This window comes from Ferdinandcohnia salidurans (genome assembly GCF_042680725.1).
Classification (GTDB): Bacteria; Bacillota; Bacilli; order Bacillales; family Bacillaceae_L; genus Ferdinandcohnia; species Ferdinandcohnia salidurans.
Genome location: NZ_JBHUEK010000014.1, coordinates 1 through 52,954, shown reverse-complemented (window position 1 = coordinate 52,954; position 52,954 = coordinate 1). Strand labels below are relative to the sequence as shown.

The 52,954-nt window shown below is 38.5% G+C and carries 55 protein-coding genes and 2 tRNA genes; 3 read left to right on the top strand and 54 right to left on the bottom strand.

Annotation, left to right across the window (positions count from 1 at the left end):
* Window positions 1-339: 339 nt before the first annotated feature.
* The 17 genes from lysS to spoIIE all read right to left on the bottom strand — a co-directional run bounded on the left by lysS (window position 340) and on the right by spoIIE (window position 18,143).
* Window positions 340-1,824, bottom strand: a complete 1,485-nt coding sequence (gene lysS, locus ACFSFW_RS10005; protein WP_304220239.1) for a lysine--tRNA ligase — start codon at window positions 1,822-1,824, stop codon at window positions 340-342.
* Between the two features lie 150 nt (window positions 1,825-1,974).
* Window positions 1,975-2,976, bottom strand: a complete 1,002-nt coding sequence (gene dusB, locus ACFSFW_RS10000; RefSeq protein ID WP_304220238.1) for a tRNA dihydrouridine synthase DusB — start codon at window positions 2,974-2,976, stop codon at window positions 1,975-1,977.
* 34 nt (window positions 2,977-3,010) lie between these two features.
* A complete protein-coding gene (locus tag ACFSFW_RS09995) occupies window positions 3,011-3,223 on the bottom strand; it encodes a helix-turn-helix domain-containing protein (RefSeq protein ID WP_099353492.1) in 213 nt (70 codons plus the stop codon).
* Window positions 3,175-3,699, bottom strand: a complete 525-nt coding sequence (gene folK / locus ACFSFW_RS09990; protein ID WP_388037626.1) for a 2-amino-4-hydroxy-6-hydroxymethyldihydropteridine diphosphokinase — start codon at window positions 3,697-3,699, stop codon at window positions 3,175-3,177. Before folK ends, ACFSFW_RS09995 begins: the two co-directional genes overlap by 49 nt.
* Window positions 3,699-4,061, bottom strand: coding sequence for a dihydroneopterin aldolase (gene folB, locus ACFSFW_RS09985; RefSeq protein WP_304220236.1), 363 nt, complete (start codon window positions 4,059-4,061; stop codon window positions 3,699-3,701). The genes folK and folB overlap by 1 nt, the downstream gene beginning before the upstream one ends.
* Window positions 4,062-4,066: 5 nt before the next feature.
* On the bottom strand, window positions 4,067-4,909 hold the full coding sequence (folP, locus tag ACFSFW_RS09980) for a dihydropteroate synthase (protein WP_388037623.1): 843 nt from the start codon (window positions 4,907-4,909) through the stop codon (window positions 4,067-4,069).
* Between the two features lie 87 nt (window positions 4,910-4,996).
* Window positions 4,997-5,593, bottom strand: a complete 597-nt coding sequence (pabA, locus tag ACFSFW_RS09975; RefSeq protein WP_304220234.1) for an aminodeoxychorismate/anthranilate synthase component II — start codon at window positions 5,591-5,593, stop codon at window positions 4,997-4,999.
* A gap of 181 nt (window positions 5,594-5,774) precedes the next feature.
* On the bottom strand, window positions 5,775-6,704 hold the full coding sequence (cysK, locus tag ACFSFW_RS09970) for a cysteine synthase A (RefSeq protein ID WP_304220233.1): 930 nt from the start codon (window positions 6,702-6,704) through the stop codon (window positions 5,775-5,777).
* 294 nt (window positions 6,705-6,998) lie between these two features.
* A complete protein-coding gene (locus tag ACFSFW_RS09965) occupies window positions 6,999-7,910 on the bottom strand; it encodes a peptidyl-prolyl cis-trans isomerase (RefSeq protein WP_304220232.1) in 912 nt (303 codons plus the stop codon).
* Between the two features lie 19 nt (window positions 7,911-7,929).
* Window positions 7,930-8,808, bottom strand: a complete 879-nt coding sequence (gene hslO / locus ACFSFW_RS09960; protein WP_388037620.1) for an Hsp33 family molecular chaperone HslO — start codon at window positions 8,806-8,808, stop codon at window positions 7,930-7,932.
* A gap of 36 nt (window positions 8,809-8,844) precedes the next feature.
* Complete coding sequence (locus tag ACFSFW_RS09955) at window positions 8,845-9,621, bottom strand: type III pantothenate kinase (protein ID WP_304220230.1); 777 nt, start codon at window positions 9,619-9,621, stop codon at window positions 8,845-8,847.
* 142 nt (window positions 9,622-9,763) lie between these two features.
* Window positions 9,764-11,704: an ATP-dependent zinc metalloprotease FtsH gene (gene ftsH / locus ACFSFW_RS09950; protein ID WP_304220229.1), complete on the bottom strand. Its 1,941-nt coding sequence runs from the start codon at window positions 11,702-11,704 to the stop codon at window positions 9,764-9,766.
* Window positions 11,705-11,830: 126 nt separating this feature from the next.
* Window positions 11,831-12,370: a hypoxanthine phosphoribosyltransferase gene (gene hpt / locus ACFSFW_RS09945; protein ID WP_099353502.1), complete on the bottom strand. Its 540-nt coding sequence runs from the start codon at window positions 12,368-12,370 to the stop codon at window positions 11,831-11,833.
* 19 nt (window positions 12,371-12,389) lie between these two features.
* The gene (gene tilS / locus ACFSFW_RS09940; RefSeq protein WP_388037617.1) at window positions 12,390-13,781 is read right to left on the bottom strand and encodes a tRNA lysidine(34) synthetase TilS; all 1,392 of its coding nucleotides are present in this window, start codon (window positions 13,779-13,781) and stop codon (window positions 12,390-12,392) included.
* 63 nt (window positions 13,782-13,844) lie between these two features.
* The gene (prkT, locus tag ACFSFW_RS09935) at window positions 13,845-14,873 is read right to left on the bottom strand and encodes a serine/threonine protein kinase PrkT (RefSeq protein ID WP_388037615.1); all 1,029 of its coding nucleotides are present in this window, start codon (window positions 14,871-14,873) and stop codon (window positions 13,845-13,847) included.
* Window positions 14,839-15,579: a vWA domain-containing protein gene (locus ACFSFW_RS09930; RefSeq protein ID WP_099353505.1), complete on the bottom strand. Its 741-nt coding sequence runs from the start codon at window positions 15,577-15,579 to the stop codon at window positions 14,839-14,841. The genes prkT and ACFSFW_RS09930 overlap by 35 nt, the downstream gene beginning before the upstream one ends.
* A 77-nt stretch (window positions 15,580-15,656) precedes the next feature.
* Window positions 15,657-18,143, bottom strand: a complete 2,487-nt coding sequence (spoIIE, locus tag ACFSFW_RS09925; protein ID WP_304220227.1) for a stage II sporulation protein E — start codon at window positions 18,141-18,143, stop codon at window positions 15,657-15,659.
* Window positions 18,144-18,464: 321 nt separating this feature from the next.
* On the opposite strand from spoIIE, the gene ACFSFW_RS09920 reads away from it, so the two are divergent.
* A tRNA-Met gene (locus tag ACFSFW_RS09920) sits at window positions 18,465-18,541 on the top strand.
* A gap of 9 nt (window positions 18,542-18,550) precedes the next feature.
* Window positions 18,551-18,622: transfer RNA gene (locus tag ACFSFW_RS09915), tRNA-Glu, on the top strand.
* A 159-nt stretch (window positions 18,623-18,781) separates the two neighbouring features.
* Here the strand turns inward: ACFSFW_RS09915 and ACFSFW_RS09910 are convergent.
* The 26 genes from ACFSFW_RS09910 to metG all read right to left on the bottom strand — a co-directional run bounded on the left by ACFSFW_RS09910 (window position 18,782) and on the right by metG (window position 43,924).
* A complete protein-coding gene (locus tag ACFSFW_RS09910) occupies window positions 18,782-19,210 on the bottom strand; it encodes a S1 domain-containing RNA-binding protein (protein WP_099353507.1) in 429 nt (142 codons plus the stop codon).
* An 80-nt stretch (window positions 19,211-19,290) separates the two neighbouring features.
* Window positions 19,291-19,665: an FtsB family cell division protein gene (locus ACFSFW_RS09905; RefSeq protein ID WP_099364133.1), complete on the bottom strand. Its 375-nt coding sequence runs from the start codon at window positions 19,663-19,665 to the stop codon at window positions 19,291-19,293.
* A 15-nt stretch (window positions 19,666-19,680) separates the two neighbouring features.
* A complete protein-coding gene (yabQ, locus tag ACFSFW_RS09900) occupies window positions 19,681-20,316 on the bottom strand; it encodes a spore cortex biosynthesis protein YabQ (RefSeq protein ID WP_304220226.1) in 636 nt (211 codons plus the stop codon).
* Complete coding sequence (gene yabP, locus ACFSFW_RS09895) at window positions 20,313-20,618, bottom strand: sporulation protein YabP (RefSeq protein ID WP_099353510.1); 306 nt, start codon at window positions 20,616-20,618, stop codon at window positions 20,313-20,315. Before yabP ends, yabQ begins: the two co-directional genes overlap by 4 nt.
* A 112-nt stretch (window positions 20,619-20,730) precedes the next feature.
* Window positions 20,731-20,991: an RNA-binding S4 domain-containing protein gene (locus tag ACFSFW_RS09890; RefSeq protein ID WP_304220225.1), complete on the bottom strand. Its 261-nt coding sequence runs from the start codon at window positions 20,989-20,991 to the stop codon at window positions 20,731-20,733.
* A gap of 14 nt (window positions 20,992-21,005) precedes the next feature.
* The gene (yabN, locus tag ACFSFW_RS09885; protein WP_388037607.1) at window positions 21,006-22,454 is read right to left on the bottom strand and encodes a bifunctional methyltransferase/pyrophosphohydrolase YabN; all 1,449 of its coding nucleotides are present in this window, start codon (window positions 22,452-22,454) and stop codon (window positions 21,006-21,008) included.
* Window positions 22,451-24,076 (bottom strand): putative polysaccharide biosynthesis protein, encoded by a 1,626-nt coding sequence (locus tag ACFSFW_RS09880; RefSeq protein WP_388037604.1) that lies wholly within the window; start codon window positions 24,074-24,076, stop codon window positions 22,451-22,453. The genes yabN and ACFSFW_RS09880 overlap by 4 nt, the downstream gene beginning before the upstream one ends.
* A gap of 307 nt (window positions 24,077-24,383) precedes the next feature.
* Window positions 24,384-24,920, bottom strand: a complete 537-nt coding sequence (gene spoVT / locus ACFSFW_RS09875) for a stage V sporulation protein T (protein ID WP_388037601.1) — start codon at window positions 24,918-24,920, stop codon at window positions 24,384-24,386.
* Between the two features lie 232 nt (window positions 24,921-25,152).
* The gene (gene mfd / locus ACFSFW_RS09870; protein WP_388037598.1) at window positions 25,153-28,689 is read right to left on the bottom strand and encodes a transcription-repair coupling factor; all 3,537 of its coding nucleotides are present in this window, start codon (window positions 28,687-28,689) and stop codon (window positions 25,153-25,155) included.
* 154 nt (window positions 28,690-28,843) lie between these two features.
* On the bottom strand, window positions 28,844-29,074 hold the full coding sequence (gene fin / locus ACFSFW_RS09865; RefSeq protein ID WP_099353516.1) for an anti-sigma-F factor Fin: 231 nt from the start codon (window positions 29,072-29,074) through the stop codon (window positions 28,844-28,846).
* Window positions 29,075-29,361: 287 nt separating this feature from the next.
* A complete protein-coding gene (gene pth / locus ACFSFW_RS09860; RefSeq protein ID WP_304220219.1) occupies window positions 29,362-29,925 on the bottom strand; it encodes an aminoacyl-tRNA hydrolase in 564 nt (187 codons plus the stop codon).
* Between the two features lie 63 nt (window positions 29,926-29,988).
* Window positions 29,989-30,636 carry a 50S ribosomal protein L25/general stress protein Ctc gene (locus tag ACFSFW_RS09855; protein WP_388037594.1) on the bottom strand — a complete coding sequence of 216 codons (648 nt, stop codon included), beginning with the start codon at window positions 30,634-30,636 and terminating at the stop codon, window positions 29,989-29,991.
* A 94-nt stretch (window positions 30,637-30,730) separates the two neighbouring features.
* The gene (locus ACFSFW_RS09850; RefSeq protein ID WP_099364142.1) at window positions 30,731-31,684 is read right to left on the bottom strand and encodes a ribose-phosphate diphosphokinase; all 954 of its coding nucleotides are present in this window, start codon (window positions 31,682-31,684) and stop codon (window positions 30,731-30,733) included.
* A 17-nt stretch (window positions 31,685-31,701) separates the two neighbouring features.
* On the bottom strand, window positions 31,702-33,081 hold the full coding sequence (glmU, locus tag ACFSFW_RS09845) for a bifunctional UDP-N-acetylglucosamine diphosphorylase/glucosamine-1-phosphate N-acetyltransferase GlmU (protein WP_388037590.1): 1,380 nt from the start codon (window positions 33,079-33,081) through the stop codon (window positions 31,702-31,704).
* Between the two features lie 305 nt (window positions 33,082-33,386).
* A complete protein-coding gene (spoVG, locus tag ACFSFW_RS09840) occupies window positions 33,387-33,677 on the bottom strand; it encodes a septation regulator SpoVG (protein ID WP_010285377.1) in 291 nt (96 codons plus the stop codon).
* A gap of 143 nt (window positions 33,678-33,820) precedes the next feature.
* Window positions 33,821-34,195: a RidA family protein gene (locus ACFSFW_RS09835; RefSeq protein WP_099353521.1), complete on the bottom strand. Its 375-nt coding sequence runs from the start codon at window positions 34,193-34,195 to the stop codon at window positions 33,821-33,823.
* Window positions 34,192-35,052, bottom strand: a complete 861-nt coding sequence (gene purR / locus ACFSFW_RS09830; RefSeq protein WP_099353522.1) for a pur operon repressor — start codon at window positions 35,050-35,052, stop codon at window positions 34,192-34,194. The genes ACFSFW_RS09835 and purR overlap by 4 nt, the downstream gene beginning before the upstream one ends.
* Before the next feature lie 54 nt (window positions 35,053-35,106).
* On the bottom strand, window positions 35,107-35,976 hold the full coding sequence (gene ispE / locus ACFSFW_RS09825) for a 4-(cytidine 5'-diphospho)-2-C-methyl-D-erythritol kinase (protein ID WP_304220240.1): 870 nt from the start codon (window positions 35,974-35,976) through the stop codon (window positions 35,107-35,109).
* A 180-nt stretch (window positions 35,977-36,156) separates the two neighbouring features.
* Entirely contained in the window at window positions 36,157-36,342 is a 186-nt protein-coding gene (locus ACFSFW_RS09820; protein WP_099353524.1) for a small, acid-soluble spore protein, alpha/beta type, read from the bottom strand.
* A 163-nt stretch (window positions 36,343-36,505) separates the two neighbouring features.
* Window positions 36,506-36,775, bottom strand: a complete 270-nt coding sequence (veg, locus tag ACFSFW_RS09815; RefSeq protein WP_077620147.1) for a biofilm formation stimulator Veg — start codon at window positions 36,773-36,775, stop codon at window positions 36,506-36,508.
* A 245-nt stretch (window positions 36,776-37,020) separates the two neighbouring features.
* Window positions 37,021-37,905, bottom strand: coding sequence for a sporulation peptidase YabG (yabG, locus tag ACFSFW_RS09810; protein WP_304220215.1), 885 nt, complete (start codon window positions 37,903-37,905; stop codon window positions 37,021-37,023).
* Between the two features lie 125 nt (window positions 37,906-38,030).
* Window positions 38,031-38,963 carry a 16S rRNA (adenine(1518)-N(6)/adenine(1519)-N(6))-dimethyltransferase RsmA gene (gene rsmA, locus ACFSFW_RS09805; protein ID WP_388037579.1) on the bottom strand — a complete coding sequence of 311 codons (933 nt, stop codon included), beginning with the start codon at window positions 38,961-38,963 and terminating at the stop codon, window positions 38,031-38,033.
* The gene (gene rnmV / locus ACFSFW_RS09800) at window positions 38,917-39,480 is read right to left on the bottom strand and encodes a ribonuclease M5 (RefSeq protein WP_388037576.1); all 564 of its coding nucleotides are present in this window, start codon (window positions 39,478-39,480) and stop codon (window positions 38,917-38,919) included. Before rnmV ends, rsmA begins: the two co-directional genes overlap by 47 nt.
* A gap of 249 nt (window positions 39,481-39,729) precedes the next feature.
* A complete protein-coding gene (locus ACFSFW_RS09795) occupies window positions 39,730-40,926 on the bottom strand; it encodes a resuscitation-promoting factor (RefSeq protein ID WP_304220212.1) in 1,197 nt (398 codons plus the stop codon).
* A 224-nt stretch (window positions 40,927-41,150) separates the two neighbouring features.
* Window positions 41,151-41,918 carry a TatD family hydrolase gene (locus tag ACFSFW_RS09790; RefSeq protein WP_388037572.1) on the bottom strand — a complete coding sequence of 256 codons (768 nt, stop codon included), beginning with the start codon at window positions 41,916-41,918 and terminating at the stop codon, window positions 41,151-41,153.
* Window positions 41,919-41,974: 56 nt separating this feature from the next.
* Window positions 41,975-43,924: a methionine--tRNA ligase gene (metG, locus tag ACFSFW_RS09785; RefSeq protein ID WP_304220211.1), complete on the bottom strand. Its 1,950-nt coding sequence runs from the start codon at window positions 43,922-43,924 to the stop codon at window positions 41,975-41,977.
* A gap of 476 nt (window positions 43,925-44,400) precedes the next feature.
* On the opposite strand from metG, the gene abrB reads away from it, so the two are divergent.
* Window positions 44,401-44,685, top strand: coding sequence for a transition state genes transcriptional regulator AbrB (gene abrB / locus ACFSFW_RS09780; RefSeq protein WP_121449317.1), 285 nt, complete (start codon window positions 44,401-44,403; stop codon window positions 44,683-44,685).
* A gap of 46 nt (window positions 44,686-44,731) precedes the next feature.
* On the opposite strand, the gene rsmI is transcribed toward abrB, so the two are convergent.
* The 11 genes from rsmI to ACFSFW_RS09725 all read right to left on the bottom strand — a co-directional run bounded on the left by rsmI (window position 44,732) and on the right by ACFSFW_RS09725 (window position 52,537).
* On the bottom strand, window positions 44,732-45,607 hold the full coding sequence (rsmI, locus tag ACFSFW_RS09775; protein WP_388037567.1) for a 16S rRNA (cytidine(1402)-2'-O)-methyltransferase: 876 nt from the start codon (window positions 45,605-45,607) through the stop codon (window positions 44,732-44,734).
* Window positions 45,573-45,872, bottom strand: a complete 300-nt coding sequence (locus ACFSFW_RS09770) for a GIY-YIG nuclease family protein (protein WP_304220209.1) — start codon at window positions 45,870-45,872, stop codon at window positions 45,573-45,575. The genes rsmI and ACFSFW_RS09770 overlap by 35 nt, the downstream gene beginning before the upstream one ends.
* Window positions 45,859-46,602 (bottom strand): tRNA1(Val) (adenine(37)-N6)-methyltransferase, encoded by a 744-nt coding sequence (locus tag ACFSFW_RS09765; RefSeq protein ID WP_388037562.1) that lies wholly within the window; start codon window positions 46,600-46,602, stop codon window positions 45,859-45,861. Before ACFSFW_RS09765 ends, ACFSFW_RS09770 begins: the two co-directional genes overlap by 14 nt.
* Window positions 46,603-46,693: 91 nt before the next feature.
* Complete coding sequence (gene yabA, locus ACFSFW_RS09760; RefSeq protein WP_099353535.1) at window positions 46,694-47,047, bottom strand: DNA replication initiation control protein YabA; 354 nt, start codon at window positions 47,045-47,047, stop codon at window positions 46,694-46,696.
* 13 nt (window positions 47,048-47,060) lie between these two features.
* On the bottom strand, window positions 47,061-47,888 hold the full coding sequence (ricT, locus tag ACFSFW_RS09755; protein ID WP_304220207.1) for a competence/sporulation regulator complex protein RicT: 828 nt from the start codon (window positions 47,886-47,888) through the stop codon (window positions 47,061-47,063).
* The gene (gene holB, locus ACFSFW_RS09750) at window positions 47,881-48,885 is read right to left on the bottom strand and encodes a DNA polymerase III subunit delta' (RefSeq protein ID WP_304220206.1); all 1,005 of its coding nucleotides are present in this window, start codon (window positions 48,883-48,885) and stop codon (window positions 47,881-47,883) included. Before holB ends, ricT begins: the two co-directional genes overlap by 8 nt.
* Window positions 48,886-48,903: 18 nt before the next feature.
* The gene (locus tag ACFSFW_RS09745) at window positions 48,904-49,344 is read right to left on the bottom strand and encodes a YaaR family protein (RefSeq protein ID WP_304220205.1); all 441 of its coding nucleotides are present in this window, start codon (window positions 49,342-49,344) and stop codon (window positions 48,904-48,906) included.
* Window positions 49,345-49,556: 212 nt separating this feature from the next.
* Window positions 49,557-49,886, bottom strand: coding sequence for a cyclic di-AMP receptor DarA (gene darA / locus ACFSFW_RS09740; RefSeq protein WP_099353538.1), 330 nt, complete (start codon window positions 49,884-49,886; stop codon window positions 49,557-49,559).
* A 165-nt stretch (window positions 49,887-50,051) separates the two neighbouring features.
* Entirely contained in the window at window positions 50,052-50,684 is a 633-nt protein-coding gene (tmk, locus tag ACFSFW_RS09735) for a dTMP kinase (RefSeq protein WP_388037556.1), read from the bottom strand.
* A gap of 15 nt (window positions 50,685-50,699) precedes the next feature.
* Window positions 50,700-52,133: an aminotransferase class I/II-fold pyridoxal phosphate-dependent enzyme gene (locus ACFSFW_RS09730; RefSeq protein ID WP_388037553.1), complete on the bottom strand. Its 1,434-nt coding sequence runs from the start codon at window positions 52,131-52,133 to the stop codon at window positions 50,700-50,702.
* Window positions 52,134-52,318: 185 nt separating this feature from the next.
* Complete coding sequence (locus ACFSFW_RS09725; RefSeq protein WP_388037551.1) at window positions 52,319-52,537, bottom strand: sigma factor G inhibitor Gin; 219 nt, start codon at window positions 52,535-52,537, stop codon at window positions 52,319-52,321.
* Window positions 52,538-52,954 lie beyond the last annotated feature (417 nt).

The window sequence follows — 52,954 nt, the reverse complement described above, 5'->3', positions numbered from 1 at the left end:
GGATCAAACTCTCCAATAAGAGTATTGATTGCTCAATAGTTTGTTACTTTAGAATTAAACGTTGACACTTGTATTGTGTTCAGTTTTCAAAGAACTTTTTTAAAGTTTCGCTATCGTTGCTCTCTTGAAGCAACTTTATTATAATATCATTTATAATTTCGATAGTCAACAACTTTTTTTATTTCTTTTTTATTTCAACACCGCATCTCAGCGGCAGATTTATAATATACCACCTCTGAACTTTTAAGGCAAGCCTTTTTAAATAAAAAAATTATACTAGAAAAGTTTTTCGATTGAATCCATAAAAAAATAGAGTGGAAATCCACTCTATTACTCAAATTATTTATGGCGCATTTGTGGGAATAGTAATACATCCCTTATTGAAGGAGAATTAGTTAATAGCATAACGAGTCTATCTATACCAATTCCTAATCCACCTGTTGGAGGTAAACCATATTCTAATGCTTCTACGAAATCTTCATCCATCATATGCGCTTCGTCATTTCCTTGCTCTCTTTCTTTCAGTTGAGCTTCAAATCTTTGACGTTGATCAATCGGGTCATTTAATTCTGTGAAGGCATTAGCATGTTCTCTAGCAACAATGAATAGCTCGAAACGATCTGTGAATCTAGGATCTTCAGGATTCTTCTTCGCTAATGGCGAAATCTCTACTGGATGTCCATAGATGAATGTTGGTTGGATGAGTTTCTCTTCAATTTTTTGTTCAAAGAACTCGTTAACAATATGACCATACTGCATATTGTCATTGATTTCAACATTATGTTCCTTCGCAAGCTGTCTTGCTTCTTCTAGACTCATTTCCTTCCAGAAATCTACGCCTACATATTCTTTAATGGCATCTACCATGTGGAGTCGTTTCCACTCCGGCTTTAAGTCAATCTCATATTCACCATAGGTTACAGTTGTAGTTCCTAGTACCTCTTGGGCAATATGAGCTACTAAGTTTTCTGTTAAGCTCATGATGTCTTTATAGTCTGCATAAGCTTCATAAAGTTCAATCATTGTGAATTCGGGGTTATGGCGTGTTGATACACCTTCATTACGGAATACCCGGCCGATTTCATATACTTTTTCTAAGCCACCAACAATAAGGCGCTTTAGGTGTAACTCAATCGCAATACGCATATATAATGGGATATCTAACGCATTATGATGAGTAATGAACGGTTTTGCCGATGCTCCACCAGGGATTGAATGCATCATTGGTGTTTCAACTTCCAGGTAACCATGGTCGTCAAGATAGCGTCTCATCGCTCGGATGATTTTACTTCGTGTAATAAACGTTTCTTTGCTTTCCGGGCTCATGATTAAGTCTAAATAACGTTGGCGATAGCGCTGCTCTACGTCCTTTAGACCATGGAACTTATCTGGTAGTGGACGTAATGCTTTTGATAAAAGTTCAAATGAAGAAACTTTAATAGAAAGCTCCCCTACTTTTGTTTTGAAGACTGTACCAGTTACTCCGACAATATCACCTAGGTCAGCAATATTAAATATCTCATATTGTTCTTCCCCAACTGCATCTAGACGTACATATAGTTGAATTTGACTAGTTAGATCTTGAATATGGGTAAATCCAGCCTTCCCTTTACCACGCTTTGTCATAATACGACCAGCAATGGTAACCGTGATTTCTTTTTCATCTAATTGCTCTTTTGTAAATCCATCGTATAAATCGATTAACTCACGTGTGCTATGGGTTCTTTCAAATCTCTTACCGAAAGGGTCTACGCCCATTTCACGCAATGTATGTAGCTTTTCTCTTCTGACAATCAATTGGTCATTTAATTCCTCATGATTCATTTCCATCAACTCCTATTTTGTCACTCATCTATGAAAAACCGTAAATATATAACTTGTCCTATTCCAATATAAACGTAAAGCAGAAAAACTGCCAGTAATTAACTGGCAGTGGGTTGCTTACGGGTATTATAGTGTAGGGAACTATTGATGTCAAACAACCTTAGCATTGTTTTCTTGCTTTTTTTCTACTTCTTCAACGAAGCTTTGTAAAGCTGACACTAATTCATCTCGTGTATTGCAGTTGTTGACATCGTTACGCACTATTGCATTTCCACGGATTCCTTTTAGATACCACGCAGCATGCTTTCGAAATTCCCTTACCGCAATGTTTTCATTCTTTAAGTTAATTAGACGATCTAAATGAAGAATTGAAACATCAATTTTTTCCCTTACGCTTGGTTCTTCAATTAGTTCACCAGTTTCTAAATATTTAACTGTTTGATAAATCATCCATGGGTTTCCTAGTGCTGCACGGCCAATCATTACACCGTCACAACCGGTTTCATCAAGCATACGTCTTGCATCTTGTGGTGTTTTAACGTCGCCATTTCCGATAACAGGGATGTTTACCGATTCTTTTACTTGTTTAATAATATCCCAGTTCGCAAACCCTTCGTACATTTGAACACGAGTTCTCCCATGCATGGCTACTGCTTGACCACCAGCACGTTCTACCGCTTGGGCATTTTGAATGGCAAAAATATGGTCTTCGTCCCAGCCCATCCGCATTTTTACAGTAACTGGTTTGTCAACTGCATCAACTACCGCTGAAACCATCTCATAAATCTTATTAGGATCTAATAGCCACTTTGCCCCTGCATCACATTTCGTAATTTTTGGTACAGGGCATCCCATGTTAATATCAATAATATCCGCAGTTGTATTTTTATCAACAAACTTAGCCGCTTCCACTAACGTTTCTTTTTCTCCTCCAAAAATTTGAAGGCTAAGTGGCTTTTCACGTTCATCTATATAAAGCATTCCCATTGTTCTAGCATTTTTATAGAGAATTGCTTTATCACTTACCATTTCCGCACAAACTAATCCTGCACCAAATTCCTTAACCGTTAGACGGAATGCAGAGTTACACACCCCAGCCATCGGTGCAAGAACAACTTGGTTCTTCATTTCGATATTGCCTATTTTTAACACGGTAACCCTCCTTTCCTTCTATTTCTGACACTATTTAATCAACCTCTTTAGGACGTAAGTCATCAAGTGGTACTTTTAATATATCTGCAACCTCTTGTAAAAATATCTTGCTAGGCATCCGTGTTCCCCGCTCTACTTCTCCAACAAGAGACACCGATACCCCGAGGTCTTTTGCCAAACTCTCTTGGGTATACCCTTTTAATTTTCGAAAAGCACGAATACGTCTTCCCCATTTCTCCGCTTCCATATACGCACACCTTCTCTGTCTTGTAATTCCTCTAGTAGTAAGGATAATGGTTTTGTTACTGCCGGAATTTCTATATCCTGGTCTATTTCAGCTAATGGTACCATAACAAATGCTCGTTCTGTCATTCGGGGGTGGGGAACAATAAGACGCTCTGTTTCAATATTTTCTTGATTAAACAGTAAAATGTCAAGGTCGAGTGTTCGAGGACCCCACCTTATTTTCCTTTCCCTACCAGATTCAAGCTCTATACTCTGCAAAACGTCTAGTAAATGCAATGGTTGTAAATCGGTATTTACTTTAATTACCATATTTAAGAATCGGTCTTGATCCTCATAACCAACTGGATCCGTTTCATAAATTGAAGAAAAACCAATAATCGCTATCTTTTTTTCTTCAATAGCTTTTAATGATGAATATAAATAGGACTCCCGGTTACCTATATTTGTACCCAAGGCGATATAAGCTGTATTATTCACTACCCTCGACTCCTCGTGATCTCTACCGCTACGGATTGAAGCTGCCCTGGTATTGGTGGGTCAGGCTTGATTACTTTTATTGTGCAACTAGAGACCAATGGAAAATGAGCTAAAATAGCGGTAGCCATTTTTTCTGCTACTGCCTCAAGCAACTTGTACGGTTTTCCCTCTACAATTTCCTTACATAGGTTGTAAAGCTCCCCATAGTGAACCGAGTAACTTAAATTATCCGTTTCACCCGCTTGTTTAACATCCACTTCTACCATGAGGTCCACGAAGAAGCGTTGTCCTAGCTTTGTTTCTTCCGGGAAAACACCATGATAGCCATAAAATTGCATTTGGTTCACATAAATTTTATCCATTATCGTTATTCCCCTTTACCAATAAGGACATCCATCATTTTAGCAAGTCTAGCATTCACCCTCACATTGTGTACACGGACGATATCACAGCCCTTTTGGATACCGAGGCAAGTCGTTGCACCAGTTGCTTCATCACGTTCCTTTGGTGGCAAATCGAAAATTTTTCCAATAAAGGACTTCCTTGATGTTCCTAGTAGGATTGGGTAACCTAGGTCAGAAAACCGGTCTAGTTGACGAATCGTTTCAATATTTCCTTCAAAAGTTTTTGCAAAGCCTACTCCCGGGTCTATGATGATATTCTCATCCTTCACACCCGCAGCTTTTACAATTTCAATGCTTTCTTTTAAATCAACGATCATATCATCAATAAGATTCTTATAGTCTTTATTGTCTCGGTTATGCATGAGAATAATCGGCACTTGATAGGTTGCCGCCACTTCTGCCATTTTAGGGTCTGCTTTTGCCCCCCAAATATCATTAATAATATGTGCTCCAGCTTCAATGGCCTGCTTTGCTACTTCAGACTTGTAGGTATCAATCGAAATAGGTACGTGAACTTCCTTTACCAACGCCTTAATGATTGGAACCACTCTAGCAATCTCTTCTTCATCAGAAATTATTTCATGTCCAGGCCTTGTCGATTCACCACCAACATCAATAATATCTGCACCATTCTCGACCATTTCTTTGGCGTGCCGAATAGCGGCATCTAGGTCAATATAGGAACCACCATCTGAAAATGAATCAGGTGTGATATTTAGAATTCCCATGATCATCGTTTTTTTCGAAAAATCTAATTGATAAGGACCACATGTTAGTGTTGGTCTGCTCGCTCTGCTTTGGTCCATTTCTCAAACTCCTTTGTTATTCATTTATATAATATAAGCCTGTCTTGAAAATGGAATATATGTACTTAAAACAGGCACTCTGATTTTTTAGTTTGATCCTACTTCACTTTTATTACTGATGAATTGTTTAATTACATTTTCAATCAGTTGCTTCCCAGCAATAGTCATTATGGACTCTGGATGAAATTGGACACCCTCGATCGGATACTCCTTGTGACGGATGGCCATGATCTCACCCTCTGCTGTTTCAGCTGATATTTCAAAACACGCAGGAATTGTTTCCTTTTTAACGATTAGGGAATGATATCGAGTAGCTGTAAAAGGCTGTTCAAGTCCTGAAAAGATAGTTTTACCATCATGAATAATTTCGGATGTTTTGCCATGCATAAGCCTTTGGGCTTTTATTACATCTCCACCAAACGATTGGGCAATCGATTGATGACCAAGGCAAACACCAAAAATTGGTATACGCCCTGCAAAATGAGAGATTGTCTCAAGACTAATTCCTGCCTCATTCGGCGTACAAGGCCCAGGGGAAATCATGATTAAATCGGGGGATAAATCCTCTATTTCCTGGACTGTAATTTCATCGTTTCTTTTGACGATGATCTCTTCTCCTAATTCTCCCACATACTGCACTAAATTAAATGTAAACGAGTCATAATTATCAATCATTACGATCATCTTAGCTCACCTCATACTCTTATTTTTTTAAAACTCTACTTCACTCAGCTCTGTGTTAACATCTATAGATCGTCTATTTTTATATTTTACATGATATACGATTACTGGTACACCATTGAATTGAAAAAAGAGTCTAATCCTATAAGGATAGACTCTTTTGTATGTTGACAAACATCTTTACTTATTGCTCATCAAATTGATAAAGGACAGTACTTAAGTAACGCTCACCATTGTCAGGGACAATTGCAAGTACTTTCTTGCCTTTACCTAATTTTTTCGCAACTTGGAGTGCAGCAAAGATAGCCGCACCAGAAGAAATACCTACTAGGAATCCTTCCTCTTGACCTGTACGGCGTGCATATTCGATTGCTTCTTCATTTTTAACTGTAAACACTTCATCATAAATTTCAGTGTTTAAAACGCTCGGTACAAAGTTTGCACCTATTCCTTGGATTTTATGAGGACCCGGTTTCCCACCAGAAAGAATGGCAGAGTCAGCTGGTTCTACTGCAACAATATGGATGTTTGGATATTTCTCCTTTAAAACCGTACCTGCTCCAGTTATTGTTCCACCTGTACCAATACCAGATACAAATGCATCTAATTGGTCACCCATCTGCTCAACAATTTCTTTACCAGTCGTTAAACGGTGAATTTCAGGATTTGCTTCATTATCAAATTGTTGTGCCATGAAATAGCCATGTTCTTTAACAAGCTCTTCCGCCTTGTTAACAGCACCTTTCATTCCTTCAGAACCAGGTGTTAACACAAGCTCCGCTCCATATGCACGTAAAAGGTTACGACGCTCGATACTCATAGTATCAGGCATTACTAGGATTGCCTTTAATCCTTTAGCAGCTGCAACCATTGCTAAACCGATACCAGTGTTTCCACTAGTTGGCTCAATAATTGTGTCACCTGGTTTTAGTTCCCCTTTTTTCTCCGCTGCTTCAATCATAGCTAATGCAATTCTATCTTTTACACTGCTACCTGGGTTAAAGAACTCAAGCTTCACATAAACATCAGCACTATTTTCGTCAACTAAGTGGTTAAGCTTTACAACTGGTGTTTGACCGATTAACTCATAGATTGAATTTGCTACTCTTGTCATGATTCCACCCTCAATCCCTACTATTTTTATTGGTTTTATCTACAATTTAACAACTCCAACCGTAAAAGTCAATGAATTTGCCACTTGCAGTTTGTGAATTTTCCCTACTAAATCAAATACGCCTTTGCGTATTTGCGCCCAGATTTTAGGCCCACAGGAAGTGGGTCATAAAGACGTTGCCACACGATGTGGCGTTCTTAGTCTTTGATCTTACCGATCGAAAAACTTCCATTGAAAATCTGTGGCATCCGCCGGAGGCTGTAACTTAATTAGTTGGGGTTTTAACTAATTAAGTTACTGTTGTTTTTCAAAGAACCACTTCACATTAAGTTCTTTCCAAAATGGCTCTACAGAGATTGTTCCATTCATCTGGTCAATTGCGATTTGGCGCTTGATTTGATCCTTAACATCTTCATAGGAATAGGTTACTGCATCAATTACCTCATGAAGGATAACCACCGCATAACCATCCTCTACTTGGATCGGTTCGCTCCACTCATTTAGATTCAGATTTTCAGCAACTTCTAAATAGGTGTCTGGTGCATACCCATTATCCGCATTTACATATCCAAGTTCACCGCCACGATTTGCTGAAAACTCATCAATCGATTTCTCCATTGCAAGTGCAGAAAAGCTCGAACCATTTTTTAATTCATCCCGTACCTGTTCCGCCGTTTCCTTTGTTTTCACAACAATATGGGAAAGGTGATATGATTTTGGAATTTCATATAAATGCTTATTTTCTTTATAAAAATGTTTCATTTCCTCTTCGGAAATAACAGCATCTTTTGTTAAAAGTTCTTCTAATAAAATGCTTAACTCAATTTGTTCCTTCCAGTGCTCGTCATTTATTTTTTCATTGTCAATCGTGTTATACATCGTCTTTATTAACGTTAATTCACGATCAATCGCATCTTCAGATAAGGTAATATGATGTTTTTCGGCCATTTGACGAACAACTTCTTCATCAATCATTTCTTCTAAAATTTGTTTCCCGTATCGACCTTCAAGTTCATTTAACCATTGTTGTCTTGTGATGGTTATATCCCCAATTGTCGCAACTACTTCTTCTTCACCGCTCGCGACAACAGCTTTTGATGCCTTAACCGTTTGTTCCTCTGGTTTAGCTACTGTAAAGTAAACAATCGACAAACAGTTTGTGATAACGAGAGCAGCAATAATTGACCACACTTTCTTTTGATTCATCTTCCCATCTCCCATTACCTTACTTTGCTTGGTTTTTTAATTCTATTAACTCATCTTTTGAAAAATGATACTTTTCATTACAAAAATGACATTGTGCCTCAGCTTTACCGTCTTCTTCAATCATTGCCTCGATTTCATCTGTGCCAAGGCTGATAATCGCACGTTCAATCCGTTCTTTTGAGCAAGGGCAGACAAAGGATACTGGCATCTTTTCAAGAATTTTAAGGTGGTCTTTGCCAATAATCTCTGCTAAGATATCCTCCGGTGTAAGTCCCTTCTCAATCATCTTTGAGATTGGTTCTATTTCTTGTAGTCTTTTTTCAATTCGAGAAATGGTAACCTCATCAGTTCCTGGCATAAGCTGAATGAGGAAGCCTCCAGCAGCTAAAATTGAATTATCTGGGTTAACTAAAACCCCTACTCCAACTGATGAAGGAGTCTGCTCAGAAGTAACGAGATAATAGGTGAAATCCTCTCCTAATTCTCCAGAAACAATTGGAACTTGACCTGAAAATTGTTCCCTCATGCCAATATCCTTCACAACTGTTAACGTACCATCTGTTCCAACAGCTCTTCTTACATCCAGTTTCCCGTGCTCATTTAAGTCAAAATGCGTTTGTGGATTCGTTACATATCCTCTTACTTCACCTTTCGCATTTGTATCGACAAGGATAATTCCAATTGGTCCTCCACCCTCAACTTTGATTGTCAGCTTGACTTCGCCCTTTAGGGTGGCCCCTAACATAACTCCTGCTGTCATCGTTCTTCCAAGTGCAGCAGACGCAGTCGGCCATGTATAATGGCGTCTTTGAGCCTCAGCAACTGTTTCTGTTGAATCTATTGCATATGCGCGAACCTGTCCATCATAGGCTAATGCCTTAATTAAATAATCACTCATTGTTTTTTCTCCTTTTCATGTTGTTCGTTGATGTAATCAGCCTTTTGTTTCCGTATTGCGTTGATAGATAAGCTGCAAGCCTTTTAATGTTAAAAATGGGTCAACCTCATCAATCGCATTTGATTCAGCAGCGATTAATGCAGCTAGTCCACCTGTCGCAATTACTTTTGGTTTTTCAATTGCCTGTGCTTTGATGCGGGCTACTATACCTTCAACCTGACCAACGTAACCAAATAATATACCTGCTTGCATTGCACTTACCGTGTTTCTTCCAATCACACCTTCTGGACGGGCAATTTCAATTCTTGGCAACTTAGCAGCCCTTGAATATAAAGCCTCTGTTGAAATGGCTATTCCGGGTGCAATCGCTCCACCCATGTATTGCTTCTTCTCATTTATGTAGCAGTATGTTGTGGCTGTACCGAAATCAACAATGATGAGTGGACTTCCATGTAAATGAATTCCCGCAACAGCATTGACGATCCTGTCAGCACCCACTTCCTTCGGGTTATCATATTTTATGTTTAGGCCTGTCTTAATACCTGGTCCGACCACCATTGGCTTTATACCAAAATACTTTAGGCACATTCGTTCCAAAGCAAACATAATCGGTGGAACGACAGAGGACATTATAATGCCTTTAATATCTTTGAAGGTTAATCCTTCATGTTCTAATAATGACTTGATAACAAGTCCATATTCATCTTCTGTTTTGTTTCGACTTGTTTCAATTCTCCAATGATGTTTTAATACATTATTTTCAAATACCCCTAAAACCATATTCGTGTTTCCTACATCAAAAACAAAAATCATGAAGTACCCCCAACATATAACGTATGACTTTGCAAACATCATACCACACCTGCTTTTTAGTATTCCACAATTAACTTTACTCAGTCGGGCTATACACGAAAACAAAAAGGTGTCTACAAATTCGTTGTAGACACCTCTTACTTTACTCTTCTTTATTCTTGTTTTCGCCTTCAGTTACTTCATTCTCTTTTTTAGAGTTAATTGTAACTTTTACATCTTCTTTCGGTTTGTCTGCTTCTTCAAGCGTTACTGGTCGGTCAGGTAATTTACCTTCTTCGAATAAGCTCTTAATTTGGGCAGCATCTAAAGTTTCAACCTCAAGTAATGTCTCTGCGATAAGCTTAAGTTTATCTTGATTTTCTGTAAGGATTTGACGAGCTTTCTCGTAGCTTTCCTTAATAAAGCGTTGAATTTCAAGGTCAATTTCGTGTGCAATAGCATCACTATAGTTTTGCTCATTGTGGATATCGCGTCCTAAGAACACTTGACCACCCTGCGCTTGACCAAATTGAAGAGGACCTAATTTTTCACTCATTCCATATTCGGTAACCATTTTGCGAGCAATGCCTGTAGCACGTTGGAAGTCATTGTGAGCACCTGTACTCACTTCTCCAAATGTAATTTCTTCTGCTACACGACCACCTAATAGACCTGTGATTTTATCCAACAATTCAGGTTTTGTCATGAAGTAACGGTCTTCCTTAGGAAGCATTACTGCATAACCGCCGGCTTGACCACGAGGCACGATCGTTACCTTGTGAACCATATCCGCTTCATCAAGTACCATTCCAATAACGGTATGCCCCGCTTCGTGGAACGCTACGATATTGCGTTCTTTTTTCGAAATGACACGGTTCTTTTTCGCTGGACCCGCAATTACGCGGTCTGAAGCTTCATCAAGATCCGTCATATCGATTTTCTTCTTGTTTTGTCGAGCAGCAACGAGTGCTGCTTCGTTAAGTAAGTTTTCTAGGTCTGCACCTGAGAATCCTGGAGTTCTTGCAGCGATAGCTTTTAGATCAACCGATTCATCAAAAGGCTTATTACGAGCATGAACTCGTAAAACCGCTTCTCTTCCTTTAACATCCGGACGGTCAACTGTAATTTGACGGTCAAAACGTCCTGGACGTAGAAGGGCAGGATCTAGAATGTCTGGGCGGTTTGTTGCTGCAACGATGATGATACCTTCGTTTGCACCGAATCCGTCCATCTCAACTAGCAATTGGTTTAAGGTTTGCTCACGCTCATCATGACCGCCACCAAGACCAGCACCACGCTGACGTCCAACTGCATCAATTTCATCTATAAAAATGATACATGGCGCATTTTTCTTAGCATTTTCAAATAAGTCACGAACACGTGAAGCACCGACCCCTACGAACATTTCAACGAAATCCGAACCACTGATAGAGAAGAATGGAACTCCCGCTTCACCAGCAGCCGCACGAGCAAGCAATGTTTTACCTGTTCCAGGAGGTCCAACAAGGAGGATCCCTTTTGGAATTCTTGCACCTAGATCAGCAAATTTACGTGGGTCCTTCAAAAACTCAACTACTTCAATAAGCTCTTGCTTCTCTTCGTCCGCACCTGCCACATCTTTAAATCTAACCTTTTTCTTTTCTTCGCTATATAACTTCGCTTTACTCTTACCGAAGTTCATAACCCTACTGCCGCCGCCTTGGGCTTGGTTAAGTAGGAAGAAGAATAAAATAAAGATGATAACAAATGGGATAATCGACGTAAAGAAGGTTACCCAACCACTTGTTTCCTTCGCTTTAAGTATATCTACGTCTGCGTTCTTCGCAGCTTCATAAATCCGATCTACTTCTTTTTGGCTTCCGATAATATTTGTTACAAAATATTGATCCTCTTTGTAGCCATTTAATTGGCCTCTTACTTCAAAGACGCCTCTTTCGGGTTGTACCGTGATATTTTTTACATCTCCAGTTTCGAGATGTTCAACAAACTTTCCATATTTCATCACTTCAGGCTGGCCATTGGCTCCTTGGAAGAAGCTAACCACTCCGATTATGACTAAAAATATGAGTAAATAGAATATGACGTTTCTAAAAATCCGATTCATCCCTTACCTCCTCCCGCAGTGAACAAACTATAGTAAATAGTATCATAGATAATAATTGCTATTCAAATGATTTACGTTCAACCTGCCAATAGGTTTCAAAAAAGTATAAGTTTTTCCGCAAAAAACTTATTTTGAATAGACCTCAGGTTTTAAAACACCGATATACGGCAAGTTGCGGTATTTCTCAGCATAGTCGAGACCGTAACCAACAACAAACTCATCGGGAACAATAAACCCAACATAGTCTGCATTAATATCAGCCTTTCTTCCAGTAGGCTTATCCAAAAGTGTCACAATTTTAATGGATTTTGCCTTGCGATAACGGAATAATTCAACGATATAGCTTAGTGTTAGACCACTATCGATAATATCTTCAATTACTAGGATATCTCTTCCCTCTACAGAAGTATCCAAGTCCTTGATGATTTTTACCTCACCAGAAGATACGGTTGAGTTTCCGTAACTTGACACATCCATAAAATCCATTTCTAAGTATGTATCTACCCTTTTTAACAGATCGCCCATAAAAGGCATAGCTCCTTTTAGTATTCCAATGGCTAAAGGAAATTTATCCTTATAGTCCTCTGTTAAAGTATTACCTAATTCTTTAATTTTTTGCTGTAATTCTTCCTCAGAAAATAAAACCTTCTCAATATCCTGCTTCATTCTTTAAAGCCCCCTAAAATCATTGCGTGTATTGTAGTACGATATAGTGTGATTTTGTTTTACATGTTGCTTCATGTGATGACTTTTTCAATCCTGGAAGCCACAAAATCTCTCCTTGTTCATCCTCGACGATCGGCCAGAGGTTACGCCGGTGAAGGGGTATTTTTTCATCGATGAAGATATCCTTCACTTTTTTAGAACCATTCATTCCTTTTAGCGTCATTTTATCTCCGTTTTTTCTCGTACGGACATAAATGGGCAATTGGATATTGTCTGGATCGATGACGAAACAGTCATTTCCGACCAAGCTTCTAGGATAGTTCCTCCACACTTGACTCTTTATCTCACTACCATCTTCAAGTTTATAAAGCCCAGGTGAATCAATCTGGAATCGATAGGGGCTTACGTTATCCTTATAATCCGTATAAGTATATGTACAACTATCATAAGATTTTACAATTCGTAACCCCGAAGGAAAATGCAATTCTCCGGATGGATGGTTACTCTCCAAGAAGGTTAACAAATTGTCGATATGTATGGCAGAAAGAGAAGGAGGAAGTTCTTTGTAGAGATAGTTTAATATTAGTTGAATCCCTCTTCTTTGTAAAGATTTTGGCATTGCTAAAAAGGTAGATATTTCAATCTCTATTTTGTTACCTTCATTCCTTTTCATTACTTTATTCATTTTCTCACTTGTTAATTCATCTAAAACCTGATTATCCTCTGTGATGTATTGACTAAATCGCAAAAAATGTTCATGCACCGCAGGATTTTCCTGTTTTAAAAATGGAAGAACATGATGTCTAAATCGGTTTCGTACATAGTCGTCTTTTTCATTTGAGGGATCGCGTCTTGGCATAAGATTCATTTTGAGGCAATACTCTTCAATTTCGTCTCTTGTTACTGCTAAAAATGGACGAATAATCGATCCGCATGAAAACGGTCGGTTTATTTGTATACCTGCGTATCCGATTCCTTTACTGCCTCTTACCAACCTCATTAAAATCGTTTCAACTTGATCATCCCCATGATGTCCAAGTGCTAAATGATCTGCTTGATATTTTCTCATCAATTCATTAAAAAAATGATACCGTATTTCTCTAGCTGCTACCTGAGAGCTTAAATTATGTTTCTTTTTATAGGATGTGACATCGAATTGGATCGATTTAAAAGGAATTTGATACTTTTCACAAAATCCCTTTACGTATAATAAATCCTCCTCTGATTCTTTCCCTCTAAACATATGGTCAACATGGGCAGCAATAAGTGTTGAATATGAACCCTTTTGATGATGATACAAATAATGCAGTAAAGCAAGGGAATCCGGGCCACCAGATACCCCTACTATTATTGTTGAGTCCTTCTTTATTAATTCATGTTTCTCAATAAACTGGTTTACTTTTTCAATCATTGTTGGACCAATCCTTTTTATGGACTAAAGAATACGTTTATCGTATCACTTTCCAAAACATTTTTACAGAACTTGTCCATACAGATAAAGTAGATACCCGAGTGATACAAAGAGAAGCAACAATACCGTTTCAAGAACGCCGCCCTTTTGTTTTTTGGGCGTCGGTTGTTTATTTACCCTCGATAGATTTGGACTGGATTGTTTACTTCTTGTTGGTTTAGTCTTCGTTTGTGGCTTTCTTGCCGCCCGTGTTTTTTGGACAGAAGGTTGATCCTTACTAGCTTGGCTTAACTTCATGACTAAATCTTTTCTCATGTCTTGCGCGCGCAGATATTTTCCATCTATCGCTTGATAAAGGACATTATCTATTTTCCGTAGAGACTCCGTATTAGCAATGATTGATTTCAGTTGTTTTACGGGTTGATCTGTTCTTGTAAACCGGTTCGGATAGGCTGTATTAATCATAATCATCGCCACTGCAAATAAATCATAAGAAGGTTCTGCTTTTCTCGAGCCTGCTCCCCAATATCCACGGTCAAAAAACTCGGTAAACTCCTTTATAGCTCTACCTTGCACAGTTGTTCCACCAACATCAATACATCGTATTTTAGGAGGGTTTCCAGTAACAAGTAGATTGTCAGGTTTTAAGTCGCCGAATACCCATCCTTCCTGATGGAGTCTGTCTAAATCAGCTAATAACTGCAAACAAAGAATTCCAGTCCATTCTTTTCCTCTTTTTTCAATGAAAGACAAAAAGCTTTCTCCACGAATATATTCCATTACATAAAAGGAGATTGGGCTAGTGACACCCGGTCTAATCCAATCATCTACATCTATAAAAGAAGGTCCAAGGGCAGAGCCTTGGACCTTTGAAAAGTGTTTAAGTACATTCACCTCTGACGTAATGGTCACGCCATTTTCACTTATTTTTAATGCCACAGGGCCATTCATACTTTCCGCTAAATAGACAATACCATTGGCACCTTGTCCTAAAGGTCTCACAATACGATATGATTTTTTATGCCATTTTCCAGTGATAACAGTACCAGGGGAAACCTTACATACCTGACTCTTCGTAGTATTGTTCATCATCACGAGACAACAAGCTCCTTAATGATCTTTTTTTCTTGAAGTGGGTAAGTGCTTCACGAATCGCTGGACCAGTTGGCGTGATTCCACCGGTTGTTAGCTTTGGAAAAATACTAGATAAGGATTCTAGTCTCGGCGTCCAATCTAATACCCTTTCGACTTCGACTTTTTTCCCAGGAAATACAAACACTGAAAATTGATTGTCTCCCATTCTCGAATTTAGACTAATAGAGAGATCTAGTAAGGCTTCTTTAACAGTTGGCAACTTGTGCTTCATACTTGCACTCGTATCCACTAAAACTAATACCTCCAAATCAACCGTTTCACCAAGCTCATCAACTACCTCCATTACTTCTCCACGTTTCTCTGGCGGAAGGTCCTCCATCGATGTCTTCGATCCAAGGATTTGCTGAAGCTCCTTGTTAACCACCCCTTGTAGGGTTTGGGTCATCGCTTGTTTTGTCACCATTTGAACAGTTTGTGATAACTGTGTGGAATAGACGATTTGGCTTACGCCTCCACCAGCAGTTGCCATTCCCTCTATTTCCTGCATTCCTTGTTCATCAATCGTGTCCTGCTCTACTACTCCAATAACATTAATCGTAATTCCTTGCTCTCTAGCAAGAGCAGCCATTGCAATCGGATCTTCCCCTTGGTTCGAACAACCATCCGTAATTAATAGAATTTGCTTCAATGTGCCTTTTTGCACGTTCCATCCCCTCCAACTGATTAAAGTTAGTAACAGGATGGACAAAATAATAGTCTTTTAAACCCCTTTCGATAGAATCAAATCGCCTTACTCTTTGTTTTCTGGTACGCATACGCAGGGATTGCTGCCCATTTTGGTGTATTATGTTTAATCTTTGTCACAACAATTGTCATATCATCTTCAATTTGCCCTGATCTTGTGCGGATTACCTCCTCCATAATCAAATCTGCAATCTCTTGCGGATCATTCGTTTGGATTTCTTTTATCTTGCGTTTCATCCACATATCATGATTTTCAACATGCTTTGGACCTTCAAAAATGCCATCGCTCATCATGATTAATAGGTCACCAGCCTTTAATTGTTCATCAACTACCTCCACTTCAAAGTCCTCAATGATTCCCATTGGTAGATTACTTGCCTGTATTTTACTAATTTTGTCTCCTCTCTTTATATAACTTGGCGTCGAACCAATTTTTAAGAACTTCGCACTTGCGTCTTGTAGATCAATAACCGCTAAATCTAGTGTCGAGAATATCTCATCTGTTGTTCGTAAATTGAGTATTGAGTTGACTGATTTTATCGCAACTTTTTCTTCAATACCAGATTGAAGGATCTTCTTTAATAGCTCCAAGGTTTCATTGCTTTCGTAATGAGCACGTTCTCCATTACCCATTCCATCACTGATGGCAACCGCATGCTTTCCAACCCCTAACTCAATTGTTGAATAGCTGTCGCCCGATACAAGTCCTCCACCCTTGGCAGCGTGGGCAACACCTGTATCAATGACATAAGCCTTTGCTGAGCCTAGGGTTACATGACAATATCCGTTTGGATAAACTGAGCATTCCTCCCTTTTTACGAGAATGGTTTCTTCAAGAATATCGGATAACATTGGTGCAATTAATTTTTCACACTCCCCACTTCCATTGCAATATGGAATACTTAATTCGATATCTACATTTCCTTGTTCCACACTATATATCTCTACATGCCCTATTTGAATACCAAATGACTGTAATGCATCGAGTATTTGTTCCTCTAACAAATGATGGTTTTCACCTTCGCGCTGAATCTCCTTGGCAAAATCACTCATTACCTGAGAGACACCTAATAATTGATCGGCTACTAGTTTTCTACTTTCCTTTACTTGTTTCTTAAGCTTTTGATTTGCTTGATAATACGTAAATTCCTGCTCGACTGCTTCAATTACCTTTTTCGATCGTACACAATGCTTTTCCCAGTCTCTCGTAAGCTTGTGATTATATATGAGAGAATTTGTTTCACAACCATGCATAATATCCTTCATGTAGTCATATGTTTTATTAAAGTTCTTGGACCAGCACGCCTCCTTTTTGAAACACGATTGGCACGTTTTTTCCGTTACATTGCTTAGAAATAGATCAACTTCGCGGTCCTTATCCTCATCGTCAACGGGATATCCATATTCTGAAAAACTATTAGATAAAGCTTCAAACACAGTTGAAAATTGCGAAACGCGATGTGCTGTTACATCACGAATTTTACGAAGGTATTGCTGTTGTTCTGCACTATGTTCAGGTGTACCTGGAATATTCTTTGCCACTTTGCTTATTAAACCTTTAGGCGTTAGTAAAAATAGAAGAATTGCAACACCAGATTCATATAAAGTAGGAATAATATGACTCGCGCCTTCTCCGTAAAGGCCAATTAAGAGCGTTCCTACAATCAACCCAAGTGCCACTCCGGCTTTTTTTCCTTCTTTTAAGAGACCACCTAGCAAACCTGAAAAAGCGAGAAGACTCATTTGGTACAAGCTAGTCACATTAGCTAGGCTTAAAATAAGACCAGTTACAACCCCTACAGTTGAACCAATAGTCGCTCCTGCTACAAATGCAAACAAGAGGACGACATACCTTGAAAGAATATTTGAAATGGACATCTCATATACGAGCCAGCCCATTGTTCCTGTTAACACAGAGGCAATTAAGATAATCAAACAAATGACTTCTTCCGTTTTAAACGAGTGTCTCCTTCGTTTCTCTGTTAATAATGGTACGCTTTGCAGAAATATTAAGGTTAAGATAAAGGCCAGACCTGAACCAACACCGATCATTACCCCATCATGTATTGTGATTGTACCTTGTGTAAGATAAAGAATTCCCACCTTAGTTATTGCAGATGAAATTAACACAAGTGTTGGCAACGCTTTAATTAAATCCACCTTAAACCGCTGAAGAACCTTATAGATTACAAGAAAGAAGACAATGGATAGAAATGTAAAAATAGTCACATCAGCTGAAAGGGTAAACGATCCCGCGATTACAGCTGCCATTGCTATGCCCGCCTTCCCCTTTTTCATCATGAAGACCGCTGCGAAAAACGGTAATGCGAAGGGGGTTAATTCATTCAGGATAAGAGCTCGTCCTAATAAAAACCCGACTACTACTAGTAAAAGCCCTTTTAGTAGAAATAGATTTATAAGTTTTGCTTGAAAACGTTGAAACCATTTAGACACAGTATCCTGCGTTTTTTCAATGGCTACATCTGTGATGGGCGCACTTAGATTCCTCTCTATTCTTTCCATTTACAAACACTCCCCGTATTTAATAGTTGTCTGTTATTATACAGTTGCAGAGATACGTATTTTGTCAAAACAACAGGAGCAAAAGGAAAAAACATTCGACTGCTTGTCCAGTATTCCAACAAAATAAATGTCATATGACGAATTATAGGAGTGTAATTTAATCCCTTCGCGGGAAATTTTATAGAATATCGTTTGTATTGCGCGAATTTTTGTATTATTTTCCTTCAATACAAAAAATATTGACGAATGAATAGACAGAAGGTATTATATAACTTGTGCTTACTTACTAGAGTTTGTCGAACTTTTGACAATTAGCAATATGGCGGTGTAGCTCAGCTGGCTAGAGCGTACGGTTCATACCCGTGAGGTCGGGGGTTCGATCCCCTCCGCCGCTACCATAATAGTTAGGCCCGTTGGTCAAGCGGTTAAGACACCGCCCTTTCACGGCGGTAACACGGGTTCGAATCCCGTACGGGTCATCTAAAAACAGTGTGAAATTTTCACACTGTTTTTTTGTTTTTATTTTATATGTTGGCATGGCAGTATTTCTGATAAGCTTTATTACCTTAAAAAACAGCATACAAAAAAGCACCCAAGTTGGGTGCTTTTAAATTTATATATAGAGCTACAGCAGCAGGTTATCCTCTTCTCGCTCCACGTCCACCTCGTTTTGACTCGGTGTTACGCTTTAAGGAAGATAGACGATCTTCACTGTCTTTTAGAAAGCGATTCATTTTTTGTTCAAAGCTTTCAGTTTTAATGTTATTACGTTGGTCGTTTCGGTTATTACGTGGACCATTGTGACGTGGACGCTGTGGTTGTGGATTCGGATTCTCTTTAGCCTTTTTAATAGATAATCCAATCTTTCCATCTTTCTCAACATTTATTACCTTGACCTCTACTTGGTCACCAACTTTTAAATGCTCATTAATGTCTTTAACATAATTGTCAGCGACTTCACTAATATGGACAAGACCAGTTGAGCCTTCTGGCAGCTCCACAAACGCTCCAAAATTCGTAATTCCTGTTACCTTCCCTTGAACCTTGCTGCCTACTTCGATTGACATAAAAAAAATGCTCCTCCTTAAATTTGAACAAAATCATTTATATTCATTATACATAATATAAAAAACGAGTGTCAATAAGACTAAGACCCATCTCCCACTTTAAAGATAATTTCTCCTTCCTTAGATAGAAAATAATCCCTGCGAATTATTTTTTCGATATACTCATCATTGTTGAGTTTTACGACTTCCTCTTCAAGAAGTACTTGCTCATCTTTTAGTGTGGTGAGTTGCTCTTGTAGTTTTTCCTTCTCAGCAACCTTTTCATTCATTGTCTTATGTTGTGACATAACCATTGAAACAAGCCCATAAGAAATGATTGCAACTAAAATGGCAAATGCAATCAATCTTCTAATCAAGCCTTTTCGTTTCACTTGAAGGGCTTCTTCTTGCTGTTTATATTTTTCCATATACGTTGATTGTAATTGTGTTACATTTTTCTTTCGAACTGCACTCATTGTAGAGAATGCCTCCTATTGTTTCCTAATCTTCTTCCACCATTTTATCAGTATAGGTTTGATATTCTCTACCTTTTTTAAAAATCCTGCACATTTCCAAAAAATCTTTTCTACATTTTTCGTAAGGGCCGACGGTAACAGCCTCCAGATGATGATTCCAATCCACTTGATTGGTGCAAAACAGATTTTGATTAATATCCAACAGGTTTTCAAAAGAATTCTCCCGAAAACGAGTAAGACATTTAAGATCCCCAGCAGAATCACGATAATGAGCTGATACAGCATTTTAATCGGTCGAACGATGAGGAAATCACCTGTACGAAGTAAAAACTCATAAAGACGAATGAAAGCTTGAATAATATGTTCTAGTGCTTTAACATAAAATGACTTTATTAAACTTTGATAAGCGGCGAATCCACATAATATCGCAATAAACACATAAAATCGCAGTTCACCCTCATTTACTAGTAAAAGTGTATAAAAGAACAATAGGCCTTGTACAATCCAAAACAAAATGTCATTGATAAAAACAAAGAAATACTTACGTCTCGAACGGTTTAAAAAGCGTTGGTACGTATCAAGAGAGGCCCCTAGCCAACCTCCCATACAAATCATTGCAAGCAATGTATAGAACTGGGTTGACAGGGTCATCTAAATAACTTGCTAAAGAATCCTTTAGCCTTCTCCGTGGAATGATCGTCCAAATAACTAATATCATAGACTCTTCCTTTGATTGATACAATGCCTTTTTCCACATCTAGATTCTTCATTTGCAGGTTTTGGCCACGAATTGCTAGGAAACCCATAACAGTTTCAAGTAAAAATTCCTCATTATCAAAGCTTTCCACTTGCTTTACACCTGTTATGTCAAGAAGCTTGCGACTTCTCATAATTACATCATGCTCTTGTACGGTTCCTTTATTCGGTGGCGTTCCATCGTAGTATTGGTTCATCTTTTAACCCCCACATTCATACTTAAGTGATCAAAATAACCACTTGTTTAATAGTAAAATGTATGAGAATGTGGGTGAGTTTAGAACAAGCCTTAGGTAGATTATCAAATGTTTACGCTTCTACTTTTTCCTCTTTCACGACGGAATAAAGCTTATTTGCATCTTCTTTTTTTGTTGTTTCTTGTAGATCTTCGATTTTCACAGTTACGATTTTCTGACCAAAACGGATTGTTAACTCATCGCCTATTTTCACATTGCTACTTGCCTTAGCAGCTATTCCATTAATAAGGATTCTGCCTTGGTCTGCAACCTCTTTTGCTAACGTGCGTCGTTTGATTAGCCGAGAAACTTTTAAAAATTTATCCAAACGCATGATTTCACCTCTTTCTATAATCCCCTTTGTTTTGCCTCTTCCCAGATTGCATCAAGTTCCTCTAGGGTTTGCTCTTCTATCTTTAACCCTTGTTTTCTTAGTTCCGTTTCTATGAATTGAAAACGTCTTACAAACTTTTGATTTGTCATAGCAATTGCTTCTTCTGGGTCAAATTTATAAAATCTAGCTATATTAGCTAATGCAAAAAGGATATCTCCGAATTCTTGAATAGCTTCTCCTTTTTGTTTTTCTTCTACTGCTGCCTTGTATTCATTTATTTCTTCAAAAACCTTATCCCACATTGGCTCAACGGCATCCCAATCAAAACCAACCTTCGCTGCCTTTTTTTGATACTCGACAGCTTTCATTAGTCCTGGCAATCCTTTTGTAATCTCATCAAATATGGACTTTTCTTCCTTAATACTGCCTTTTTCCGATTGTTTGATTTGCTCCCAATTTGTCACAACTTCATCTGCCGTTTCTGCCGTTACATCGCCAAATACATGTGGATGCCTTCGAATCATCTTTTCTGAAATTCCACGAATGACATCATCAATGGTAAACATACCTTCATCCTCACCGATTTGAGCATGCAGTGCCACCTGGAGAAGTACATCCCCTAGTTCCTCTGCTAAATGATCATCATCTTCACGATCAATCGCATCAAGTACCTCGTAAGCCTCTTCTAGTAGATACTTCTTTAATGATTGATGCGTTTGTTTTTGATCCCACGGACATCCCCCAGGACCTCGCAATGCAGCAATAATTCTTCTGAAAGTCCGGAAATCATGATAGAGAGATTCGACTTCATGAACTGGCGGGACATAGACGCTTGTCAGATTGTTCACCTCTACTCCTCGATCCAGTTCATAAAGTGGGACTTTAGTGATTTTTTCGTCCTTACTACCCGCTGCTGTTACAATATATACTTCATACTCATCAGGTAATTGCTCCATTAGTGTTAATTTAACATTTGAAGCGATGTATTGATCATAGACCTGACAAATAATAATATGCTGTGATAGCTGTAATTCATCTTTTTCAAAGGACAAAGCATCTATGAATTGAAACCCTTCAATCGGATCAATTCTTAATGAAGCCAATAAAGGATCGATAAAGCTTTGGCCCCCCTCAATTTTCACTTGAAGACTTTGATCCTCAAGCAAAAGCTGAGTCGTCTTTTCTGCTACCATCGGGTGCCCAGGCACAGCATAAACAATTTCCTTCGTTTTCGCTTCTTCCCTTAGAATGTCGACTATTTCATCATATACATCCTCGAATTGTTCATGTTTTTCATAAATGTCATCAAAGGAGCGATAACTAATTCCCTCAGCTTCTAATTCCTTTATAACAGGATGCTCCTTCGTTCGAAGATACAAATGTTCAGCAGCTAAAAGTTTACGATAAATGCCTAATGGAAGCTGTGATAGGTCTCCAGCACCTAAGCCAATAACTGTTATCATGCTCTCTCTCCTCCTTTAATTAGCCTAATAAGAAAGGTTCCTTTTGATCCAATCGGGACTTCTGTAAGTTCTTCTTCAGAAAATACACTCCCTTTAATAATAAAAAACAAATAGGTTAATCCTCCAATAAATACAGAGGACAATGCCTCGAAGCTAGCAAACATACGACTTCCCCCTACTATTGGGAACAGCTTATGCAAGCTCCATCGATAGCCAAAAATAACTAGCCCCATAGCCATCATTGCAAATAAGACACGATATAGAAAGGTCCAATTTTGTAGCGTGCCAGGGAGTTTTCTTTTAACGATCACTATATGTAGAACAGATATTATCCCAAAGGCAACGAAGGTTGCAACAGCTGCTCCAACTGTTCCGTATCCAGGAATTAATAACAGGTTGAAAATCCATTTTACTAGCATTCCGATGATGACCACAATCGCTGGTAAGAATGAATGGCCAAGTCCTTGTAAAATAGCCGTAATCGATTGGGATAAGGTTGTAAATAAAATGGATAAACCGATAATCATGAGTATGTTTGTTCCCAGGTCATTACGAAATAACATGATATTTGTTGGTTCGAGGACACAAGCAAGACCTACCGCCGCCCCAATTCCCACAACTATACTTAGACGAAATGTTAAGTCAACCTTTGCTTCAATAAAAGCTATGTCGTTTCTGGCCTTTGCACTTGCAATTAATGGGACAAGCGATAATGCTAGTGATGTCGCCACCACAGTGCCAAGCTGAAGGAGCGGTTGGCCGCGGTCATAGATCCCTTTTGCTTGTTTTGCTGCTTCCTCCTCTATCCCTCCTGAAATCAATAAAGAGTAAACGGTGAAAGAATCAACCAACTGAAAAAGAATAAGTAACAAAGCGCTAATGCAAATTGTCATCCCCTGGGTGAAAAGGATTTTGATAATTTCTATTGTTTTTATCGAAGCCTTTGAAAAAGGTCTCATCTGATGAGTCTTTTTTCTTTTAAGTAAGTAAAACAAGAGAACTGAAATAGCTGCAAAGCCTCCAGTTATCGAACCAAATATCGCTCCCGCTCCAGCCACATATGCTCCATACCCATAATCCAAAAGAAGAAATGACATGAACAAAATAGTGACGACACGAATCGATTGTTCAGTTACTTGTGAAACTGCGGTTGGTATCATATTTTTATGACCTTGAAAAAAGCCACGAAAGACAGAGATAAACGGCAAGAGTAAAAATGAAAATGAAATCACTTTTATTAGTGGTGTTAGATTTTTGTCTCCCATCCAACCGGCAACGACTTCAGCACCCCAGTATAAAAAACTAAATAATAGTATTCCCATTCCTAATAACGTAAATAGGGTGATATATAATATCTTCAAGACAGATGCTTCATCATCTTGCTCTAATTTTTCCGCTAGAAGCTTTGATATAATCACTGGAAATCCATATGTAGAAAAAACAAGGACAATCCCGTAAATCGGATATGCCTGTTGATAAATATAAAAGCCGATATCCCCTGCAATATTTTGATACGGGATACGGTAGCCTGCACTAAGTATCTTGGTGATCAAGCCGGCAATGGTAAGAACAAAAGCACCTTCCCAAATTCGCTTTGATCTCTTTTCGGATTGGACGTTCATCGCCCATCTCCTCCCTAATCAAATGCGCCTTGGCGTATTTGCGCCTAGATTTTTTAGGCCCACACGAGGTGGATCACAAAGACGTTGCCACAGGAAGTGGCGTATTTAGTCTTTGATCTTATGCTCGAAAAGTTTCATTTGAAAATCTATGGCATCCGCCGGAGGCATAAACTTTATTCAGCCCCACTGAATAAAGTTAAATAATTTCCAGTGTATTATAACATACTTCCCTAGACAATTACCCTTAACGGAAGAAAAGGCAGCTATAATAGCTACCTTTTCCATGGATAGAACTTTTCGTTTTTTATTACTGTTCCATTTGTCTTGCAAGGAACCCAGCTGCCGTTTCGACGGCTTTTTGTTCTACTTCTCCGAGCGTTTTTTCTTTTGATAAAATGACAACAGCACCAATTGGATCTCCGTTTGCGATAATCGGGCCAATTGTATATGATGAGATTGTTTCGTCAGCACTCTCTACGATGGATACTTGGCGCTCTTCTGTTTCTAAAATAGAAGTTCTGTCTTCCATCGACTTTTCGATGAGTTCGCTTATGTTTTTATTTAAGTATTCTTTCTTGGAGCCTCCTGCAACCGCAATAAATGCATCACGGTCACAAATAAGTACTTGGTGTCCTAAGCTATCAAAAAGTGCTTCTGCATACTCCTTGGCAAAATCGCTTAGCTCACTAATCGGAGAATATTTCTTTAAAATGACCTCTCCATCACGATCAACAAAAATCTCTAATGGGTCTCCCTCTCTAATACGTAGCGTTCTACGGATCTCTTTCGGGATAACTACTCGACCTAAATCATCAATTCGACGAACAATACCAGTTGCCTTCATTCTTATGATGCCTCACTTTCATCTGATGATTAAAGAATAGTGGTGATTGATGTACAATTTGTCTGGATTTGAATAAATCACCATTTGTTGTTGAGTTTAGTATCTTACTTCAACAGAGTTCTATTCACGATGAATGTGATTTTTCGATAGAGGAAAAAATAACCATACACAAGAACTATAGGCAACTCAGACTTTGGTTCTATTCGTTAGAATTTTAACTATGTCACCTGAGTTAAACAGCATTCACATTTTCCTTTTTGACATCTTGTAATCCTTTGACCATATCATGAATAATGCCTAGCCATTGGTTTACCTCAATTCCCTTTGTTTGAATCACAATTTTTAATTTACTGCCTTCCATTCCAAGGCTAATCATACGGCCAAATGTATTTCCTAATTTAAAAATCTTCCCGCCGTCAATTTGACTGCTTGCCTCTTCTGATAGCAGAATGGTAATTTCCTGCTTGGCTTGCTTTATGGAAATAACCTGCTCTGCCAATGCATATACCTTTATCTTGGCAATCTTAAATAGGTAATCTACCTCTGCTGGATATTCACCAAATCGGTCAATCATTTCCTCTTGCAATTCTTCGACATCCTCCATTTCTGTGATGCCTCTAAATCGCTTATACATATCAATTTTTTGGCGGCCATCAGAAATGTACGCATCCGGAATATACGCATCTACCTCTACATCAATTTCCACATTTGCAGGTTTTACAGTAGTGGTATCACCTTTGCGTTCCTCAATAGCCTCTTTCAGCATTTGTGAATAAAGGTCAAATCCAACTGAATCAATAAATCCATGCTGCTGCGCTCCCAAAATATTTCCTGCACCACGAATAGAAAGGTCACGCATTGCAATTTTGAAGCCTGAACCAAGCTCTGTAAATTCCTTAATCGCTTGTAATCGCTTTTCTGCAACTTCATTCAACACCTTATCCTTACGGTACGTAAAGTACGCATAGGCAACACGATTCGAACGCCCAACACGTCCTCTTAGCTGATAAAGCTGCGAAAGCCCCATTCGGTCTGCATCCTGAACAATCAATGTGTTCACATTCGGAATATCGACACCTGTTTCGATTATGGTTGTTGTTACCAGAACATCATATTGACCGTCAAGGAAATTTAAAATCACCGCTTCTAGTTCATTCTCAGTCATTCTTCCGTGAGCATAGGCAATCCTTGCATCCGGAACTAGCATCGAGATTTCTTCGGCCTTACGCTCAATATCCTCAACCCGATTATATAAAAAGTAAACTTGACCATCCCTTGCCATTTCCCGTTCAATCGCTTCTCTTATTAGTTCACCATTGTATTCCACAACATATGTTTGAACAGGAAAACGATTCTCAGGTGGCGTTTCAATAACGGACAAATCACGAACTCCGAGCATCGACATGTGAAGAGTTCTCGGGATTGGTGTTGCAGTTAAGGTAAGCACATCAATATTCGCTTTTAGTTTTTTGATTTTTTCCTTATGTGTAACTCCAAAACGTTGTTCCTCATCAATAATTAATAACCCAAGGTCCTTATAAGTAATATCTTTGGACAATAGGCGATGTGTTCCAACCACGATATCAACTGTCCCAGCTTTTAACCCTTTTGTTACTTCCGTTTGTTGTTTCTTTGAACGGAATCTACTCAATTGGCCAATTGTAATAGGGAAGTCCTGAAACCTTTCGCGGATTGTTTCGTAGTGCTGTTGTGCCAAGATTGTCGTCGGAACTAAAAAGGCAACCTGCTTTCCGTCCATAATGGCCTTGAACGCAGCACGAATGGCAACCTCCGTCTTTCCATAGCCCACATCTCCACAGAGAAGGCGGTCCATCGGACGTTCACGTTCCATATCCTTTTTAATTTCCTGAATCGATCTTAATTGATCTTCTGTTTCTTGATATTGGAATGATGCCTCAAATTCTCTTTGCATTTCGCCATCAGGAGAAAATGCATATCCCTTACTAGCCTCTCGCTCTGCATACAACTTAATTAAGTCATCTGCTATATCCTGAACTGAGGATTCGACCTTTTTCTTCACACGTTTCCAATCGGTTCCACCTAATTTGTAAATCTTCGGATCCTTACCTTCTGATGCTACATACTTTTGCACCTGTTCAATTTGGTCAACAGGTACATAGAGTTTGTCATCACCTTGATAGCGAATATGTAAGTAATCCTTATGGATTCCGTTGATCTCTAGGGTTTCAATTCCTAAATACTTCCCGATTCCATGATTCACATGAACAACATGGTCGCCAACCTGTAATTCAGAATAGCTTTTTATCCGCTCAGCATTTGAAAGCTTTTGCTTTCGCTTTGTTTTCTGCATTTTCTTCTTAAAAAGCTCTTCCTCAGTTATCACTGCGATTCGTTGTAACGGTAATTCAAAGCCGTCTTGCAAATCTCCAAGTAAAATTTGTGCTTTTCCTAGCAAAATATCTCCATCGCTCTTACTAGTAAATGCATCGATTTCATAGTCTGACAGGACCTGTTCCAGCTTTTTCACCCGGTCCTCATTTGAGCCAAGGAAAACAACTGTGTATTTACCCTTCTGCCATCGATCAAGCTCTGCTTTAAGGACATGCATCTGGCCATGAAAGTTTTGCATCTGTTTGCAGGACATATTTAAAATGTTCTGTGGGCTTGTATGAGGTACATGCCTTAGAAAAAGAGATAGATAAACCAAAGGATTGGTTGACTGTTGGATAAGCTTTGTAAATTGGTGTGACAAGGTAATGTTATGAATAATCTCGCCTTGTGATAAAAGACTTGTTACCCACTCTGCTTCTTCTTTATCGAGACTATCAGCCATCTCCTGAACTCTACTAATTTCATCTAAAAGTACGAGACCATTTTCAGGTAAATAGTCTAGTAAACTAGCAGGCGTTTCATATACAAGAGATAGATATTTGAACATTTTTTGTAAGATTTGACCGTTTTTCATCTGCTCAAGTTCATAGGAAATGTTCTCTAATAGCAGTTTTTTTGCTTTCTCATCTTTAACCTTCTTTAAGCTTTTAGCTAGTCCTTCTTCTAATGCATGTACGCCTTTATCTAGATGCTTAGGCGTTACTAAAATCTCTGTAGCAGGTCCAATTGTGATTGAGTTGATTTTTCCTTGTGATCGTTGATCCTCTAGTGAGAATGTGCGAATTGAATCTACCTCTGTATCAAATAACTCAATACGTACAGGATTCTCTTCTGTTAAAGGATAGATGTCGAGAATTCCACCTCTTACGCTGTATTCTCCAGGTGCTGACACCATTGATACACGTTCATATCCCATCGCAACAAGTTTTTCTAATATAGATTCCACTTCTATATCATGTCCAACTGTAAATGTCAGCTGACTTTCATTCCATAGTTTCTTAGGCGGAAGGAGTCTTTTTAAACCCGCTATCGGAGCAACAATAACACCCTTTGATTGATGACTCCAATAGTTCAGAGCTTCAATACGCTGGCCTTTTAGCTCTGGGCTCGCAATTCCTATTTCTGATGCAATTAATTCATTCACCGGATAAAGGAAAACCTCATCTTCTTCTAAAAGACCGTTTAAATCCTCATAAATTTTCTGTGCCTGAAACAAATTATGGGTAACGACCAAAATCGGTCGATTTGTTTGTCTATAGAGAGCTGCCGCAAACACAGTTCGAGCTGAACCAGATATACCAGCTATTAATTGTTCACGTAAGCCTCCTTCAATTCCATTTATAATTGACTTTAACTCATCATTATTCCCAACATATTGTTGTAGTCCCTTAAGCAACTCGGAAACCCCCTCTCGAAGTTTTTGCGTGTATAGTAGTAATGCGTGCTTAAATAGATTCATTTATTGGATGCTGAATCTCGTAAAATGGAGCTTCACGCCTTTTTACATAAATAGAAAAACGCTTTGGTTGCAAAGGCCAAAGCTTTTCCTCTTATTGAATAAATGACTCATATTGATGAAAATCAGGATTCCGTTGCAACGCTTCCTGACAATCTTCACATATTGTCTTTACATGAATGTCGCCATTTGATTCGTATGATATCATCTCTTGTCGTTCTTGGTCTGTTAATTGATGAAACCCAAGACTCTCACTATGTAGGGATAGGTTATCAATACTTCCAACCTTCACGCCACAATGTCGACAATGGTAGTGTAGTGACATAAGAATCCTCCTCTTTTACGGATACGTACATAGTTTACACATTCTAGTATAAACCGCGTTGGGATTCTTTATTCACTGCCACTTAATCAAATACGCCTTGGCGTATTTGTGCCCGATTTTTAGGCCCATACGAGGTGGGTCACAAAGACGTTGCCACAGGAAGTGGCGTTCTTAGTCTTTGATCTTACTGCTCGAAAAACTTCCTTTGAAAAATCGTGGCATCCGCCGGAGGCTTAAACTATATTCAGAGGGGGTGAACCCCACTGAATATAGTTTATCATACTACATTACTTTGCATTAAATTCATTCATTACTTGTAAAAATGATGTTGACACCCATTTTTCTGCAGCTTCCGCAGACTTTTGTATTGCATCTTTAATATCCTGCAACTCCTCAGCTGGAAAACGACCTAAGACATAATCAGCTATCTTCATGCCGTTTGTCGGGCGATTGATTCCAATTCGGATACGCTTAAATTCCTGAGTGCCTAAATGCTGAATAATGGATTTCATTCCATTATGGCCCCCAGCACTCCCCTTTTCGCGCAGTCTTATTTTTCCTACGGGTATGTCAAGTTCGTCATATACAACAAGTATATCTTCAACTAGAATATCATAATAATCCATGAGTGGCCTGATACTTTCTCCCGATAAATTCATATATGTAAGAGGTTTTAAAAGTAGAACTTTCTCCCCATTCACCATGCCTTGACCAAATACTCCGTTGAATTTTGCCTTATCTAGCGGTATATGTAATTGATCTGAAAGCTCATCAATAACCTTAAACCCAACGTTATGTCTTGTCTCTTCGTATTGCCTACCAGGATTTCCTAACCCTACTATCAACTTCATTTTTTCCCCCACCTTGTTATGGCAAAAGGACGTAACCGTTTTGGTTACGTCCAACCTTTTTCTTTAGCCTTCTTCAGTTGCTTCAGCAGATTCATTGGTTTCTCTACCCTCTAGGTTTTCAGGTTCGCCAGGCTCTTGCTCTTCGCCTGTGCTAATCTCTTCTTCCTGTCGTGGTGCAAGAACAGAAGCCACAACCTGTGAAGTATCTTGGTTGATTGTAAATTTACCTTTTGTATCAATGTCCTCTACCTTAACAACATCCCCAACCTCTACGTTTGACACATCCACATCAATTGTTTGTGGAATATCGGTTGGAAGTGCAGAAATGGACACTGAATGGATGGACTGCTGAAGCACTCCGCCATCCTTCACTCCAGACGCTTCCCCAACTAAATTAATATTCACATCAACTGTCACTTCTGTTGACATGTTTACGATTTGGAAATCCGCATGAATGATTTCACTTTTTATTGGGTCTGTTTGAAGTTCTTGTAGCATAACGGAATGCTGGTTATTTTCAATTGCAAGTTTGATAATTCCATTACGACCAGTGGTGCGAATCGTTTTTAAAAAGTCTGCACTATTTACATAAATGGGTTGACTTTGATTCGGCCCATTTAAGACTGCTGGGATGTTTCCAGCTTGTCTAATCTTTGTTAATGTGGAATTTTTATCCTTTACTCGTTCTGTCGCTTCTAAAACTACAGACATTCTATACACCATCCTTGGAAGATTTAGTCATATTACTAAATTTCCCCTAAAGATGATGAAGTAAACCTTCTTTTTTAAAAGTAAGGGAGCTTTCTTAATCAAATAGTGTGCTCACTGATTGTTGCTCGTGAACACGTACTATTGCTTCACCGATTAGTGGAGCTACAGAAAGCTCCTTGATTTTACTGATCTTCTTCTCTTCTGGTAATAAAATAGTATTGGTTACAACCAATTCTTTGATTTTTGAATTTTGAATACGTTCGATTGCTGGTCCTGATAATACAGGGTGTGTACAACATGCATATACTTCAGAAGCACCATTTTCAACAAGTGCATTTGCTGCTAAAGTAATTGTCCCTGCTGTGTCAATAATATCATCAATCAAGATTGCCGTTTTTCCTTCAATATTACCGACGATATTCATCACTTCTGCCACATTTGGTCTTGGGCGGCGCTTATCTATAATCGCGATTGGAGCTTTTAGACGATCTGCCATTTTACGTGTACGTGTAACCCCACCATGGTCTGGAGATACGATAACAATGTCTTCAAGATTTTTGGCTTTGAAATAGTCGGATAGAATTGGCACGCCCATTAGGTGGTCAATTAAGATATCAAAAAAGCCTTGAATTTGCGGTGCATGAAGATCTAACGTAATAACGCGATCAGCACCTGCTGTTTCTAACAGATTTGCAATTAACTTTGCAGTGATTGGTTCACGTGCACGTGCTTTACGGTCTTGTCTTGCATACCCGTAATACGGCATGACAATATTTATCGTCTTTGCAGAAGCACGTCTTAGTGCATCAATCATAATTAATACTTCCATGATATGCTCATTTACAGGAGCACTCGTTGATTGAATGACAAAAACATCGCATCCACGAATACTTTCTTCGATGTTAATTTGGATTTCTCCATCGCTAAAACGTGTTACAGAGCATTTCCCAAGCTCAACACCAATTGACTTAGCGATTTCTTCAGCCAAAGGTGCATTCGAATTCAACGAAAATACCTTTAAACTTGAGTCACGGTATTCATTAGGCATGATCTTACTGACCTCCATTAGGAATTTTTCTTTTGATTTAAGATCTCTACATAATTCTCTTTATTAACTTGACGAGCTCTTGCTATTGAAAGGGCGTTGCTAGGAACTTCACTTGTAATCGTTGAACCAGCCGCAACATATGCTCCTTCGCCAACTGTAACTGGAGCCACTAAATTTGAATTACATCCAATAAATGCATTGTCTTCGATCTTTGTTAAGAATTTATTTTTTCCGTCATAGTTGACAGTGATAGAGCCACATCCAATGTTTACATTTGTACCAACCTCAGCGTCTCCAATATAGCTTAAGTGAGATACTTTACTTCCTTCACCAAAAACAGCTTTTTTCAGCTCAACAAAGTTTCCAACTTTAACTTTGTCACTAATTTGTGATGCTGGACGGATATGCGCAAACGGTCCGATTGCGACATCATTTCCAATACTACTATCATGTGCAACTGAATGGCGGATAACTGTACGTTCACCAATCTTACAATTCTTTATTTCTGAATTTGGACCAATTTCACAGTCCGAACCAATTTCAACATCCCCAATAATCATAGTTCCAGGATGTAAAACAGTGTCTGTACCAATTTTAGCATCTGATGAAATGTACGTATTGTCCGGATCGATAATGGTAACACCATTCACCATGTGCTGTTTATTGATTCTTTGTTTCATTAGTTTTTCTGCCTGAGACAAGGCATAACGGTCATTCACTCCAAGTGTCTCTTCGAATGAAGCTGTTTGGAATGCAGATACGATTTCGCCCTTATTTTTCAAAATTTCAATGACATCTGGAAGATAATATTCGCCCTGTACATTGTCATTAGATACATTCGAAAGCGCTTCAAATAGTGCTTCATTATCAAAACAATATGTACCCGTATTAATTTCGGTAATTGTTCGTTCTTCTTCTGTTGCATCTTTGTGTTCTACGATACGCTCCACATGTCCTTCTGCATTACGGACAATTCTCCCATAACCTGTTGGCTCCGAAGCCACAGCTGTTAGGATTGTTGCTTTAGCGCCAGCATCTTCATGCTGTTTTAGTAACGCCTCCATCGTATCTGCTGTTATAAGCGGAGTATCTCCACAAACAACTAATGTTACTCCCTTTTCGTTCGCTAAGTGGTCTGCTGCCTGCATAACAGCGTGCGCTGTACCTAATTGCTCTTCTTGAAGGGCGTATTCACTTTTATCTCCAATTTGTGATTTTACTTTTTCTGCTCCGTGTCCAACTATTGTCACAAGTTTTTGTAAGGATAATGTTGAAAGTTGATCTACTACATGCTGTACCATTGGTTTTCCACATACAGGGTGTAGAACCTTATAAAGCTTAGATTTCATGCGCGTTCCTTGCCCTGCGGCCAAAATTACGCCATATCGTTTTGTCATGTTCAGGCCTCCAATTAACCTAATCAAATTCGCCTCGGTGAATTTGCGCCCAGATTTTCGAGCCCGCTCGAAAATTTACCTTTGAAAATCGCATGTCTCCGCCGGAGGCTTTAACTTTATAGAATCATCGATTGCATAAAGTTAAACCTTTTTATCCATTTCGAATATATCTTAAAAAGAGACCATTTTCAAGAAAACTAAAGAAATACATGTTTTTTTAACTGGAAAAAGTGTATTGGGGATAAGGAGGGAAAGAAAAAGAGCCTATCGTGTATGTAGGCTCTTCGATGTTATAAATTTTTATTTTATGATGCTCCCGCTTCTTCAAACTCAACCTCTACTTCACCTAAACGGTGATACTCAGCCAGTACAGCATCTTGAATCTTTCCACGAGTACTTGAGTTAATTGGATGAGCGATATCGCGAAACTCGCCATCTGGAGTACGTTTGCTCGGCATTGCAACAAATAAACCATTGTTGCCATCGATTACACGAATGTCATGAACAACAAATTCATGGTCTAACGTAATTGATGCAATCGCTCTCATTCTACCTTCAGTATTAACGCGGCGTAATCTAACGTCTGTCACTTCCATTCTGTTCACCACCTTCTTGACTATATAAAAACTTAGTTATTCATATTCAACGAAAAATCGGAATCTCCTGCTAAATATTAAATATTTTTTTAAAAAGATTCATACTTTTTTGTGAATGAACAGAATGTTAGTGAGAAACGCTATTATTTTACGAGTGCGATTACCTCAATTTCTACCAAAACATCTTTAGGGAGTCTTGCAACTTCAACAGTAGAGCGGGCTGGTTTATGCCCAGCAAAGAATTCCCCATAAATTTCATTTAGTTCAGCAAAGTCATCCATATTTTTAATAAATACAGTAGCTTTAACAACTGTGTCTAAGGATGCGCCCGCTTCAGCTAAAACAGCTTGCAGATTCTTAAAAACCTGTACCGTTTGTTCTTTTATTCCTCCACTTACTAGCTCACCAGCTGGCGTTAGGGGGATTTGCCCTGAACTAAAAAACATATTGTTTACAATAATTCCTTGTGAATATGGTCCAATTGCAGCTGGTGCTTGATCCGTTTGTACCTGCCTCATTCTTCTTCCCCCATTTCATCTTCAATTTCTACTTGTCGTAGGTATGATTCATAATTTCCAACAGCAACTTTAATTTGTTTTTCTTTCACATCAACTTCTGTAAGTTTTACTAAGGATATGTACTCATCCACTAGTCTCTCTTCGACACCTTCCGATTCAACCAGGACACCGATTCCTTTAACGTTTGCATTGAACTCTTCAAGGATACTAACCATTCCCTTCACAGTTCCACCAGCTTTCATAAAGTCATCGATAATAAGGACATTTGCTCCTTCCTTCAAACTCCGCTTAGCCAATACCATTGTCTGTATCCGCTTTGTAGATCCGGATACATAATTAATACTCACAGTAGAGCCTTCAGTCACTCGATTGTCATGTCTTACAATTACAACTGGAACATCTAGATATGAGGCAACTGCGTATGCCAACGGAATTCCCTTTGTTGCAACAGTCATGACAATATCAATCTCATGATTTGAATATATAGAAGCAAAGATTTTCCCGATTTTATTAACAATTCTCGGGTCTCCAAGTATATCAGTAAGGTACAAATACCCACCTGGAAGAAGCCTATCTGGATTTGCTATCACCTTACAAAGTTCCTCAACAACCTCACTTGCTTCTTCTTCCCCGACCATTGGAATAAATTTTACCCCTCCAGCAGCTCCAGCCACTGTTATCAATGTTCCAATTCCTTGCTGCTCAAACGTTTGCTTGATAATAGCTAGATCCTCACTAATTGAGGATTTAGCAGAATCATATTTTTCAGCAAAATAAGAAAGAGAAACAAGGTGCTGTGGATGTAAAAGCAAGTGATTTGTCATATCAACAAGTCTACTACTCCGTCTAAATTTCATGGCCGCCTCCAAAAACCGAATATTTTATAGATAATATACCATTAATATACGTTTTTATTCAACCTTATTTCGCTCACCAAGCAATCTAACTGCATAAACCTGGTCACAAAAGCCACGCAATCCATTATAAATCCGCTGCATTCTAGATTCTCTTTGAACAAGCCCAAAAACAGTAGGTCCACTTCCACTCATTAATACCGCATCCGCACCAAACCGTTTCATTTGATCCTTAATGTTTGCTACTTCTGGATGGAGCTTTAGAGTTACATCTTCTAATACATTACCGACACGATCGCAAATCCCGCCAAAGTCCTTCATCTCAATTGCTCGAATCATCCCATCCACATCTGGATGATTGATTTGATCAATTGAAAGGTTCCGATAAACATCTGCTGTTGAGACCCCTATTGTTGGTTTTGCTAAAATGACCCAACAATGTGGAGGTGCAGGTAATTCTGTTATAATTTCACCTCTGCCAGTCGCAAGGGCTGTCCCACCATAAACGCAAAAGGACACATCAGAGCCAATTTCAGCACCGATCGATGCTAGTTCGTCTAAACTAAGACCAAGGTTCCAAAATTTATTTAGTCCCCTTAGCGTTGCGGCTGCATCACTGCTTCCACCAGCGAGCCCTGCAGCTACTGGAATGGATTTTGTAATCGAAATGACGACGCCCTTTTTTACACCGAATCGCTTTTTCAGTAGGCTTGCAGCCTGATAAGCGAGGTTACGGCTGTCATCCGGTACAAAACGATTATGGGAAACGACCTTAATTTCATCCCCCTCATAATCGGATAATTCAAGCCTGTCCGATAGATCGATGGTAGTCATGATCATCCGCACCTCATGATAACCATCCTGCCGCTTATGCAATACATCGAGCGCTAAATTGATCTTTGCCGGGGCCTTAACTAATAATTTCATGAAAACACCTGCTTTAAACGTAAAATTCAATATTGACATTGTACCATAAAGTAAACATCGTAAAACAGTGATGTCATGCTGTCTGCGCTGTTTTTTATGTAAATCGTTCATAATGACCTTATTCTTATATAAAGAAAGCCGAAGCGAATCTGCTCCGGCGTCGTAGTTCAAGAAACTGTTTTACTGGTTTTTTCCCTTTTTAGCAAGCTGTTGTTGTCCAATTTCAATTGCCCGTTTTACCATATTGCCGGCATCACGTGAACGAATTGCACCCCAACCTTCATTCTTTACAGTGTCATAAAAACCAAGTTCTTTTGCTAACTCTTCTTTAAAGGTTTCCGACATAATTCCTCTACGTCTTCCCAATAACTACAACCCCTTTCTACCTACGACAACCTTAGTATTAGAAAAACAAGGGTTAATTATAGTAACAATTTATCCTATTAATTCTTTTTTAAACAAAAAACGTGGCACTTTTTTTAGAAAAGCACCACGTTTTAGACAAAATAAAAAGCAGCAAACACAATGTCTACTGCCCACTTATAGCAATGTTCCCAGATGTCTCATCAAAGAATGTTAATTGAACGGTTTCTGTAAGGATATCAGCATAGCTGTATGATACTCGCTCAAACGAGTTCTCGTCCTGGTCTAGTTCAATTACAAATACAGAGGGGTACGTTTCAGCGAGCACTCCCGAGCGCTCGATTGTCTTTCTACGACCACCGTTCGCCTTTAAAGTAAGCCTCTTGCCTAAATTTGTATCTAAAGACCTTTTGATATCAAGCAAAGTTTTTCCCATTTCACTTCACCTCACTATTCTAAGTATACCAAATAAATCTTAAAACGTCAAACAAAACTAAAATTATAACAATGATACAAAATACTTGTCAATATATATTTTCCTACATTTTTCTTAGTGCACAACCGATAGTATGTTCAAAAGTGTAGCTAATATGTATAAAAATCAAGATTTCTTTCATCGACATATTTTTCAATTGTTGGTATATGTAATAAAATACCAAAGGGAATCTCTAGCGTAACACGTTAGAGATCCCCTTCTTCTTCATCCACTAGTTTTTGGTAAGGCATACCCGTTCGTAATACACCCTTCGTTTCTATCCCTCCAAGGCCCTTTTCTCCTGTTAATGTATTCCGCAGAACATCCCATACATTAATTCTTTCATCAAAAGGAGTAAAGCAAATTTTTGCAACGATATATACAGGGTCTAGAGCATGTATATTGACTCTTGAAGGTGAACTTGCATAATTTGCACCCGCTCTTATCAAAGACTCGAAGTGGGACTGACATGCACCTGCAAAAATAACGAGTTGATCTAAATGCGGAACTCTTTTTCTTGCCTGTCGAACTGTTTGAGCAAAATGACGCGAATGCCGATATGCCTTTAGTTCGGTAACCTTTCCCTTTGACTTTGAATATGCATCATGCCCAGTTATCACAAGTATGTCAGGTCTATATTTATCAAGTAGTTCATCAATCCTGTCTGGCATTTCCTTTTCATGACAGTGGACTCCATAAACAGGAACCCCTATTTTTTCATATAAAGCCAGGCACTTTTTTAAGTAATTGGGGTCACCATCAATATGGAGGACTCTTCCTGGGATTTGAAAAAACTCTGTATCATTTGAATACCCGCCTGTCGCATGGTATTCATTTTTTTGTCTAATTAACTGATAATCTTGTCGAAAGAGACGGTAGGAATGATCCACTTTTTCTCGATCTGTCCGTTGTCTCTTCTGTCTTTCGTTCTCATCGACTAGAACTAAATCATCATATGGGGCATCTGCAATCAACCTTACTTCTTCACCAAATAAATAAACAGTTTGATCATGTGTAATTTCTGTTACTTTAAACAACAAGTCAAACTGATATGATTTTCTTGCAACAATATCACCAACTTTTATTTCCATCCTCACCCACTCCAACTTCGAGGTAATTTGCGCTTATGAGATACCTACTTGTTAGCCTATGCAGAATAGCTAAAAGTGGTGAGAGGAAAGAAAGTTGGAGAACCAACAATATAAAAAAAGACCTACTATTCAGTAGGCCCTTTGTCTAATATCTTATACAATTCATTACTCAAGTGCCCGAATTCTTCGATCGATAATGTTTCTCCGCGACGTTTTGGATCGATATTTGAAGTAGCTAAACATCCTTCTATTACTTCTTTTAAAGCTTTGCCATTCGGAAGATTTGACGTTAAGTTATTTAAAATCGTCTTTCTTCTTTGCCCGAATGAAGCACGAACAACATCAAAAAAGAAGGATTCATTTTCAACCTTTACCGGAGGTTCCTTCCTTTTGATTAAACGAATCACGGCAGAGTCTACATTTGGTTGTGGAACAAATACGGTTCTTGGGACCGTCATGACAGTTTCAGCGGTGGTATAATACTGGATGGCAATTGATAGTGAGTTATAATCCTTTGTACCGGGTACAGCTGAAATCCGATCTGCTACTTCTTTTTGCAGCATTACAACAATGCCTCTTAATGGGATGTTTTCTGTTAAAAGTTTCATAATGATAGGTGTCGTTACATAATAAGGGAGGTTGGCAACTACCATAATATCGCTAGTTCCCTGCATTTTATCATGAATGACAGACTGTACGTCTGCTTTTAATACATCCTCATGGATAATCTCAACATTTGGATACGGAGATAACGTATCTGCTAAAATCGGCAAAAGTCGACCATCTATTTCAAATGCGACCACTTTTTTTGCCCGCTTAGCAAGCTGTTCGGTTAATGCCCCAATTCCTGGCCCAATTTCAATTGCACCTGTTTCCTCTGTAATTTCAGCGTGGTCAACTATGCGGTGGAGAATATTTGTATCAATTAAAAAGTTTTGTCCTAAGCTTTTCTTAAATGAAAACCCATGCTTTTCTAAAATTGCTCTTGTTCTTATAGGTGTGGCGATATCTTTAATCACTTTGCCTTTCCCCCTGTAGTACTTTTTCGACAGCCTCATCAAATGCCTCTTTTGTAATTTGGAACATTTGCAGGCGTTTATACAGCTGTTTTCCGTTAGTATAACCAATTTTCAAAAGGACGCCTAGCTTTTCTCTTCGTTCTTTTGCCTTGCTTCCTCCTATCAATCCTGCCCCCACCAGAGCGTCTAAGTCGATATCCGTGTAGAAGTCTTCCCGCTCTTGTTTAACCTCTGCTAAGGCCTTTCTAATCGCCTCTGGGGTAGCATGCTCAACTCCTACCTTTTTACCTGACTTCGCAAGTGCTTCTTTCTTTGGCAAAAAAGCATGCTTACATCCAGGAACAGCATTCGCCACAATTTTACGGATTCTCTCCCCCGGGTAGTCTGGATCTGTAAACACGATGACTCCTCTTACTTGTTGAGCGTGTTTAATTGTTTCTAAAACAGCTTGATTAACGGCTGAACCGTTTGTCTCAATTGTATCGGCATCAACCGCTCTTTTGATCGCTACGGTATCATCTTTGCCTTCTACAACAATTATTTCTTTTATTTTCATTTTTAGTGAAACCTTTCTCGATTTATTTCGTCTAACATTATAGATACAAATATTACATAATTATAACAAAAAAGACATAGACATAAAAAGAAAGGCACAGGGCGCTCAGCTTTAGGCGACAAGCATAAGACAAGCGCTGACAGAAGGTGTACTTTACCTTCCAAAGCGATTGGATTATGACCTCGAGAGCCGATGGTGCCATGTGCCAGACATAAAAAAACAGAGGAATATTCCTCTGTTCATTGCAAGTTAATTTAAGATTTGAATTTTCACCTTTCGTTGGCCCCAACGAAAAGCTTGAGATTTCTCCGAGAAAAAGACATCAATTTTATAACCTTTAATATCAGTTCCCTTGTCACCAGCTACTGCATAGCCATATCCTTCTACATACACTTTTGTACCTAAAGGAATGATACTAGGGTCAACCGCAATAACCTTAACATTTGGATTTGCACGAAGGTTAATTCCTGTTGCAGTTGTTCCTGAACAGCCACTACAATACGCAGTATATGCTGTAGATGAAACATAGAATTCTTTTGCAACATTACCTGTACCACGGGAAACCTGTTGAACAATTTCACGTGTACCGACTGCTACAACTTTATCCTTACTATCTTGTAAGGTTTCTGTTTTGATAAGATCTCTTGAAACTTCTTTTCCATTTTCAAGAACGACTTCGTAGTGCTTTGCAAGCTTACCTTCTTGACCAGGATTTACAACCTTTTGCTTGCCCTTATCAATGCTGTTGTCTTTTTTCTTAACAACTGCAAAGGCAACTGATTCTTCCACTACATCGGTGACTTTTTCTACTCGTACAACATTGACGACACTATTTGCTGTAATCTGTGCTTCCATTCCTGGTTCTACTCGATCCAATTCATTTAGTGTAACATTTTGACCTTTTAAAAAGTCAGCGACAGTAGTCGAAGTGGACCAAACTTGTGATTCGGTACCGCCGTCATTTAAAGTGAGTTGAAATGCTTTTTCAACTTCAACTTTCATATCTTCTTTTAACTTTGTATCTAAACTTGGATTGACTTTATCGTGTTCTGAAATTTCTACCTTAGTGTCTTTGAAAAGATCTCCCACGGTTTTGACTGTTGTCCAGACCTTTTGTGGTTGGTTATCAACTACAAGCTCAACCGGAATAGCCTCTTGCCACGTCACTTTCAAATTATCCTTGATTGCCGTATCCATTGATGGTGAAAGCTCGTCATGTTTCGAGACATCTATCTCTAAATCTTGTAGAACTTCTGCAACCGTGTTTGCGTGCGTCCTTATAACTTGCTCATTTCCATTTAATGATAGTGTAACTGTATCCTTTGTAGTTTCATATGTAGCATAACCTGTGCCGGCACCTACTAAGACTATAAAACTACTTATCGAGACTATTAATCTCTTTTTGTGCTTTGACTCGGAAAACAGTTTTTTCATGTTTTTAAGCAAATGAAAAACGCCTCCTTCTCTCAGTGGATTATATAAAGGATCTTTTATTCTGTCAACCCCACCCCTTTTTTCATTCACCGTACTAAATATTATGCAAGAAGAATTTTTAAAAAGGAAGAATTAGTTGTCGACAAAGATATATATGAGACAAAGGAGACATGTAGAACTTTTTCTAATTAACTTATTGTTGGACAAGCTATCCTATTTTTTGACAAAATTTGCTATCATTTTATGCCGAAAAATCGCTTCGCATTGTCGGATGTTTTTTGGGCAATTTCCTCAAAAGTGACCCCTTTTAGCTCCGCAATTTGCTCTGCTACATATTTCACATAGCTTGGTTCATTCCGTTTTCCTCGAAATGGATGTGGTGTTAAATAAGGACAATCCGTTTCAATTAATAGACGATCTAATGGAATTTCAGCTGCTACCTCTTTTGGTTTTTTCGCATTTTTAAAGGTAACGGGTCCACCAAATGACATGTAAAAGTTCATATCCATACATTGTTTTGCGACTTCAACACTACCAGTAAAGCAGTGCATAATGCCGCCGACCTCACTTGCCTTCTCTTCTTCTAATATTTCAATAATGTCGGCAGTTGCCTCTCGATTATGAATAATAATAGGTAGCTTTACTTTCTTTGCTAGTGCAATTTGCTTACGAAAGACTTTTTTTTGAATGTCTTTTGGCGACTTGTCCCAATAATAATCAAGACCCATTTCACCTAATGCTACGACCTTTGGATGGGAACAAAGTTCTTCAATCCATTTGAGGTCTTCATCTGTCATATCAATTGCATCCACTGGGTGCCACCCCACCGTAGCGTAAATAAACTCATATGTATCCGCTAATTCAATTGCTCTTGTAATCGTTTCACGGTCAAACCCAACGACTACAATTATTTCAACACCTTCACTTTGTGCTCTTTCAATAACTTCTTCTAAATCTTCTTGATACTGTATCGCATTTAAATGAGCATGTGTATCAATTAACATAGTTAAAACTCCTTTTTCCGTATGTAAAAGGGACAGAAATTTTCTGTCCCCTTTTGCTATTTTACTTTAGCTCCATTTGGTAGGCTTTGATCAATCGTTGCGACTGATAGCTTCCCATCAACAGACCCCGCTAAAATCATACCTTGTGATAATTCTCCACGTAATTTTACAGGTTTAAGATTTGTTACACAAATTACCTTCTTACCTACTAACTCCTCAGGAGTATAATATTGAGCAATACCAGAAACAACCTGACGTTTTTCAAAGCCTAAGTCTAATTGGAGTTTTAAAAGCTTATCGGCTTTTTTGACAGGCTCTACTTGAAGCACCTCTGCAACACGTAGCTCTACCTTCATAAAATCTTCAATCGTAATTTCTTCGGCTTGTTCCACTTCTTTTACAGGCTCTTCTTTTTTCGTACCACCCTGCATTTTTGCTTTTATATATTCTACTTCGTCGGCAATTTCTAATCGTGGGAAAATAGGCTCACCTTTTGAAACCTGAAGCCCTTCTTGTTTAATTCCAAACTCAGATATGCTTTCCCATGTTTTTAATGCTTCGTCTTTCATTCCAAGTTGTGTAAAAATCTCACCTGGAGTTTTGATTAAAAACGGCTCAAGCATAATTGCTGCAAAACGAAGGGATTCTGCAAGGTGACTCATAATTGAACCAAGTTCATCCTTTTTCGCTTCATCCTTTGCGACAACCCAAGGCTGAGTTTCATCAATATACTTATTTGTACGACTAATAAACTGCCATAGAGCTGTAAGCGCAACAGAAAACTCCATTTTTTCCATTGCGTCTTCATATTTAGAAACAGTGTCAACAGCAAAATTCGCTAACTGCGTATCATATTCTGATTGATTACCTTGATAGGTTGGAATAGTACCATCAAAATACCGTCCGATCATCGCAACAGTACGATTTAGTAAGTTTCCTAAGTCATTTGCCAAGTCAAAATTGATTCTTTCAACAAAGCCTTCAGGTGTAAATACACCATCTGCACCAAAAGGAACCTCACGTAGTAAATAATAACGAAGTGAGTCAAGCCCATAACGGTCAATTAATGTAACCGGGTCAACAACATTTCCTTTTGATTTTGACATTTTTCCATCCTTCATTAATAACCAACCATGAGCAAATACCTTTTTCGGTAGTGGTAGGTCTAATGCCATAAGCATAATTGGCCAGTAGATCGTATGGAAACGAACAATCTCTTTTCCTACTAAATGAACATCAGCAGGCCAATATTTTTGATATTTAGTATCATCATCAGTACCATAACCTAATGCCGTGATATAGTTTGATAAAGCATCGATCCACACATAGATGACGTGCTTTGGATCTCCTGGTACTTTAATACCCCAATCAAACGTTGTTCTTGATACAGCCAAATCCTCAAGACCAGGCTTAATAAAGTTATTAATCATTTCATTTTTACGTGATTCAGGTTGGATAAACTCCGGATTCTCTTCATAATACTGAAGCAAGCGATCTACATATTTGCTCATTTTGAAGAAATAGGATTCTTCCTTTACCTTTTCAACTGGACGGCCGCAGTCAGGGCAATTTCCATCCGCTAATTGTCTTTCCGTAAAGAAAGATTCACAAGGTGTACAATACCAGCCTTCGTATTTATCAAGGTAGATATCTCCTTGTTTAACAAGTTGGTCAAAAATCTTTTCGACAACCTTTTTATGACGATCTTCCGTAGTACGAATAAAATCATCATAAGAAATCTCAAGCTTTTGCCATAATTCTTGGATACCTGACACAATCTCATCAACATACGCTTGTGGGGTAACACCTTTTTCAGCTGCGGAACGTTGAATTTTTTGACCGTGCTCGTCGGTTCCTGTTAAAAACATTACATCATATCCACGTAGTCTTTTATATCGAGCCATAGCATCTGCTGCTACAGTTGTATATGCGTGTCCTATATGTAATTTTCCACTTGGATAATAAATGGGTGTAGTTAAATAAAATGTTTTATTTTCTTGTGCCATCGTTAAACCTCCTCTTATCAAATACACGTGTAGACATACTATTCATCTATTCCTATTATATCTACAAAATATACCTAAAGCACGAGAAAAGCGCAAGCGCCTGTAGCCCCTGCTCCTTGGAGAGAAAAAAAATCCCAAATTTTCGTATTTACATAGATATGTAAGCAAATTAAAAAGGAAACTATTCGACAAAAACAACATGAATTTTGTAGAATTTTGTCGAATTGAATTACCATTTTTCCCTTTATTATAGTACAGCATTTTTCCATAAAACAGTAGATTAAGTAAGTTAGGGTTTTTATAAAAGCCCGATGTTATAGGACACATGTACCATTATTATACATATTTTAAAAGAATTGTAGTTAAAAATGATTGACGTTAAATGGAAATCTTGATATTATTATCTAGAAATCAATTTGTCGAAAATTGACGATATAGAGAGATAAATAATAAAATATTGAGAGGAGAAAAAAGAAATGAAATCTACAGGTATTGTTCGTAAAGTTGATGAATTAGGTCGTGTGGTTATCCCTATCGAGCTTCGTCGTACATTAGACATCGCTGAAAAAGATGCGCTAGAAATTTATGTTGACGACGACAGAATTATTTTAAAGAAATACAAGCCAAATATGACTTGTCAAGTAACTGGTGAAATTTCAGATGATAATTTCACACTTGCTAATGGCAAGATTGTTCTTAGCCGTGAAGGTGCAGAACAAATTCTTAAAGAACTTCAAAACAATCTAACAGTTGTAAAATAATAATGATAGACGAAAAGCTTCTCGATTTGAGAAGCTTTTTTCTATTCTATAAACCATGGTATTCTTGGTAAATTTCTCTCTTTTGCTGATTTCGATCTTTTGCAACTTGTTTAATGGCTTCCTTCGTTGTCATGGACTCAGTCTCAACATAATGATTGACATGATGTTCAATCGTTAGCTCTTCCCACCATGCCTCCAAAACCTCTTCTTCACCTTGCTGCGCTCCTTCTACAACAAGACAGAATTCACCTCGAACGGTATCCTCTTCCGACCAAGTAAGAATTTCGTCTAAATCACCACGTATAAACTCCTCAAATTTCTTGGTTAATTCACGAGAAACTGTCACTTTACGATTTCCAAGTATCTCTCTCATAATCTTTAGTGTTTCTTTTAAACGATGTGGAGCTTCATAAAAAAGCAGTGTCGCTTGGATATGTACTAAACTCTCCAATTGTTTTCGTTTCGTCTTCTTATTACGGTCTAAAAATCCATAAAAATAAAAGGGTTGTGTACCAAGTCCCGAGGCTATTAATGATGTTAATGCCGCATTTGCACCTGGTAGAGGAACGACATACATCTTCTCCTGAACGGCTTCTACAACTAACTCATAGCCCGGATCAGAAATTGTCGGCATTCCGGCATCACTTACAATTGCCACATCTTTACCATCACGCAGGAGCGAAAGTATTTTTTCGCCACTCACCTTTTTATTATGTTCATGATAACTTATAACCGGTGTTTCAATTTCAAAGTGATTGCAAAGTTTCCTTGTTTGCCTTGTATCCTCAGCCGCAATAACTGCTGATTCTTTCAACGTTTTAATCGCTCGAAAAGTCATATCTTCCAAGTTCCCAATCGGGGTCGGAACGAGATATAACGTTCCATATTCATAATTTGGTTGAAAGCTTTTTTGCTGCCACATATCGCTCCCCACTTTCCATAGCAAGCAACCGTTCTTTCTCAGGCCGCTTCAGTCGTTTAAATCTATATTCTGCACGCATTGCTTCTTCCTTCGTTTCAAATTCCTGAGAAAACAAGAGGGTAATGGGACCCCTTCCTCTTGTATATTTGGCCCCTTTACCTTCGTTGTGCTTTTTCAAACGTTCCTCAACATTAGTTGTATATCCTGCATAAAGGCTTCCATCCTTGCACTCTACAACATAGAAATAATGATTATTCGTCCCCATAGAGAATCTTCCTTATCTCTTTTGTATACTCATTCTGCTCATCGTATACATATAGAGGCGGTAAAATTTTCAGGTCTGGATTTCCAAACTTAATCCCTTCAACCAAAATTGTATTTGCTTCTTTACCAAGTCTCGGATAAACAAATTGCAAGCGTTTTGGCTCTATTTGATATTGTCTCATTAAGGTAAGGATATCCATTAATCTGCCTGGTCGATGGACGAATGCAACCTTTCCTCCTTGCTTGACCAATTGGCTACTAACACGAATGACATCCTCTAATGTGCAATAAATTTCATGGCGAGCAATCTTAAGGTATTCATTTTGATTCATTTCATCCGCCTTTGATGTTGGAAAATATGGCGGGTTGCAGGTTACCACATCAAACTTTCCTTGACCTAGCTGATCAGGCATGTCCTTAATATCACCGTGAATGACCGAAAGTTGGGTAGAAAGCTCATTGTATTCAATACTTCGTTTGGCCATGTCATAAATGCGCTCTTGAATTTCAACACCGGTAATTTCTGCTTTTGACCGTCTACTTAGTAGCAGTGGAATAACTCCATTACCTGTACATAGATCAATGATTTTTCCTTTTTGAATGGGCACATATACAAAACGAGCTAAAAGTACTGTATCCAATGAAAAAGCAAAAGCAGATGGGCTTTGGATGATTCTCAAGTTTTCCGCTAATAAATGATCTAATCTCTCATCATCGTATAATTGAACCATTGCATTCCGTTTCCTTCCCTATGATTATCTAACTATTATTATAAACGTATTGTTTGAAAATGAAAAAGCCCTCTCCTATTTAGGAAAGGACCTACTTCTTATTTAAAAAGGAGAGACAAAATAAACAGTCACCCTCAGTACGGACACTTCCATAATGAACATTGCAAATATGGAAACCTTCCTGATAGAGTCTTGCTAAATTATCATATCCCTCACCAATATCAACTTGCTTTGCTTCTTGTAAAGCCTTGTCAGCTTTTTCTTCTTTTTTCTTTGAAATGGATTGATCAAGTCGACGACGTAAAAGGTCATTCTCCATTTTCAAATTATGATTCTCTTCAAGTAATTGCCCAAGATGTTCTTTCAATTCTCCTAGTTGAGTATACAGATTGCCAATTTGTTTCTCCATACTACTAACAGATTCAAAAATATCTTTTTTGTCCACGCATTCCACCTCGTTATTCTGTGGCTTGAATCGAAATCGCTCCTTCTTTCTGTAGTTCCTCCCACGTATATTCAACAACACGTTCACGACCTACTATTTCTAGCTGTAATACTCGTTCTAAAATATTGAGCCCGACAACCTTCGCTTTACCACTAGCTGTTTCAATCATTTCGCCAAGGTCTGGAAGCTGCTCTTTTGCACTTTCATACTCATCGTTCTCGTATTTTAGACAGCACATTAATCGGCCGCATAAACCTGATATTTTAGTAGGGTTCAGTGACAGATTTTGATCTTTCGCCATTTTGATTGAAACAGGCTCAAAATCCCCTAAGAAGGTCGAGCAACAAAGCATTCTTCCACATGGACCAATTCCACCAAGCATCTTGGCTTCATCACGTACCCCTATTTGCCTTAATTCGATTCTCGTACGGAAGATTGCCGCTAAATCTTTCACTAACTCTCGGAAATCAACTCGTCCATCTGCTGTAAAATAGAAGATCACTTTATTTCTATCAAACGTATATTCAACATCAACAAGCTTCATATCAAGGCTGTGTTCAACTACCTTGCCTTGACACACATTATACGCCTCTGTAGCAGCTTGTTTATTTTCCTCTACAATTAATTTATCCTTAGAATCCGCAATACGGATGACCTTTTTTAACGGAAGTACGATGTCATTTTCATCGACTTGTTTTTTATTTATGACAACCTTACCAAACTCAATTCCTCTGACCGTTTCTACAATGACGTATTCACCGTCAGGAATTGTAAAACCGTTTGGGTCAAAGTAATATATTTTTCCCGCTTTTTTAAAGCGTACACCAACTACATCATACAAGCTTATATCCCTCCTGTAACTTTATTACCAATTGTTCCATTAATAAATGTGGGTTCATGTTGGTGTATAGACGACGCTTCGCCTCTAAAACCGTTGCTATCTGATCACTTACACGTCTAGTAGACGTCTTGAGTGCATATTGTTTAAAGCTAGTAATCTGGTCATGAAAGATAAGCTTCTCTTCATCACCCAACTGTATATATAATAAATCTTTATAAATAAGCAATAATATATCTAAACCAAAGCTAAGCTGCTCTTTCTCTTTAAAATGAGGTAACCATTGGTCCTGCAAAAAAAAGAAAGCGTGAGTTGGCCTTGTATTGATTACTTCATATAATTGTAACACTATTGAACGGGACTGTCCAAACCAAGCATCCGTGCTTAACTCACGTGCCTCTTCCAAATTATTCGTTGTATGAGCAACAAGCGAAGCCATAGTAGGAGAGATCCCTTCATCAATGAGTCGCTCAGAAATTACCTTTGGAGCAAGAGGCCGAAATGATAAAATTTGACATCTAGACAAAATCGTATTTAAAATCCGATGGATCTGCTCAGTTAGCAAGATGGCCACTGTTTGGCTTGTCGGCTCTTCAAGGAATTTGAGCAAACTATTTGCAGCATTTGTTGTCATTTTATCAGCATGGTTAATTACATAAACTTTACGATTTGATTCCACACCCGTTTTTGAAAACTCTTCTTGTAACGCTTGAATCTGCCATTTTTTAATCGATAGACCATCTGGCTCGATGACATGAACATCGGGATGGTTGCCCGATGTAATTCTGCGGCAATTCGTACATTCATTACAAGGTTTGTACTCAACAGGATGCTGACAGAAAAGACTTTTTGCCAAAAGAAAGCCGACTTCCTTTTTACCTGTACCTCGGCTTCCCTCAAATAAATAAGCATGGGCCACTCTGTTCTTCTTGAGACTATTTTCAACCATCTTTAAGACCAGTGGCTGATATTCCTGAAGTTGTTCCCATGTTTTTTCCACCATACATCACTCTTTCAATCACGTATACAAGTTGATTAATAATCCTTTAATAAATCCAACTTTTCCAAGAATATCGATTGACCCTCTTTCCTGGTCAACCATTTGTTCGGTTAAATCCAATAGTTCCTTGTCAATTTCCTCAACAAGTTTATGCGTTCTCCCTTGTCCATTAAAATTCCAACTATGGGACTGCTTTATATCCATTCCGTATTCAACGGCCTCATGGATAAAACGCTTTACAAGAGATTTATAGGAAGCCAAATCCTGAAAGGTTTGAGAGCGAGAGAGTCGTTCCCCCGCCATGTCAATTTGAGAAAGCAGCTTCGTCAATTGCTCCATTTGAAGTTTATTTTCTTCCTGATGGACAAATTTACTAAAGTTCACATTTCCCGATACCTTATTGGATTGGTTAGTTTGATTCTTATCTATGTTTACGCGAAAATCCTGGTTTATTTTCATGAACTAATAGTCACACCTCTTATCAAATACGCCTTGGCGTATTTGCGCCCGATTTTTAGGCCCACAGGAAGTGGGTCATAAAGACGTTGCCACAGGAGGTGGCGTTATTAGTCTTTAATCTTACTGCTCGAAAAACTTCCATTGAAAAATCGTGGCATCCGCCGGAGGCTTTAACTTTATTAAGTGGGAGTCTGTACTCTCACTTAATAAAGTTAAAATTGGTGAAAATCATCAATCGGCAACACAAACACTGTAGCTCCACCCACTTCAACCTTCACAGGGAATGGAACAAAGGAATCTGCATTTCCACCCATTGGTGAAACAGGTGCAATCATTTGCTCCCGATGTTTGCAATTATCCTTAATAATGTCTAATAATTTATTTACACGGATGTCCTCCGTTCCCACAAGGAACGTAGTATTACCTGATTTTAGAAAACCACCTGTTGTAGCAAGCTTTGTTGCTCGGAAATTATGTTCGACTAATGCTTGTGACAAACGGTTACTGTCTTTGTCCTGCACAACTGCAACGACTAGCTTCATCGTTTAGCCTCCCTTTATTTTATCACTTTTACTTGTTCCTTCATATTACGAAATTTGGTAACTATTTGTGCGAATATCCATGTTGTCTTTATTCTATAACAAGTATAGCCAGAACGAAAATAAAAACCTCAAAAATCATCAGACTTTTGAGGCAATTCATTGGATTTACTTGTTATTCAAATGCGTTTCAATAATTTCAAATGCTTCCTTTGCCACAACATCAAGCGAATTCTCAGCATTTATGGTATAAAAGCGATCCTTAAAACGATCTGCAACTTTTAAATAACCATCATAAACCTTTTGGTGAAAAGAAAGATTCTCGAGGTCAAGTCGATTAACCTCCCTTTCATCATTCTTTCCAATTCTTGTTAACCCCTTTTTAGGCTTAATATCAAAGAAAAGTGTTAACGACGGCATTAACCCATTAATAGCAAATTCATTAATAGATAAAACTTCATCGATTCCAAGTCCGCGTGCATACCCTTGATAGGCTAGTGAACTATCAACAAAGCGATCACATAAAACAATTTTTCCTTGTTCTAATGCAGGTATGACTTTCTCCACTAAATGTTGACGACGCGAAGCCGCATATAAAAGTGCTTCTGTACGCCCATCCATTTGTATATTATTTTTATCTAGAATAACGGAACGGATTTGCTCTGCTATATCAATTCCACCTGGTTCTCTGGTGGAAATGACATCATACCCTTTTCGAGTAAACTTCTCCTGGAGGATTCCTAATACAGTTGTTTTACCTGCACCCTCAGGCCCTTCAAACGTAATAAAATAACCAGCCACTTCGATTCAAGCCCCTTACATCTCTAATATCTTTATATATTTTTCTTTCATATCTCCACCTTGGAAATGTGAACCAGCCTCAGTATAGGTATTTAGAATTTCAATGTGTCGTTTAGTGACACGTTCGCCTTCCATAAGGACAGGTATTCCAGGGGGATACGGTATAATCATTTCTCCGGAAATGTTTCCAAGTGCATCTTGAAAGGAAACAACCTTTTTATTGTACCCTTTAATTTCATTATAGCAAAGAGCAAGGGTAGAAATTATCTCCGTTTCATGATGCACATCAATAATAGTCTTTTTAATTGGTGTATACTTTTGTACAGCATTTCTTATTTTTAAGAAGGCCCCATCGGCATCAAATGCCTCTGATAAAGGCAACACAAGCAAGACATTGTTAGGATCAGCCATTTCCGTAAAGAGTCCTTCTTCTTCAAAGGCACTTTGGAGTTGAAATCCATTAAGCTCACATTGAGATTGCACCGTTAGCTTTAACAAATCTGTTTCGACATCTGGATTGGCTGAAGTGACGACTTTTATTTGCGGAATCTCCTCTAGCCTTTGGCTGAACTCTTTGATTTGTTTAATGTTCTTATTCGAACCATTCCTTTTTTGTAATGCAAGATAATGCCTCGCAAGGTCCAGCGATGCCATAATTGGATAAGATGGGCTGCTAGACTGCAATAGTTGAAGATATGTTTCTACCTCTCCAGGCTTAATGATCTCACTATTCACGTGTAGGAAAGATCCCATTGTCATCGCCGGAAGAGTCTTGTGTGCCGAATGCACCACGATGTCAGCCCCTAAAGATATTGCCGATGAAGGAAACCCTTCTAACACAAAATGGGCTCCATGCGCTTCATCAATCAGAACTACCGCCCCTTTTTCATGGGCAAAACAAATAATCTGGGATAGTTCAGTTTGATTCACCATTCCATAATAGTTAGGACTGGTTAAAATTATAGCTTTTATATTCGGAAACATCCTAAATGCCTCTTTTACTGTATTAAAGGAAATAAACGAGGCAACTTGAACTTCATCATCATATGTAGGTTGAGCAAAAACAGGCCGAACTCCTGCCAACTTTAAGCCATTCAAAATGGACTTATGTGAATTTCTCTGAACTAAAACAGTATCCTCGGGTGAACATGCTGCAAGTATCATCGCTAAATTTCCAACGGTAGATCCATTCACTAAAAAATAGCTTTTCTCCACTCCATATAAATCAGCTAATAATGCTTCACTTTCTAGTATGACACCTTCCGGATGATGTAGGTCATCAAGCCCTGTTAGTTCAGTTGCATCAATTTCTAACACTTTATGAAAATAGGAATACCCCTTATTCGAGAATACTTGTCCATATTTATGTCCTGGAACATGCATCGATTGAGGCTTCCTTCTCGCATGACGATCTAAGGCATCAAACAATGGCGTTTGTTGTTGATTCATAATTATAGAGACCTTTCTTATGTAATTTACTTATTATAAAACAAAAAAGGGACCTATACCACTAGGTCCTAAGCAAGAACTTGGGATTGCACCTAACGCAAAAGCCAATTCCAAGTTTTATTGTCATAAAATGTGCCAGGCAAATTGTAATCACCTGTTTTACAAGCTTGCAAGACACATTAAAACTATGAATATATCTCAGGTGTCGAAACCTTTTTAAGCTGGTCTAAGTAAAATTGGTACTTCGGATCATTTGTTTCCGTACGAACCATATCTTGCTCACAATCCAAACAAATGAATCTTGTATAAAGGTGTATGCCTCTCTTTTTCTCTTGCTCACATATAATACACGTTTCCCCATAATGATTCCTATTTGCAAGTGTACTCACTGCCTCCACCTCCATACTTCCTATTTTGTCCGGACTCGCTAAAATGTATACACAATTATAAAAATAACGAACAGTTCTAATTGAGTTTATTTAGTAATCTATGAAGAAAGGGAGCTAGTTTGTGTATGTCTTAGTTTAAAAAGTTTGAATGCATTCTAAAAAGGAGTAATCTACGGAGCATTCGTTACTATTTAACCTGTTCAGAGCTTTATATGGGCACGTATCAGTCTTTTACGTTCCCATTTCCTCCAACACAATCTCCAAAAGGGTATGATTAACTGCTTTGTGGTATAGCACTTATTGTTTCTCGATATGGCGATATACCGTTTAAGCTGTTTGCGGTATACCACTTATTGTTTCTCGGGCTGGTGATATACCGTTTAAGCTGTTTCCGGTATAGTATTTATCGTTTCTCGATCTCGTGTTATATCG

Coding starts and splice junctions, on each gene's coding strand:
- lysS (WP_304220239.1), bottom strand. CDS start 1,824: ATGAATCATGAGGAATTAAATGACCAATTGATTGTCAGAAGAGAAAAG.
- ACFSFW_RS09995 (WP_099353492.1), bottom strand. CDS start 3,223: ATGGAAGCGGAGAAATGGGGAAGACGTATTCGTGCTTTTCGAAAATTA.
- folB (WP_304220236.1), bottom strand. CDS start 4,061: ATGGATAAAATTTATGTGAACCAAATGCAATTTTATGGCTATCATGGT.
- folP (WP_388037623.1), bottom strand. CDS start 4,909: ATGGACCAAAGCAGAGCGAGCAGACCAACACTAACATGTGGTCCTTAT.
- pabA (WP_304220234.1), bottom strand. CDS start 5,593: ATGATCGTAATGATTGATAATTATGACTCGTTTACATTTAATTTAGTG.
- cysK (WP_304220233.1), bottom strand. CDS start 6,704: ATGACAAGAGTAGCAAATTCAATCTATGAGTTAATCGGTCAAACACCA.
- ACFSFW_RS09965 (WP_304220232.1), bottom strand. CDS start 7,910: ATGAATCAAAAGAAAGTGTGGTCAATTATTGCTGCTCTCGTTATCACA.
- hslO (WP_388037620.1), bottom strand. CDS start 8,808: ATGAGTGATTATTTAATTAAGGCATTAGCCTATGATGGACAGGTTCGC.
- ACFSFW_RS09955 (WP_304220230.1), bottom strand. CDS start 9,621: ATGATTTTTGTTTTTGATGTAGGAAACACGAATATGGTTTTAGGGGTA.
- ftsH (WP_304220229.1), bottom strand. CDS start 11,704: ATGAATCGGATTTTTAGAAACGTCATATTCTATTTACTCATATTTTTA.
- hpt (WP_099353502.1), bottom strand. CDS start 12,370: ATGAAGCAGGATATTGAGAAGGTTTTATTTTCTGAGGAAGAATTACAG.
- tilS (WP_388037617.1), bottom strand. CDS start 13,781: ATGATTGAAAAAGTAAACCAGTTTATTGAGAAACATGAATTAATAAAG.
- prkT (WP_388037615.1), bottom strand. CDS start 14,873: ATGATGAACAATACTACGAAGAGTCAGGTATGTAAGGTTTCCCCTGGT.
- spoIIE (WP_304220227.1), bottom strand. CDS start 18,143: ATGGAAAGAATAGAGAGGAATCTAAGTGCGCCCATCACAGATGTAGCC.
- ACFSFW_RS09910 (WP_099353507.1), bottom strand. CDS start 19,210: ATGTCAATCGAAGTAGGCAGCAAGGTTCAAGGGAAGGTAACAGGAATT.
- ACFSFW_RS09905 (WP_099364133.1), bottom strand. CDS start 19,665: ATGAGTGCAGTTCGAAAGAAAAATGTAACACAATTACAATCAACGTAT.
- yabQ (WP_304220226.1), bottom strand. CDS start 20,316: ATGACCCTGTCAACCCAGTTCTATACATTGCTTGCAATGATTTGTATG.
- yabP (WP_099353510.1), bottom strand. CDS start 20,618: ATGAACCAATACTACGATGGAACGCCACCGAATAAAGGAACCGTACAA.
- ACFSFW_RS09890 (WP_304220225.1), bottom strand. CDS start 20,991: ATGCGTTTGGATAAATTTTTAAAAGTTTCTCGGCTAATCAAACGACGC.
- yabN (WP_388037607.1), bottom strand. CDS start 22,454: ATGATAACAGTTATTGGCTTAGGTGCTGGAGACCTATCACAGCTTCCA.
- ACFSFW_RS09880 (WP_388037604.1), bottom strand. CDS start 24,076: ATGAACGTCCAATCCGAAAAGAGATCAAAGCGAATTTGGGAAGGTGCT.
- spoVT (WP_388037601.1), bottom strand. CDS start 24,920: ATGAAGGCAACTGGTATTGTTCGTCGAATTGATGATTTAGGTCGAGTA.
- fin (WP_099353516.1), bottom strand. CDS start 29,074: ATGTCACTACACTACCATTGTCGACATTGTGGCGTGAAGGTTGGAAGT.
- pth (WP_304220219.1), bottom strand. CDS start 29,925: ATGAAGTTGATAGTAGGGTTAGGAAATCCTGGTAGGCAATACGAAGAG.
- ACFSFW_RS09855 (WP_388037594.1), bottom strand. CDS start 30,636: ATGTCTGTAGTTTTAGAAGCGACAGAACGAGTAAAGGATAAAAATTCC.
- ACFSFW_RS09850 (WP_099364142.1), bottom strand. CDS start 31,684: ATGCCTAATGAATACCGTGACTCAAGTTTAAAGGTATTTTCGTTGAAT.
- glmU (WP_388037590.1), bottom strand. CDS start 33,081: ATGACAAAACGATATGGCGTAATTTTGGCCGCAGGGCAAGGAACGCGC.
- spoVG (WP_010285377.1), bottom strand. CDS start 33,677: ATGGAAGTGACAGACGTTAGATTACGCCGCGTTAATACTGAAGGTAGA.
- ACFSFW_RS09835 (WP_099353521.1), bottom strand. CDS start 34,195: ATGAGGCAGGTACAAACGGATCAAGCACCAGCTGCAATTGGACCATAT.
- purR (WP_099353522.1), bottom strand. CDS start 35,052: ATGAAATTTAGACGGAGTAGTAGACTTGTTGATATGACAAATCACTTG.
- ispE (WP_304220240.1), bottom strand. CDS start 35,976: ATGAAATTATTAGTTAAGGCCCCGGCAAAGATCAATTTAGCGCTCGAT.
- veg (WP_077620147.1), bottom strand. CDS start 36,775: ATGGGAAAAACTTTGCTTGATATCAAAAGGTCTTTAGATACAAATTTA.
- yabG (WP_304220215.1), bottom strand. CDS start 37,905: ATGGAAATAAAAGTTGGTGATATTGTTGCAAGAAAATCATATCAGTTT.
- rsmA (WP_388037579.1), bottom strand. CDS start 38,963: ATGAGGCTGTCGAAAAAGTACTACAGGGGGAAAGGCAAAGTGATTAAA.
- rnmV (WP_388037576.1), bottom strand. CDS start 39,480: ATGAAAATAAAAGAAATAATTGTTGTAGAAGGCAAAGATGATACCGTA.
- ACFSFW_RS09790 (WP_388037572.1), bottom strand. CDS start 41,918: ATGTTAATTGATACACATGCTCATTTAAATGCGATACAGTATCAAGAA.
- metG (WP_304220211.1), bottom strand. CDS start 43,924: ATGGCACAAGAAAATAAAACATTTTATTTAACTACACCCATTTATTAT.
- abrB (WP_121449317.1), top strand. CDS start 44,401: ATGAAATCTACAGGTATTGTTCGTAAAGTTGATGAATTAGGTCGTGTG.
- rsmI (WP_388037567.1), bottom strand. CDS start 45,607: ATGTGGCAGCAAAAAAGCTTTCAACCAAATTATGAATATGGAACGTTA.
- ACFSFW_RS09770 (WP_304220209.1), bottom strand. CDS start 45,872: ATGGGGACGAATAATCATTATTTCTATGTTGTAGAGTGCAAGGATGGA.
- ACFSFW_RS09765 (WP_388037562.1), bottom strand. CDS start 46,602: ATGGTTCAATTATACGATGATGAGAGATTAGATCATTTATTAGCGGAA.
- ACFSFW_RS09745 (WP_304220205.1), bottom strand. CDS start 49,344: ATGAAAATAAACCAGGATTTTCGCGTAAACATAGATAAGAATCAAACT.
- darA (WP_099353538.1), bottom strand. CDS start 49,886: ATGAAGCTAGTCGTTGCAGTTGTGCAGGACAAAGACAGTAACCGTTTG.
- ACFSFW_RS09730 (WP_388037553.1), bottom strand. CDS start 52,133: ATGAATCAACAACAAACGCCATTGTTTGATGCCTTAGATCGTCATGCG.
- ACFSFW_RS09725 (WP_388037551.1), bottom strand. CDS start 52,537: ATGGAGGTGGAGGCAGTGAGTACACTTGCAAATAGGAATCATTATGGG.